Source organism: Ignavibacteria bacterium (assembly GCA_013177855.1).
In the GTDB taxonomy this organism is placed as follows: domain Bacteria; phylum Bacteroidota; class Ignavibacteria; order Ch128b; family Ch128b; genus Ch128b.
Genome location: JABLYA010000001.1, coordinates 1,211,101 through 1,268,771 on the forward strand (window position 1 = coordinate 1,211,101; position 57,671 = coordinate 1,268,771).

At 33.0% G+C, this 57,671-nt stretch carries 52 protein-coding genes and 1 tRNA gene (2 of these 53 only partly in view); 19 read left to right on the plus strand and 34 right to left on the minus strand.

The window, feature by feature from the left end; all coding sequences use genetic code 11:
* The 7 genes from trxB to HPY57_05115 all read right to left on the minus strand — a co-directional run.
* Positions 1–344, minus strand: partial view of a thioredoxin-disulfide reductase gene (gene trxB, locus HPY57_05085; protein ID NPV11150.1) — the 5' portion only. Its footprint begins 607 nt before the window's first position; only the first 344 of its 951 coding nucleotides appear in the window; the start codon lies at positions 342–344; its stop codon lies off the left edge, out of view.
* The gene (gene queG, locus HPY57_05090) at positions 341–1,291 is read right to left on the minus strand and encodes a tRNA epoxyqueuosine(34) reductase QueG (GenBank protein ID NPV11151.1); all 951 of its coding nucleotides are present in this window, start codon (positions 1,289–1,291) and stop codon (positions 341–343) included. Before queG ends, trxB begins: the two co-directional genes overlap by 4 nt.
* Position 1,292: 1 nt before the next feature.
* On the minus strand, positions 1,293–1,628 hold the full coding sequence (locus tag HPY57_05095) for a Rieske 2Fe-2S domain-containing protein (protein ID NPV11152.1): 336 nt from the start codon (positions 1,626–1,628) through the stop codon (positions 1,293–1,295).
* A gap of 1 nt (position 1,629) precedes the next feature.
* On the minus strand, positions 1,630–2,472 hold the full coding sequence (locus tag HPY57_05100; protein ID NPV11153.1) for an MBL fold metallo-hydrolase: 843 nt from the start codon (positions 2,470–2,472) through the stop codon (positions 1,630–1,632).
* A 77-nt stretch (positions 2,473–2,549) separates the two neighbouring features.
* Positions 2,550–2,882: a 4Fe-4S dicluster domain-containing protein gene (locus HPY57_05105; protein NPV11154.1), complete on the minus strand. Its 333-nt coding sequence runs from the start codon at positions 2,880–2,882 to the stop codon at positions 2,550–2,552.
* A gap of 217 nt (positions 2,883–3,099) precedes the next feature.
* Positions 3,100–3,849, minus strand: coding sequence for a hypothetical protein (locus HPY57_05110; GenBank protein ID NPV11155.1), 750 nt, complete (start codon positions 3,847–3,849; stop codon positions 3,100–3,102).
* A 28-nt stretch (positions 3,850–3,877) separates the two neighbouring features.
* A complete protein-coding gene (locus HPY57_05115; GenBank protein ID NPV11156.1) occupies positions 3,878–4,486 on the minus strand; it encodes a LemA family protein in 609 nt (202 codons plus the stop codon).
* A gap of 258 nt (positions 4,487–4,744) precedes the next feature.
* On the opposite strand from HPY57_05115, the gene acs reads away from it, so the two are divergent.
* Complete coding sequence (acs, locus tag HPY57_05120; GenBank protein NPV11157.1) at positions 4,745–6,637, plus strand: acetate--CoA ligase; 1,893 nt, start codon at positions 4,745–4,747, stop codon at positions 6,635–6,637.
* Between the two features lie 109 nt (positions 6,638–6,746).
* On the opposite strand, the gene HPY57_05125 is transcribed toward acs, so the two are convergent.
* Genes HPY57_05125 through HPY57_05140 form a run of 4 tightly spaced genes read right to left on the minus strand, consistent with a single transcriptional unit; the run spans position 6,747 to position 9,604 of the window.
* Positions 6,747–7,307 (minus strand): UpxY family transcription antiterminator, encoded by a 561-nt coding sequence (locus tag HPY57_05125; protein NPV11158.1) that lies wholly within the window; start codon positions 7,305–7,307, stop codon positions 6,747–6,749.
* A gap of 31 nt (positions 7,308–7,338) precedes the next feature.
* Positions 7,339–7,758 (minus strand): nucleoside 2-deoxyribosyltransferase, encoded by a 420-nt coding sequence (locus tag HPY57_05130; GenBank protein ID NPV11159.1) that lies wholly within the window; start codon positions 7,756–7,758, stop codon positions 7,339–7,341.
* The gene (gene bshA, locus HPY57_05135) at positions 7,755–8,885 is read right to left on the minus strand and encodes an N-acetyl-alpha-D-glucosaminyl L-malate synthase BshA (GenBank protein ID NPV11160.1); all 1,131 of its coding nucleotides are present in this window, start codon (positions 8,883–8,885) and stop codon (positions 7,755–7,757) included. The genes HPY57_05130 and bshA overlap by 4 nt, the downstream gene beginning before the upstream one ends.
* A complete protein-coding gene (locus HPY57_05140) occupies positions 8,882–9,604 on the minus strand; it encodes a GNAT family N-acetyltransferase (protein NPV11161.1) in 723 nt (240 codons plus the stop codon). Before HPY57_05140 ends, bshA begins: the two co-directional genes overlap by 4 nt.
* Positions 9,605–9,876: 272 nt before the next feature.
* Between HPY57_05140 and HPY57_05145 the strand changes: the two genes are divergently transcribed.
* The 17 genes from HPY57_05145 (at position 9,877) to HPY57_05225 (ending at position 24,905) form a co-directional block, all read left to right on the plus strand.
* Entirely contained in the window at positions 9,877–10,371 is a 495-nt protein-coding gene (locus tag HPY57_05145; GenBank protein ID NPV11162.1) for a cytochrome c, read from the plus strand.
* A 22-nt stretch (positions 10,372–10,393) separates the two neighbouring features.
* Entirely contained in the window at positions 10,394–12,361 is a 1,968-nt protein-coding gene (gene nosZ / locus HPY57_05150; protein NPV11163.1) for a Sec-dependent nitrous-oxide reductase, read from the plus strand.
* A gap of 18 nt (positions 12,362–12,379) precedes the next feature.
* Positions 12,380–12,688 carry a cupin domain-containing protein gene (locus HPY57_05155; protein ID NPV11164.1) on the plus strand — a complete coding sequence of 103 codons (309 nt, stop codon included), beginning with the start codon at positions 12,380–12,382 and terminating at the stop codon, positions 12,686–12,688.
* 11 nt (positions 12,689–12,699) lie between these two features.
* On the plus strand, positions 12,700–13,278 hold the full coding sequence (locus HPY57_05160; protein NPV11165.1) for a hypothetical protein: 579 nt from the start codon (positions 12,700–12,702) through the stop codon (positions 13,276–13,278).
* 15 nt (positions 13,279–13,293) lie between these two features.
* Entirely contained in the window at positions 13,294–13,737 is a 444-nt protein-coding gene (locus HPY57_05165) for a hypothetical protein (protein NPV11166.1), read from the plus strand.
* Positions 13,738–13,826: 89 nt separating this feature from the next.
* On the plus strand, positions 13,827–15,062 hold the full coding sequence (locus tag HPY57_05170; GenBank protein NPV11167.1) for a nitrous oxide reductase family maturation protein NosD: 1,236 nt from the start codon (positions 13,827–13,829) through the stop codon (positions 15,060–15,062).
* Positions 15,063–15,096: 34 nt separating this feature from the next.
* Complete coding sequence (locus HPY57_05175) at positions 15,097–15,813, plus strand: ABC transporter ATP-binding protein (protein NPV11168.1); 717 nt, start codon at positions 15,097–15,099, stop codon at positions 15,811–15,813.
* A 49-nt stretch (positions 15,814–15,862) separates the two neighbouring features.
* Positions 15,863–16,678, plus strand: coding sequence for a DUF2249 domain-containing protein (locus HPY57_05180; GenBank protein ID NPV11169.1), 816 nt, complete (start codon positions 15,863–15,865; stop codon positions 16,676–16,678).
* A gap of 3 nt (positions 16,679–16,681) precedes the next feature.
* Positions 16,682–17,947 carry a hypothetical protein gene (locus tag HPY57_05185; GenBank protein ID NPV11170.1) on the plus strand — a complete coding sequence of 422 codons (1,266 nt, stop codon included), beginning with the start codon at positions 16,682–16,684 and terminating at the stop codon, positions 17,945–17,947.
* Between the two features lie 4 nt (positions 17,948–17,951).
* Complete coding sequence (locus HPY57_05190) at positions 17,952–18,260, plus strand: metal-sulfur cluster assembly factor (GenBank protein ID NPV11171.1); 309 nt, start codon at positions 17,952–17,954, stop codon at positions 18,258–18,260.
* A 2-nt stretch (positions 18,261–18,262) separates the two neighbouring features.
* A complete protein-coding gene (locus HPY57_05195; protein ID NPV11172.1) occupies positions 18,263–18,718 on the plus strand; it encodes a hypothetical protein in 456 nt (151 codons plus the stop codon).
* Positions 18,719–18,740: 22 nt separating this feature from the next.
* Entirely contained in the window at positions 18,741–19,148 is a 408-nt protein-coding gene (locus tag HPY57_05200; GenBank protein ID NPV11173.1) for a DoxX family protein, read from the plus strand.
* A gap of 5 nt (positions 19,149–19,153) precedes the next feature.
* The gene (locus HPY57_05205; GenBank protein NPV11174.1) at positions 19,154–19,645 is read left to right on the plus strand and encodes a hypothetical protein; all 492 of its coding nucleotides are present in this window, start codon (positions 19,154–19,156) and stop codon (positions 19,643–19,645) included.
* Positions 19,605–21,467: a hypothetical protein gene (locus HPY57_05210; GenBank protein NPV11175.1), complete on the plus strand. Its 1,863-nt coding sequence runs from the start codon at positions 19,605–19,607 to the stop codon at positions 21,465–21,467. Before HPY57_05205 ends, HPY57_05210 begins: the two co-directional genes overlap by 41 nt.
* An 87-nt stretch (positions 21,468–21,554) precedes the next feature.
* Positions 21,555–22,343, plus strand: a complete 789-nt coding sequence (locus HPY57_05215; protein NPV11176.1) for an ABC transporter permease subunit — start codon at positions 21,555–21,557, stop codon at positions 22,341–22,343.
* Between the two features lie 58 nt (positions 22,344–22,401).
* On the plus strand, positions 22,402–23,640 hold the full coding sequence (locus HPY57_05220; protein NPV11177.1) for a cytochrome C: 1,239 nt from the start codon (positions 22,402–22,404) through the stop codon (positions 23,638–23,640).
* A gap of 104 nt (positions 23,641–23,744) precedes the next feature.
* Positions 23,745–24,905 (plus strand): CapA family protein, encoded by a 1,161-nt coding sequence (locus HPY57_05225; protein NPV11178.1) that lies wholly within the window; start codon positions 23,745–23,747, stop codon positions 24,903–24,905.
* A 72-nt stretch (positions 24,906–24,977) separates the two neighbouring features.
* On the opposite strand, the gene HPY57_05230 is transcribed toward HPY57_05225, so the two are convergent.
* The 16 genes from HPY57_05230 to HPY57_05305 form a co-directional block, all read right to left on the minus strand.
* A tRNA-Thr gene (locus HPY57_05230) sits at positions 24,978–25,050 on the minus strand.
* Between the two features lie 343 nt (positions 25,051–25,393).
* Positions 25,394–26,821 carry a type I glutamate--ammonia ligase gene (gene glnA, locus HPY57_05235; protein ID NPV11179.1) on the minus strand — a complete coding sequence of 476 codons (1,428 nt, stop codon included), beginning with the start codon at positions 26,819–26,821 and terminating at the stop codon, positions 25,394–25,396.
* Positions 26,818–27,294 (minus strand): Lrp/AsnC family transcriptional regulator, encoded by a 477-nt coding sequence (locus HPY57_05240; protein NPV11180.1) that lies wholly within the window; start codon positions 27,292–27,294, stop codon positions 26,818–26,820. Before HPY57_05240 ends, glnA begins: the two co-directional genes overlap by 4 nt.
* A 266-nt stretch (positions 27,295–27,560) precedes the next feature.
* Positions 27,561–28,568 carry a PorV/PorQ family protein gene (locus HPY57_05245; protein NPV11181.1) on the minus strand — a complete coding sequence of 336 codons (1,008 nt, stop codon included), beginning with the start codon at positions 28,566–28,568 and terminating at the stop codon, positions 27,561–27,563.
* 14 nt (positions 28,569–28,582) lie between these two features.
* A complete protein-coding gene (locus HPY57_05250) occupies positions 28,583–32,209 on the minus strand; it encodes a hypothetical protein (GenBank protein ID NPV11182.1) in 3,627 nt (1,208 codons plus the stop codon).
* Between the two features lie 14 nt (positions 32,210–32,223).
* Positions 32,224–35,028, minus strand: a complete 2,805-nt coding sequence (locus tag HPY57_05255; GenBank protein ID NPV11183.1) for a TonB-dependent receptor — start codon at positions 35,026–35,028, stop codon at positions 32,224–32,226.
* Positions 35,028–36,155, minus strand: a complete 1,128-nt coding sequence (locus HPY57_05260) for a hypothetical protein (GenBank protein NPV11184.1) — start codon at positions 36,153–36,155, stop codon at positions 35,028–35,030. Before HPY57_05260 ends, HPY57_05255 begins: the two co-directional genes overlap by 1 nt.
* Positions 36,156–36,264: 109 nt before the next feature.
* The gene (locus HPY57_05265; protein NPV11185.1) at positions 36,265–36,708 is read right to left on the minus strand and encodes a 50S ribosomal protein L9; all 444 of its coding nucleotides are present in this window, start codon (positions 36,706–36,708) and stop codon (positions 36,265–36,267) included.
* Between the two features lie 11 nt (positions 36,709–36,719).
* On the minus strand, positions 36,720–36,944 hold the full coding sequence (locus tag HPY57_05270; GenBank protein ID NPV11186.1) for a 30S ribosomal protein S18: 225 nt from the start codon (positions 36,942–36,944) through the stop codon (positions 36,720–36,722).
* Positions 36,945–36,961: 17 nt separating this feature from the next.
* Positions 36,962–37,444, minus strand: a complete 483-nt coding sequence (locus HPY57_05275; protein NPV11187.1) for a single-stranded DNA-binding protein — start codon at positions 37,442–37,444, stop codon at positions 36,962–36,964.
* A gap of 18 nt (positions 37,445–37,462) precedes the next feature.
* Positions 37,463–37,891: a 30S ribosomal protein S6 gene (gene rpsF, locus HPY57_05280; GenBank protein NPV11188.1), complete on the minus strand. Its 429-nt coding sequence runs from the start codon at positions 37,889–37,891 to the stop codon at positions 37,463–37,465.
* Between the two features lie 131 nt (positions 37,892–38,022).
* A complete protein-coding gene (locus tag HPY57_05285; protein ID NPV11189.1) occupies positions 38,023–40,098 on the minus strand; it encodes a sodium-translocating pyrophosphatase in 2,076 nt (691 codons plus the stop codon).
* Positions 40,091–40,702: an aminoacyl-tRNA hydrolase gene (locus tag HPY57_05290; GenBank protein NPV11190.1), complete on the minus strand. Its 612-nt coding sequence runs from the start codon at positions 40,700–40,702 to the stop codon at positions 40,091–40,093. Before HPY57_05290 ends, HPY57_05285 begins: the two co-directional genes overlap by 8 nt.
* A 12-nt stretch (positions 40,703–40,714) precedes the next feature.
* A complete protein-coding gene (locus HPY57_05295) occupies positions 40,715–41,362 on the minus strand; it encodes a 50S ribosomal protein L25 (GenBank protein NPV11191.1) in 648 nt (215 codons plus the stop codon).
* A gap of 18 nt (positions 41,363–41,380) precedes the next feature.
* Positions 41,381–42,328, minus strand: a complete 948-nt coding sequence (locus HPY57_05300; GenBank protein ID NPV11192.1) for a ribose-phosphate pyrophosphokinase — start codon at positions 42,326–42,328, stop codon at positions 41,381–41,383.
* 119 nt (positions 42,329–42,447) lie between these two features.
* Positions 42,448–43,122, minus strand: a complete 675-nt coding sequence (locus tag HPY57_05305) for a hypothetical protein (protein NPV11193.1) — start codon at positions 43,120–43,122, stop codon at positions 42,448–42,450.
* Between the two features lie 174 nt (positions 43,123–43,296).
* Here HPY57_05305 and HPY57_05310 point away from each other — a divergent pair, with 174 nt between their 5' ends.
* Entirely contained in the window at positions 43,297–43,536 is a 240-nt protein-coding gene (locus HPY57_05310; GenBank protein ID NPV11194.1) for a zinc ribbon domain-containing protein, read from the plus strand.
* Positions 43,537–43,553: 17 nt separating this feature from the next.
* Here HPY57_05310 and HPY57_05315 read toward each other — a convergent pair whose 3' ends face one another.
* The 7 genes from HPY57_05315 to rlmB all read right to left on the minus strand — a co-directional run.
* Positions 43,554–46,739 carry a biopolymer transporter Tol gene (locus HPY57_05315; protein NPV11195.1) on the minus strand — a complete coding sequence of 1,062 codons (3,186 nt, stop codon included), beginning with the start codon at positions 46,737–46,739 and terminating at the stop codon, positions 43,554–43,556.
* A gap of 21 nt (positions 46,740–46,760) precedes the next feature.
* Positions 46,761–48,857 (minus strand): ribonuclease R, encoded by a 2,097-nt coding sequence (gene rnr, locus HPY57_05320; GenBank protein ID NPV11196.1) that lies wholly within the window; start codon positions 48,855–48,857, stop codon positions 46,761–46,763.
* A gap of 17 nt (positions 48,858–48,874) precedes the next feature.
* Entirely contained in the window at positions 48,875–53,380 is a 4,506-nt protein-coding gene (locus HPY57_05325; GenBank protein NPV11197.1) for a hypothetical protein, read from the minus strand.
* Positions 53,377–53,859: a D-glycero-beta-D-manno-heptose 1-phosphate adenylyltransferase gene (rfaE2, locus tag HPY57_05330; protein ID NPV11198.1), complete on the minus strand. Its 483-nt coding sequence runs from the start codon at positions 53,857–53,859 to the stop codon at positions 53,377–53,379. Before rfaE2 ends, HPY57_05325 begins: the two co-directional genes overlap by 4 nt.
* Complete coding sequence (gene rfaE1 / locus HPY57_05335; protein NPV11199.1) at positions 53,856–54,857, minus strand: D-glycero-beta-D-manno-heptose-7-phosphate kinase; 1,002 nt, start codon at positions 54,855–54,857, stop codon at positions 53,856–53,858. The genes rfaE2 and rfaE1 overlap by 4 nt, the downstream gene beginning before the upstream one ends.
* Positions 54,858–55,007: 150 nt before the next feature.
* Positions 55,008–56,762, minus strand: a complete 1,755-nt coding sequence (locus HPY57_05340) for a M14 family metallopeptidase (protein ID NPV11200.1) — start codon at positions 56,760–56,762, stop codon at positions 55,008–55,010.
* Positions 56,763–57,075: 313 nt separating this feature from the next.
* Positions 57,076–57,671: the 3' portion of a 23S rRNA (guanosine(2251)-2'-O)-methyltransferase RlmB gene (rlmB, locus tag HPY57_05345; GenBank protein ID NPV11201.1), read on the minus strand. Its footprint extends 175 nt past the window's final position; the window shows 596 of its 771 coding nt (coding positions 176–771); its start codon lies off the right edge, out of view; its stop codon occupies positions 57,076–57,078.

Here is a 57,671-nt window from a genome sequence, read left to right on the forward strand (position 1 = left end):
GATGCACCTGTTGCAATAATTACTGCATCAGCTGTGTATTCATCTTTACCTGAGTAAATCTTAAATGGCCTTGATGAAAAATCGACTTTATCAACATACTTGAAAAGCATTTCAGCACCAAAACGTTTTGCCTGCTTTCTCATTATGTCCATTAATTCTGGTCCCATAATTCCATTTTCAAAACCGGGGAAATTTTCAACTTCTGTTGTTATAGTCAATTGTCCGCCTGGCTGATTACCTTCAAACACAAGTGGGGATAAATTTGCTCTTGCAGTATAAATTGCAGCCGTAAATCCTGCTGGTCCTGAACCTATAATTATAACTTTTCTGTGATTTTGACTCATACTTTACTCCTTTCTTTCATTTGATTTATGAATTCAAAATTTCTTTTTAGATTTTTTAATCCTGCTCTTAATACAGGCTTGCCTTTAAATTTTTCTTTAAAGTTTTTTTCATCAAGGATTTTCAGTTCATCTTTTTCAATAAACTCAATTGTATTAGATGCAAATTCAATCTCATTAGTTTCTATTTGTAACTTCAAATTCCATGGGCAGACTTCCTGGCATATATCACAACCGAAAACATAATTTTCAAATTTCCCCGTCAGCTCTAAAGGTATCTCTCCACTGTTTTCGATTGTATGATAAGAGATACACTTTCTTGAATCAAGAACATAATCATCTACGATAGCTTGAGTTGGACAAGCATCAATGCAAATTCTGCAATCACCGCACATATCCGTAATTTGATCATCCGGTTCGAATTCAATTGTCGTTAAAATTGTTCCGATGAAAAACCACGAACCAATTTGAGTATTGATAACATTCGTATGTTTCCCCAACCATCCTAATCCAGATTTGATTGCCCAGACTTTATCCATAGTTGGACCATAATCAACATAAAAAATATTTTTTGATTCAGGTTGAATTTCTTCTAAAAGTTTCTTCACCAATTTAAATTTTTTCTCAATTACTTTATGATAATCTCGCCCCCAGGCATATCTTGAAATTTTTCCTGCACCTTCAGGTAATTTCTGGAATTGATTTTTTTGATAGTAATTTAATCCAACTGAAATAATAGATTTAACTTCGGGTAAAATCTTTTGGGGATTAATTCTTTTCTCAAATGACTTTGAAATCCAATTCATATCAGCTTGATAACCAAGTTCAAGCCACTTTCTTAGTTTTTCACCTTCTTCTTTTAATTCATCAGCACGGGCAAATCCAACAAGATCAAAGCCAATTTCTAAAATTCTTTTTCGCACAAGATTGGTGAATTCAGACTTATTCATTCTACCACTTAAAGAAAGATTTTGGGAGTTTCACAAACAAGTAATCATCTTCAATCTTTGTTTCGTAAGTTTTTATGTTGCTGTTGTTGCTTAATGTTTTACCATTTCGCAAATCAAAAATCCAACCGTGAATTGGACAGGAAACTGCATATTCATTTAAATAACCATTGAACATCTGAGCAGTATGATTGTGTGGGCAAATATTGCTTATGACAAAAACTTCGTTATTAATTTTAAATATGGCTAAATCAAAATCCTCAATTTCAATTCTAACGCCTCTCCCTTCAGGTAAATCGGAAACTTTACAAATTTTAACGAAGCTGTCTTTTTCAGCCATTTTAATCTTGAATGATATTTTTTTCTCTAATTTCAAAACCTTTTTTACCTTCAGACAAAGTTACACTTGAAACGAAAGGGTCATGCTCAAAAAATAAAATCCAATTTTCTTCAAATGCCTGCGGCAAAATTCTCTTTTTTTCTTCAATGGTAGTTAATGGATATAGATCGTAACTCATTACATAAGGATAAGGTATGTGCGCTGAAGTTGGAATTAAATCACCGCAATAAAAAAGAGTTGTGGTTCCGTCAGAGACTTTTAGATGCTGCTGATTTGGTGTATGTCCGTTTGATATAAGAATTTCAATTTCATCGTCGAGCTTGAAATCTCCATCTGTGAATACAATTTGATTAAATTCTTTAAGCGGCAGAAAATCCTGTTTAATGAAACTTGCTCGATCTTTATCTGAAGGATTTAATGCCCAATCGAAATGTGACTTTTGAATATAATACTTTGCATTTAGAAAAGTTGGAATAATTCGGTCATTCTCGATTTTTGTTGATCCACCTGTGTGATCAAAATGCAAGTGAGTGATGATTACATCCGTAATTTCTTCAGGATTAATTCCTTTTTTAATCAGTGCAACATCAATTGGTAAATTTTCAATTGCATAAATGTTTTTGAACTTCTCATCGAATTTATTACCAAGTCCAGTATCAACCAAAATTTTTCTTTGATCAGAAATAAGAAGCAATGACCTGGTAGTAAGATTAATTCGATTTAAATCATCAGCTGGATTTAATTTATTCCATAAAACTTTTGGGACAACGCCGAACATAGCTCCACCATCTAATCTAAACAATCCTGACTTAATCGAGATTACTTCATATTTCCCAATTCTCATTCGAGCTCCTTTTTATTTAAAATAAAAAAGTCGATGCAAAATGCATCGACTTAAACTCGCAAGTAAAGGATATACTTTTATCTTCCCAGTGAGTCAAGATATTCTTTCTTTTTGAGTAATGTCTCTTTGTCTTCAACATGATTTGGATCAGGAACACAGCAATCAACTGGACAAACTGCGGCACATTGTGGTTCGTCATGGAAACCAACACACTCTGTACATTTATCTGGTACAATATAGAAATATTCTTCTGAATAAAATCCTACTGCACCAGATGGAGCTGGATCGTTTGGTCCATAAGTTTTTCCACCAAGCTGCCAGGGTGTTCCACCTGGATAAATTGCATTATTGGGGCATTCTGGTTCGCAAGCACCACAGTTGATGCAATCAGTTGTTATCATTATGGCCATTTTAAGTTACCTCCAAGAATTTTTTTAATTTTTGTTTGAACAATTTTATTAAAAAGTATTTTGAGATTATCAAACTAAATTTATACAGGGAAAATTTTTCAATGAATATTTCATCAAGAAAAAGAACACAATCCTAAAATTTTTCAATGCAAACTATAAAATTTCTTTAGTTTATTCAATTTAAAGTCAGCTCAATCTTTACAAAAAAATAAATAATTTACCAGCTTCCACTTGCACCTCCACCACCGAATGAGCCTCCTCCACCACTGAAACCGCCTCCTCCAAATCCTCCGCCACTAAATCCTCCAAAACCTCCAAATCCTCCCCAGCTACTTCTGCGTTTCGGAATTGAATGCCATCCTCCATTATAATAAATCCATCCACCTCTTGAAGAACCTCTAATTCCAGATATAATTGAAAAGAACACAATCAAAAAAATTATCAAGATTAATGCTGTAATAAAACCGTTAAATTTATTCTCTTCTTTTTCTGCTCTGTATGTTCCAGCGATCGCGTCTTGAAGAGTTTCAATTCCTTTAACTAAACCTTGATAATAATTACCGGCTTTAAAGTATGGAGCAATAATATTTCGAATTATTGAACTTGCGATTGCATCAGGAACAACACCTTCCAGACCATAACCAACTTCAATTCGAATTTTTCTTTCATCTTTAACTACCAAAATTAAAATCCCATTATCTTTACCTTTTTGCCCTATCTTATTTTTTTCAACAACCCGCTGCGAAAAATCAAATAAATCTTCGCCCTCGAGAGAAGATATAATTAATACAACAATCTGATTTGAAGTTGTATCCTCGTAAGTTTTGAGTCTGAATTCTAAATCATTAATCTGGGAAGAAGTCAAAGTATTTGTTTTATCTGTCACATACCTGTTTAAAATAGGAACTTCAATATACGCGTAAACAATTACAAATGATATTAACAAGATTGAAATTATTTTTTTCATCAAAAGTGATTTTAAATTTAATAGCCGTTCAGAACTTTACTTTTGGAGCTGTTTCGGCTCCAGTAACTGCTTTAAAGTATTGTTTTTCTCTAAATCCAAACATTCCAGCAATTATGTTAGTTGGAAATCTTTTTATAGCTGTGTTGTAAGACTGTACTGCTTCATTAAATCTTTTTCTTTCAACTGAAATTCTGTTTTCGGTTCCTTCAAGTTGAGCCTGTAATTGCAAGAAATTTTCGTTTGCTTTAAGCTGTGGATAATTTTCAACTGCAACCAATAACCTTGAAAGCGCAGACGATAAATTATCCTGTGCGGCTTGGAATCTTTCAAATGCTTGAGGATCTTCTAACATTTGAGGTGTAATTTGAATTTGACCAACTTTAGCTCTGGCTTCAGTAACAGCTATGTAAGTTTCTTTTTCAAAATTCGCCACTCCCTTAACTGTTTCAACTAAATTTGGAATCAGATCATATCTTCTTTGATACTGATTTTCTACCTGTGACCATGCTTTATTTACTTCCTCATTAAGAGAGACAAGTTGATTATACTTGGATACTCCATAAGTAAAAATGATAAAAACTAAAAACAGTATTGCCGCTCCAATAGAACAGCCAATTAGTAAACTTTTATTTCTCATGCTCTCTCCTTTTTTTATTTATGTTCTAACTAATTTAAGACATTTGAAATTAAAATGATATTGTATGAAATTCATTTTTTTGAATTTAAACAGAAAAGTTTCTTAAAAATTCAATTTTAATCTGGCTGCAGTTAACAAATTAAAACCTAAATCAATTAATCATACTAACTCATTGATAATTAAATCTTCGTAAGTTAAATTGAACACCAATTAATATAAAAGTAATAAATAAATCTATAAACAAATTTGGAGGGCATTATGCAGCACAAAAATCTTTCGGGCGAAGTTTATTATCCTTCTCAAGAAGTCCTCGAAAAAGCACATATCAAAAATTGGGATGAATTGAATGAGTATGCAAGAAAAGATTATTTAGGTTTCTGGGAAAAAATGGCAAATGAACTTCACTGGTTTGAGAAATGGGATAAAGTTTTAGATGACTCAAACAAACCTTTTTATAAATGGTTTACTAACGCAAAACTAAATGTAGCTTATAACTGCCTTGATGTACATTTAAAAACTCCAAGAAGAAATAAACTTGCACTTATCTGGGAAGGTGAAAATGGCGACTTAAGAACATATTCTTACCATGCTTTACATCGTGAAGTGTGTAAGTTTGCAAATGTCCTTAAAAGTCTCGGAGTGCAAAAGGGTGATCGTGTAACGATTTATATGGGAAGGATTCCTGAAATTGTAATGGCAATGCTTGCCTGTGCAAGAATAGGCGCAATCCATTCTGTTGTTTATGGTGGATTTTCTGTAGAAGCATTAAGTGAAAGAATTGAAGATAGTCAATCAAAAGTTCTGATAGTTGCTGACGGTGCGTTCCAGAGAGGCAAAATTGTTCCTTTAAAACAAATTGCTGATGAAGCATTACAAAGATGCGGAACTGTTCAAAGCGTATTGGTAGTGAAAAGAACAGGTCAGCCGGTAAATATGGAACAAGATCGAGATATGTGGTATCACGAGCTTGTAAATCTTCCATTTGTTACACAGAATTGTTCACTTGAAATAATGGATTCAGAAGATCCGCTATTTATACTTTACACATCTGGCACTACTGGTAAACCTAAAGCTATACTCCACACTCAGGGTGGTTATATGGTTGGCGTTTACACAACTTTGAAATTTGTTTTTGATATTCATGAAGAAGATAGATACTGGTGTGCTGCAGATCCTGGGTGGATTACCGGCCACAGCTATATAGTTTATGGTCCACTATTGAATGGAGCTACATCTTTTCTATATGAAGGAGCTCCTAATTATCCCTATCCGAACCGATGGTGGCAAATGATTGAAAAGTATGGAATAAATATTCTATACACTGCACCTACAGCAATTCGCGGATTGATGCGTTTTGGTGAAGCCTGGGTTAATCGTCACGATTTGTCCTCTCTTAGATTACTCGGAAGTGTTGGTGAACCAATTAATCCTGAAGCATGGCGATGGTATTACAAAGTTGTTGGGAAAGAAAAATGTCCAATTATGGATACCTGGTGGCAAACTGAAACTGGTATGTTTATGATTACTCCGATGCCTTGCGTTCCTCTAAAACCTGGTTCAGGAACAAGACCATTTCCTGGAATTGAAATGGATGTTGTAGATGATAATGGAAATTCTGTCCCGCCCAATGAAGAAGGATATCTCGTTATTAAAACACCCTGGCCCTCAATGCTAAGAACAGTTTATAAAGATCCTGAAAGATATGTAAATCAATACTGGAGTAAATTCCCCGGTTGGTATCTTACAGGCGATAGTGCAAAGAAAGACGAAGATGGTTATTTCTGGATTATTGGTCGAGTTGATGATGTAATTAAAGTCAGTGGATATAGATTGGGAACTGCTGAGATTGAAAGTGCGCTTGTAAGTCATCCAGCTGTTGCTGAAGCAGCTGCAATTGGTCTGCCTCATGAAGTCAAAGGTAATGCAATTTATGCTTATGTCATTTTACGAAATGGTTACGAAAAATCACCTCAACTTGTTGAAGAACTTCGTCAGCATGTTGCTCATGAAGTTGGTCCCATTGCAAAACCCGAACACATTGAGTTTGTAGATTCGTTACCTAAGACAAGAAGCGGTAAAATTATGAGAAGAGTATTGAAGGCAAGAGCCTTAGGTCAAGATCCTGGAAATCTTTCAACATTGGAAGAATAATTGCTTATTAATTAACTCAAATTTAAAATCACTAAAAAACAAAAACGGTCGTCTAAATTTAAGGCGACCGTTTTTATAAAATGCGATGAATATTAAAAACTCTAAAGATTTAAATTAAGTTTTTGAATTTGTAAGTTGTTTTTTCTTTTTCAGGTTCAGGGTCAAGAATTTTGATTACTTCCTCTCTCGAAAGTTTAACTCTAATAGAATGATTTACTGCATCTACATTAAACACTACCCACTTATCTTCGTCTATATACTCAACATATCCTTCCATACCTTCAAGTGGACCACTGATTACTCTAACTTTCACACCCTTATAAATTTGTTCAGAAACTTTAAGACTATCCTGTTTGAATTCAACAATCTTTTTCACATACTCAATTTGTTCATCTGGAACAATTGCAACTCTTCCATTGAAAGAAATACATCGAACGATCCCATCTGTTTGCAAAACTTCGAGTCTGCCTTTTTCATTGACATGAGCAAAAATGTAAGACTTAAATAAAGGTTCTTCGATTAGTTTTTTTCTATCTCTCCATTGTCGCCAGACTTTTATTAGAGGTAAATAGCTTTCTATCCCCTTTGCAATTAATTTCTGATGAATCTTCTTTTCAAACCGTGGTTTTGTATAAAATACATACCAATGAATAGTATCTACTGATTTCATTTCCTTCCTGCGATGATTTAATTTCGATTAATTATTTAAGAACCAGTTGCAAATATATTTTAATGAACTTCTCTAGTTCAAATTCATCCCTGTATTTCTGAACAGAAAGCAATGGAGAATCGCATCCTTTTATCATTGCAGAAAGTCTTGGGACACTTTCGTGATACAAGGCAAGAACAGGTTTCTTTAATTCAAATAAAGCATAGGCAATTTCAAAACCAACTCCCAGACTTGAACCCGATACTTCAGCAATCATTCCAGCCGAATCTGTCAACCAGTTTATATCTCTTCGATAAATTTCTTTATCAGTCAAAACATAATTAGGTTTTAATTCGGGTTCATATAAAGGATGAAATCCATTGTTTTTTACAAGCTCAATAATTTTTTTATAATTTTCCTGATAAGTTGTATCTCCACTAATTGGACCAGCACAATAAATTTTTTTATTCATTGATTAAGGACCTTTTGATAAAATTCTTCATATAGATTGACAATTTTTTCTTTATTGAAAAATTCAACCGCTCTTTTTCTGGCATTCTCAGAAAATTTTTTATACTTATTAGAATTTGTCAATAAATCAATTGTATATTTAGCCATTCGCTCAACATCACCTATCTCAGCAATGTAACCAGTTTCATTATGAACAACCAGTTCGGGCAATCCACCAATGCTGGTTGTAACTGTTGGAAGTCCGCAAGCCATAGCCTCAAGTGCCGAAAGTCCAAAACTTTCAGACTGACTTGGCATTATGAAGATATCACCAGCATTTAAAATATCAACAACAGCTTCTTGCTTACCTAAAAAGTAAACATCATTTTTTAAGTTCAACTCACGGACTAATTTTTCACATTCACTTCTATCGGGTCCATCACCAGCAAGGATTAATTTCGATGGGACTTTTTGTTTGACCAGATGAAAAATTCGGATTACATCAGGCACTCTTTTTACAGGTCGAAAATTTGAAATGTGCACAAGAACTTTCTCACCATTTGGTGCAAAATGAGATTTAAAGACGCAATTCTCTTTTGGTTTATAAATTTCAGTATCAACAAAATTAGGTATTACTTCAATTTCTTTATTGATTTGATAATTTGTCAGAGTTTTATCTCTTAAAAATTTTGAAACTGCTGTTACACCGTCGCTTTTTTCAATCGAAAACTTAACTAATGGCAGAAAAGATGGTTCAAGTCCAACAAGAGTTATATCTGTTCCGTGCAGCGTTGTAATAATTTTAATTTTATTGTATCCATTCTCAAGAGCAATTTGTTTTGCAAGATATGCACTAACGGAATGTGGAATTGCATAATGAACATGGAATAAATCAATCATTTCATATTCACAGACTTCAATCATTTTACTTGCAAGAGCAAGAGAATAAAGAGGAAATTCAAACAAAGGATAATTACTCATTTCAACTTCATGATAAAAAATATTCTCTTTCAAGCGGTCCAATCTCATCGGTATTCCATAAGAAATGAAATGAACTTTGTGCCCTTTTTCTGCAAGAGCTTTACCAAGTTCAGTAGCTACTACTCCACTTCCACCATAAGTCGGATAACAAGTTATTGCAATGTTCATTTCTGACTCTCTTTGTTAATTACCCATTCTTTCAATAAACTCATTTGAAGTACATCATAATATTCACCATCAATCTTAAGTTCATTCCGTAATAATCCTTCAACTCTAAATCCAAGTGCTTCGTTAATTCTTATGTTTTTAATATCGGTGTTAATTGTTGTAAGGTAGATTTTCTCAAGGTTTAAAGTAAAAAAACCATACTCAATCCATGCTTTTGTTGCTTCGTTACCATAGCCTTTCCCTCTCTCTTTCGTAACGCCTATCATTTTACGCAATTCAGCCTTTCGATGATATTCATCGATATTTAAGTAGGCAATTAAACCAATTGGAGTTTTATCTTTCAAGCAAATTGTTCCAAGCAAATTGTTTTCATTTTCAAAAACCTCATCAATAGTTTCCTGCTGATTATCAAGTCTGCTTAAAAGAAAAAATCTGCCCTCTTTATCTTCTAACCATGATTTAATAATTGATAAATCTTTTTTCGTTGTCTGTCTTATAATTAATCTTTCTGTTTCTAATGGTAATTTTTTAATTGATCCTTGTAGATAAATAGTTGTTTCTTTTTTTTCTGTATTTAATGATAAAGCTTGCATTGCTTCATCGAGTAAATAATTGGTGAATCGTAGATAATCATTTAGAGTAAAACCATACTTTTGGGCTTGCTTAATAAAAGAAGCAGCAATAGTCTTAATCGTTTCATCGGAAATTTCTTTTTTCATTTTTTCAATTAATTACTTTGTTAACTAAAAATTAACATTAATTAGAGAGAATATAAAATTGTTTCGCTTCATTTAATCAAGCTTTCTATAAATTTTACTTTAAAATTCAGGTGCAACAGGGAAAATAAATGACTTGATTAATTCTTTGATTCTATTTAAGTTAAAATCAGATTAAATTATCTGAATTAAAGATTTTTTAATAAATGAAAATCAGATTACAAAGTCTTCTTAAACTAATAACAAAAATTAATAACCAATTACAAGGAGTAAAAATGAAATCCAAAATTCTTTTATTAACAATCTTAGTTTCATCTTTAATCTTTCTTTCATCTTGTGGCGGCGAAAAGAAAGAAACTCCCGAAACACAAAATCAAACTGCTCAAGTCGGTGCAGATTTGACAGAATTTGAACTTGAAAATGGAATTGGTCCTGTCAAAGAAAAACTTGAACTCGGACCAATCGATCCAAAACTTGTAAAACGAGGAGAAGAAATCTGGAATCAGAAATGTGTTGCCTGCCATAAACTCGATGAACGTTATGTCGGTCCTGCCCAAAGAGATGTAATTAAACGAAGAACCCCTGAATTCATTATGAATATGATACTTAATCCAGAAGAGATGGAAAAAAGACATCCTGTTACTAAACAACTTGTTGCAGAATATCTGACCGTTATGACAAATCAAAATTTAACAATGGAAGATGCAAGAGCAGTTCTTGAATTTTTCCGAAAAGTAGCCGAAGAAACACCAACAAACAAAAACAAATAACAAACACATGGGGAGAACTAATATGCAAAACATCAATTCCAATAAACTGATTTTAATCAGTTTAATTATTCTTTCCTTTATTGGAATTTACCTTGGATGCAAATCATCCAAAGACGTTGTCAGTGGAGATGTAGCTCAGGCGGTTTATGTTGCACCAGGAACTTACGATGAATTTTATTTATTTACTTCAGGTGGTTTTAATGGTCAAGTTGGAGTTTATGGCCTCCCATCGGGAAGACATTTCAAAACAATATCTGTTTTCTCACAAAACCCTGAAACTGGTTATGGATACTCAGAAGAAACAAGACCAATGCTGATGACTTCTTATGGTTTCGTTCCCTGGGATGATGCTCACCATCCAGAATTATCAATGACAGATGGTGTTCCTGATGGAAGATTTCTTTTCATTAATGCAAACAACACACCGAGAGTTGCCAAGATTGATTTAAAAACATTTGAAACAACTGAAATTATTGAAATACCTAACTCGGCAGGAAATCACGCTTCACCATTTGTAACCGAAAACACTGAATACATCGTTGCATCCACAAGATTTAGTGTTCCGGTCCCTAATGCTGATGTTCCAATTTCTTCTTATAAAGAAAATTTCAAAGGAACAATCAGCTTTATTGCCCTCGATCCAAAAACTGAAAAGATGAATTTAGCATTTCAAATAATCGTACCAGGATTTAACTACGATCTGGCTCATGCTGGCAAAGGTCCTTCGAAAGATTGGGCATTCTTCACATCATACAATACAGAACAAGCAAATACTCTTCTTGAAATCAATGCTTCTAAAAATGACAAAGATTTTGTAGCTGCTGTAAACTGGCGTTTAGCTGAGAAATATGTTAAGGAAGGTAAAGCAAAAAAGATGAGTGCTGAATATTATCACAATATTTATGACGAAAAAAAACATATGGCAGTCAGCGAAGTCAAAAAAGAAGTTTTAGTTCTTGACCCGAAAGACTGTCCTGGAATGATTTATTACCTTCCTACACCAAAATCACCTCATGGAGTTGATGTAGATCCAACTGGTGAATATATCGTAGCTGGTGGAAAACTTGCAACTGTAATTCCTGTTCATTCATTTTCAAAAATGCTGAAAGCGATCGAAGAAAAACAATTTGATGGTGAAGTAAACGGAATTCCAATCTTAAAATATGAAGCTGTTGTTGCTGGTGAAGTCCAGAATCCTGGCCTTGGTCCATTACATACAGAATTTGATGGTAAGGGTTATGCATATACTTCTTGTTTCGTTTCTTCTGAAATTGTGAAATGGAAATTAGGAACCTGGGAAGTTGTTGATAGAATTCCTACCTATTATTCAATTGGTCATCTTTGCATTCCTGGCGGTGACAGCAAAAAACCATGGGGTAAATATGTTGTCGCATTAAACAAGATCACAAAAGACAGATATTTACCAACAGGACCCGAATTAACTCAATCTGCTCAATTGATTGATATTAGTGGTGAGAAGATGAGATTATTACTCGACTTCCCAACTGTAGGCGAACCACATTATGCACAAGCAATTCCAGCAGAAATTTTAATGAAAAACAGTGCAAAAATTTACAAGATTGAAGAAAACAATCATCCATATAAAGCTAATGGAGAAAAAGAAGCAAAAGTTGAGAGAAAAGGAAATGATGTCCATGTTTATATGACTGCAATAAGAAGTCACTTTGCTCCTGATAACATTGAAGGAATTAAAGTTGGTGATAATGTTTATTTCCATGTAACAAACCTTGAGCAGGATTGGGATATCCCCCATGGATTTACAATTAAAGGTTCAAATAATGCTGAAATACTGATTATGCCTGGTCAAACAAAAACTCTTTTATGGAAACCAACTAAACCAGGAATTTATCCATTCTATTGCACTGATTTCTGCTCTGCACTTCATCAAGAAATGCAAGGATATGTTAGAGTTTCACCGGCAAATTCTAATGTAGCTTTGAGTTATTACACAGGAAGCAGTTCAAAATAAATTATCGAGGAGTTTCATATGGAGACTAAAAAACAAAATCTAACAGAAGCTATTGATTATCAGGTTAGTTCAATTGTAAGCAAGCAAATCATTAAAAAACCAAATGGTAATGTTACACTATTTGCACTTGATAAAGGTGAATCTATCGCTGAACATACTTCTCCATATGAAGCTCTTGTTCAAATTTTAGAAGGGAAAATGGTAGTAACTATTGGAGGGCAACCTTACACATTGGTGGAAGGAGATTCTATTCTCCTTCCGCCTAATATTTCACACGGGTTAGTTGCTGAAGAAAAAACCAAAATGTTATTAACAATGATTAAATGAGAGAGAAATAAATGAATCCCCTTTCAAAAAAAATAATTTTAGTTGCCTCATTAATTCTAATAGGCGTTTATTTTTTCCCAATTTGGAGTATTGATTTAATTGCACCCCAATATCCCGAAGGACTTGGTCTAAAAATCTGGATTAATGAAGTAACAGGGAAAAAAGAAAATGACTTACAAAACATAAATGGTTTAAATCACTACATCGGAATGAAACCAATCAATCCTGATGATATTCCTGAACTAAGAATAATGCCTTTTGTTGTAGGATTTATGATTTTATTTGGATTATTCAATGCATTTAAGGGTAATAAAAAGACCATATATGCATGGATAATAATCTTTATTTTGCTTGGTGCCGTCGGCTTATATGATTTTTATATCTGGGAATATAATTACGGTCACAACCTCAATCCAGACGCACCAATCAAAGTACCGGGGATGACTTATCAACCTCCATTAATTGGTTCAAAGCAATTATTGAATATTAACGCTGTTTCCTTGCCTGATATAGGTTCTTTCATTATTCTAATATCAATTGCATTAAATGTCGTTGCATTGATCATTGATAAGAAAAAATCCTCTGCATAAAGTTTTGAGGTCATAATGAGAAAAATAATTTTAATCTTCATTTTAATATTTACCCTTTCATTAATTTCTTGCTCACCGAAACCGGAACCAATCAATTATGGTCAGGATGTTTGTGACTTATGCAAGATGAATATTACTGATAATAAATTTGCAGCCGAACTCGTTACGAAGAAAGGGAAAGTGTATAAATTCGATTCCATTGAATGCTTATTTAACTTTAAAAATCTTGATATTGAAGGGGTAGAAATACACTCCGAATGGGTAAACGATTTTTCGAATCCCGGTCAACTTATAAATCTGAAAGAAGCTTACTTTTTACAATCAGATGTTTTTAGAAGTCCAATGGGTTTAAATGTTTTAAGTTTTTCATCTAAAGAAGAAAGAGAAAAAATTATAAATCAATATGGCGGAAAAGTGCTGACTTATGATGAAGTTTTTGAGCTTGCAAATACGGAATAACAAATAACTCTTAAGCCAGACAACATTTTAATTTAAATCTTGATTTGATGACCGATAGAAATTCAAAAAGTCTAATTTATTCTTAACATATGATTAAAACAGAATTAAGAACAATTTTACTTCTTTATATTCTTTTTTTACTGAACTCTGCATATTCTCAGATTTATGTTAATCCAGGACAAAATTTAAATGAGATAATCCAGAATTCTCCAACGGGTTCAACTATAATTATCAAACCTGGCATTTATAAAGTAGATAACTTAATCATTAATAAGCCGCTTACAATTATTGGTGAAAATTATCCAATACTCCAGGGAAATCTTAAGGATGAGGTCATAACAATAAATTCTAATCAAGTTAAAATTAGAGGTCTAAAAATTTCAAACGCAGGAGTAAATTTTTTAAAAGAAAATGCTGCAATAAGACTTGAGGAGGTAAGTAATTGTTTAATTGAAAACAATATTCTCACAAATAATTTTTTCGGCATATACATTTCTAAATCGTTTAATTGTGTTGTAAGAAATAATAAGATCGAAGCTTTTAATAAATCGGAAACTACTTCTGGCAACGGAATTCATCTATGGTACAGCAAGGCAATAACAATTGAAAATAACGAAATCACTGGTCACCGTGATGGAATATACTTTGAGTTTGTTAGACACTCCTTGGTTAAAAACAATTACAGCAAAAATAATTTGAGATATGGACTACACTTTATGTTTTCGGATAGCTGCTCGTACATAAAGAATACATTTGAAAATAATGGAGCCGGCGTTGCTGTAATGTATACCCGAAATGTAACTATGAGAGAAAACAAATTTATAAACAATTGGGGAGCTGCTTCGTTTGGAGTTTTATTAAAAGATTTAAGTGATTGTTTAATTGAAAAAAATCTCTTTGAGCAGAATACAAATGGTTTATACCTCGAAGGATGCAATAGAATAACAGTTCGCTATAATAATTTTATCAATAATGGGTGGGGAATAAAATTAATGGCAAATTCGATGGATAATTATTTTTACGATAACAATTTTATTTCCAACTCATTCGATGTTCTTACAAACAGCAGAAATAATTTTAATTCATTTACAAGAAATTACTGGAATAAATATAATGGTTTCGACCTCGATAGAGATGGATTTGGAGATGTTTTTTATAGACCTGTAAAAATGTTTTCCATAATTGTTGAAAGAGAACAAGCATCACTGATTTTAATTCACAGTCTATTTGTGGAAATCCTGAACATTGCTGAAAGTATTCTTCCATCTTTAACTCCTGAAAATTTAAAAGACAATCAGCCAAGAATGTACCCAATTAAGATTTAATTAACTATGAAATAACTCTCTATTAAATGTAATTATGATTACTCTATATAACATAATCAAAAGATATGGGAAACTGGAAGTCTTAAAAGGGATTGACTTAAATTTTTCAAAAGGAAAAATCTCTGCTATTGTTGGACCTAATGGATCAGGGAAAACAACAATAATTAAAATTATTCTTGGTTTAGTCAAACCCGATTACGGAAAAGTTATAATCGACAGCAAACAAATAAATGGTAATTTTCTATATCGAGAAAATATTGGTTATATGCCTCAAGTTGCCAGTTTCCCTGAAAATCTAACTGTGCTTGAAGTTTTAAGTATGATTAAAGATTTAAGAAATCGTAATGATAATCCAGAGGAAAATCTGATTAAAGAATTTGAATTAACTGGTGAATTAACAAAACCAATAAAAACTTTATCGGGCGGGAATAAACAAAAGCTAAGTGCCGTGATATCACTAATGTTTGATCCCGATATTTTAATTTTCGATGAACCAACTGCTGGACTTGATCCAGTTGTCAGCAGTCGTTTTAAGGATATTGTGAGGAATGAGAAAAATAGAGGCAAAACAATTATACTTACTTCACACATTATGAGTGAAATTGAAGAACTTGCCGACGAAATCATTTTTCTACTGGACGGAAAAATTTATTATAAGGGTTCTCTCGAAAATCTTTTACTCGAAAAAGGTGAGATAAAACTCGAGAAAGCTGTTGCAAAAATTTTAGAAGAAAAAACCATCTGGAATTAAATCATTGAGAATACTTCTCCGCCTATGTGCGAGAAATAAGAGATTGTATATGATTACAAAAGAAATGAAAATCTCAGAAATTTTGAAACTATATCCCGAAACACTGCAAATTTTTCTGAAAATGAGTCCGCACTTCAAAAAATTAGAAAATAAAATTCTACGAAAAGCTTTAGCCGGTCGAGTTAATGTTGAACAAGCTGCTAAAATCGCTGGAGTTGATCCTAACCATTTACTATTTGAATTAAACAAAGCAATTAATTCTCAAATTCAAGAAGAAATCATCAGTGATAACAACTTAGATAATACATTAAATCTTGAAAATCAAAAATCAGAATTCTTAATTAATATACTCGAGGAAAAAATCATCGAGTTAGATGTTCGACCCATTCTTGATTCAGGCATCGATCCATTTAACGATATTATGAAAAAAGTAAAGAATTTAAAGGATGATGAAGTTCTTTTAATCATTAATTCATTTGAACCTGTTCCATTGTATTCAGTTCTTGGTAGAAAAGGTTTTGATCATTTTACTAAAAAAGAAGGCGACACCTTTAAAATTTACTTTTTCAAGAAGCAGATTTCCGATGATAATCTCAAAATTTTTAAAGAACCGAATGAAGAAATTGATATTAATGATTTCGAGAAAGTAATTGAATTAAATGTTCGTGACTTACCTCCCCCTGAACCAATGATGAAAATTTTAGAGGCATTATCACAAATTGACGAAAAATCTGTCCTTCTGGTTCATCATCATCGTGAACCAGTAATGCTCTATCCAAAACTCGAAGAGCGAGGATACGAAGCCATAACATATCAGGTTGATGAGAATTATTACAAAGTTCTGATAATGAAGAAAAGGAATTAAAAAATGAATGAACAAATTTCGGTTGCAGGAATCTACTCACCGCCTTTTAAAATTGTCGTTAAGTATTTCATCGCTGCGATTATTTCATTCATTATTTTTAACCTAATGCTCGTAATTGATTATAAAAGTATTAGTGGTCATCACTTTCAACCAAAAATTTTATCCATTAATCACATACTTACATTAGGTTTTATTACAATGATAATTTTTGGAGCGATGTTTCAGCTTGTTCCTGTAGTTCTTGAAGTAAAATTATTCAGTACAATCTTAGCTGAAATTCAATTCTGGATTTATACCTTTGGTGTAATTCTGCTCACTTATAAGTTTTATTACTTTTCTTCAAATTTAAGCTTCGTACTTCCAGCACTGCTTCTTTCACTTGCAATGATGATTTTCACGATAAACATAGTCATTTCGATGACAAAGGTTAAGAAATGGAATATTACAGGAAGTTACCTTGCGTCAGCATTATTCTGGTTATTAATCACTGCGTTGGCTGGTTATTTACTTTCTAAAAATCTTGATAAACCTTTCATTAAAATTAATCATCTTCAATATTTGAAACTTCACGCAATCACAGCTTTCGTCGGATGGGTCTCAATGGTTGTTATGGGAGTAAGTTTCAAGTTAATCCCAATGTTCACTTTATCTCACGGCTATAAACTAACTTTAGCAAAATGGTCTTTCGTTCTAATTAATATTGGTTTACTCGGCATTAACTGGATAATGCATTATCCCGATACAGGTTTTTATAATTTAATTTTTGGTGTATTGATTTTCTCTGGAATAATCCTTTACCTAATTCAAATCTTCATCATATTCAAGAAAAGAATTAGAAAGAAATTAGACATAGGTTTAAAGTTTTCTGCATTTGCATTTATAATGATGGGCTTTTCCTTACTTCTAAATTTTTCGTTTTTATTTTTTAATTATGAAAGCATTAAAAATTTAACTCTCCTGTATGGCTTTACTGTGCTCGTCGGTTATGTTTCATTTTTAATTGTTGGACAAATGTATAAGATAGTCCCATTCCTTGTCTGGTATCATAAATACAGCAGTAAAGTTGGGCTTCAACAAGTTCCAATGCTTAAAGATATGTTTAATGAAAAACTGGCGGAAATTCAATTTTATCTAATGATAGCAGGACTTGTTTTGTTAGTTCCGTCATTAATGATTGAGATAGAAATTTTAGTTTTTATTTCGTTTTTATTATTTGCTTTAAGCTCTTTCATCTTTGGATATAATATGATAACAATTTTTAGGAGTTAGTATGATGCTGAACAAAGAAATAACCAAAGAAGATGTAATTGATTCATTGAAATCCGTTATTGATCCAGAAATAGGAATTAACATAGTTGACCTTGGATTAATTTATAACATTTCCATTAATGATGATTTAATCGAAATAGATATGACACTTACAACTCCCGGTTGCCCAATGCATGGAAGTATAAGCGACTGGGTAAAAAGAATTTTAGAACTCTCTTTCCCTGAAAAGAAAATAATTGTAAATCTTGTTTGGGAACCAGTATGGACACCCGAAAAAATGTCTGAAGAAGCAAGAAAACAATTGGGAATTTAAATATGTTTTCAACAGTTAGATATTTTATCAAAACAAGTGTGATCTTTTTGATTGTTGGGATACTTACTGGTTTATATATGGCAGTTTCGAAATATGTATTCAAATATGGTTATTCTCAGGAATTGATTTCTGCTCACACGCATTTAATCCTTGTTGGTTCAGTTATGATGATGATAATGGGAGTTGCATTATGGTTTTTCCCTCGTGCTGAAAAAGATGATAAAAAATACAATCCTAATTTAATTTTATTTACTTACTGGTTAATGACCATAAGCACATCTCTCAGATTTATCTTTCAGGTGACTGCAAATTTTGTCTATTCTGAGTGGATTCATTATTTAATTGCAGCTAATTCATTCTTGCAAGTAGTTGCAATGAGTTTATTCTTCTATTCAATGTGGGGGAGAATAAGACCGGTGGGGAGTCACATTCGTGAAGCAAAAGGCGAAAAATTTTAATCTACCAATAAAGGAGGTTTCAATGTCAAAATATTTCAAATACTTCGAAGAGCGAAAATCCTTAGCGTACTCATACATAAGAATTTTTCTTGGATTTGCTCTTCTCATTAGAGGTTTGTTATTTGTAATGAATCCAAAAACTTTAACCGCTTTAGCAGGAAGCGAGCAAAATTTCTGGCTCTTTGCTTATGTCGCAGTGGGACATTTAATTGGTGGATTTTTACTTGGAATTGGTTACTTCACAAGACTTGCATCATTAATTCAAATTCCAATTTTATTTGGTGCAATCTTTATTTATCACTTAAAGCAAGGTTTATTGACTTCAGGACAATCACTCGAAATTTCTGTGCTTGTTTTATTCTTACTGATTATCTTTTTCTTATTTGGCGGTGGTGAGCTCAGTCTAGATAATAGAAAATCATCAAAATGATTTAAATGTTTACAGTCAGAAACACAATCAGTACATTATTAATTTTATTTTACTTCATATTAATTAATGGCGAGTTAGTCTCACTGGCTGAATATTATATTCGTTACGATTACATAGTAAAAAACCTTTGTGTTCAAAGAAACAAACTTAAAAACACTTGCAAGGGCTCCTGCCATTTGAAAGAAAATCTGGATAAAGTTGATGAAAATTCAAAAGAAATTCCTAAATCTATTGAGTTTAGAAATTTGATTTCTGTCGATACCCATCTTAATACAGTAAATCATAATTATGAATATTCTTTATATGTAATCTCATTTCTGATTTTGAATAAATTGGACTACAAACAACAAACAGATATTGATGTTCTTACACCTCCTCCGAAATTTTTCAAATACTTAAAATCAGAAATTAGAACAAGAGGAATTATCAAAATCAAAAAAATTTTGGAGGAGAACTATGAAAAGAATAATAATTACTTTAGCTATTATTATGATTAACCTAAATTTTTCTTTTTCAAAAGAACCCGATACTTTACAAGTTTATGAATTACCACCAATACAAATTATTTCACAAAGAGGAATTCCATTCGTTGAAAAACACAAATATGGGACAGATTATAACAGCAATCTTTTAAATAAAAACGGTTTTGCTCTGGTCAGACGAGGACTTAACTTCACACAAGATCTTTATGTGGAAGGCTTCAAAAAAGGCGATGTAAAAGTTAGTATTGATGGTGAACAGTACCATAATGCTTGCCCTAATAGAATGGATGCACCATCTACAAGAATTAATTTAATGGATATTGAATCGGTTGAATTAACAAAATCATCTTCACTCACTGGAACAGGGCTGTATGGTAAAGTTGAATATCATCGAACAAATCTCACAAATGACTTTAAATTAAAGTCGATGATAAATGGATCATTTGGTGCTTCAAGAGATTATGACTTATCGCTTTCAGGAGAAGGATTGAATTCTTCAATCAGTTTCCGATATTCATCTGGTGAACCATATAAAAATGGTGCGGGTAAATCATTTAAAGATTTATATGGCTACACAGACAATTACAGATATTCTTACCTCAATAGTGCAATTAGACATAGACTAAATGATTTTAATATTGAATTTGGAGCAAATTTCACAGAAGCAAAAAATATTTCATTCCCATATCTACAAATGGATGAAAGATCAAGCAAAGTTTTTGGTGCTTACATAAAATATCAAACTCATAAAATTTACTTTAATTACACCGATCACCTGATGAATAACGAACTCCGAAATTCAAATATGTTTATGGAAACGAAAGCAAGAAATTTAACTATTGGGTTAAGCAACAGTTCTTATGAAATAACTTACCGAAACTGGAATGCTGATAACTCGATGAAAATGATGACTAATTCAATTAATAACAGGCTTATGCCCGATGTCCATCAACTTGAAGTAAATCTCTCTCAAAATTATTCATTTGACAAATTAAAAATTTATTTCAAAGGCGGATTAAATTTTATCACATTTAGAGATTTAACACGAAAATATTTTTATGAAGAGCTTTACAGAAATGTAAAAGATAAGAGATATTTTATTTCATCAGGGATCTCGGCTTCTTATTCAACTCAACTAACAAGTGACTTTATTACCGGATTAATTGCTGATTTTGCATCAAACTCACCAGATCCTGAACAACTATACATCGCTATTAAACGATTAATGACAAATCCCGACTGGAGTGGAAATCCAAATTTAAGTCAACCTTATCGTTTTGGATTACGTTCAGTTTTTAATTACAAATTTTTTAATCTCGAGATTTATACAAATTATGTTGTCAACTATGTTGACATCGTAAAAAGAATGAAACCAGCAAAAGCCGTAATGACTTATGAAAACACAAATGCTTTGTTGTTTGGTTCAAATCTTAATATTAAATACAAGCTCATTGAATCAAATATTTCTTACCTTTGGGGTGAAAATACAAAAACTCGAGCGCCGTTAGCTGAAATTGCACCACTTTCAATTTACACAACTTTAGAAATTCCTGTTTATAAGAATCTTAACCTATCACTTTTACACAGATATGAAAATGCACAGAAAAGATTAAATACTGATTTAAAAGAATTTGCAACTTCTGCCTGGAATACTATTGGAATAGGCTTGAATTATAGTTGGAATGAAATCTATTTTGATTTGAGAGTTAATAATCTTCTAAATCATACTTATTACAAATATCTGTCATACTCTCGAAATCCATTTAGTGCAGGTATACCTGTTTTTGAACCTGGAAGAAGCATTGACTTTAATGTTTATTTTAAAAAGATTTTCTAAGCAATAAGAATTTATAACTGAATTCTGTCAGACTTCATTGTCTGGCAGAATTCATTTGAATAATAGTAACGAATAAAAGAAAGAAATATGAAATACATTAAGAAAATTTTGAAATTTGAATTCAGCAATGTGATCAGGAGTCGATGGGTAATTTTCATCTTTGGATTTTTCTTCATCGTCTCATACGCACTATTTACATTTGAGTCAAATTCCCAGAAATCTCTTATCAGTCTTTTTAATCTTGTGATCTACCTTGTCCCTTTGATTGGCTTAATTTTTGGAACAATGTATTTCTACAACTCCAGAGAATATATTGAACTAATGCTCTGTCAACCTATTCCACGAGGAGCATTATATTTTGGCTTATTTCTTGGAACAACTCTTCCACTTTCTTTAAGCCTCGTTAGTGGAATACTTTTACCATACATTTTATTCAATCAAGATCAAAATCATTTTAATCTTATTTTCATATTAATGATTGAAAGCATCACTCTTACATTTATTTCAATTTCAATTTCATTTTTAATTTCAACAAAACTTTCTGATAAAGTTAAAGGTCTAAGTCTTTCTCTCTTCTTATATTTGATAATGTCAATTGCCTTTGATGGGCTGATGCTTTTATTCATTTTTATGTTCAGTGATTATCCAATTGAAAAATTTTTGCTCTTCCTGTCGTTACTAAATCCAGTTAATTTATCAAGAACGCTTTTCGTTCTAAACTTTGATACATCAGCTTTGATGGGATTAACAGGCGCTATATTTAGAAAATTTTATGGAAGTTTTTTCGGGACAATAGTCTCAGCAATTTCTTTAATCCTGTGGACAGTTATTCCTTTATGGATTGGGCTAAAAAATTTTAATAAAAAAGATTTCTGATTCAGTTATTTAACATAAATAGCAAGACATTTTATCAAAAAAACAACTGGAGGTCATTATGAAATCTCTCATTTCCACTTTTCTCTTTGTTTCATTTCTCTCGTTGCAGTTATATGCAAATATTTGCGTAAACTGTCATAAAACTATCACACCAAATATCGTGAGTGACTGGCAACTCTCTAAACACTCACAGAATGATATAACCTGTGATGTTTGTCATGGTAAAGAACATAATAATGCATCAAATGTTGATAAAGTATCAATGCCAAATCCCGAAGTATGTAAACAATGTCACGAGATACAAGTTCAACAGTTTAGTAAAGGCAAACATTCTTTCGCCTGGGCAGCAATGAAAGCAATGCCAACTGTTCATTTCCAACCAATGTACCTTACAGAAGGAATGAAGGGATGCGGCGGTTGTCATAAAATTGGATTAAAATCCGATGAAGAAATAAAACAACTCAAAGCGCAGGGTCAACAGCACGGCGTAGCAAGCTGTGATGCCTGTCACACTAGACATACTTTTTCCAAAAAAGAAGCTCAGCAACCACAAGCCTGTCAAACCTGTCATATGGGTTTTGATCATCCACAATGGGAAATGTATTCAGCTTCAAAACATGGCGTCAGATATTTACTTAAACAAAATGGAACTCTTCCCGAAGGAACAGCTGCACCAACTTGTCAAACCTGTCATATGCAAAATGGAAATCATGAAGTAAGAACTGCATGGGGTTTCTTAGCTGTTAGATTACCTTTGCCAGAAGATGAGGAATGGAAAAAAGATCAAATAACTATCTTACAGGCTCTCGGTGTTTTAGATCCAGAAGGAAATCCTACAAAACTTGTTGATGTTGTTAAAGCTGCTGATGTAGCAAGATTGACCAAAGAAGACTTTGATCGTGAAAGAAATAAAATGATTAAGACCTGTGGTGATTGTCATTCTGAAAAGTTCGCTAAAGCAGAGCTTGAAAAAGGTGATAAGATGATCCGGGCTGCCGATAAATTAATGGCAGAAGCTATACGCACTGTTGCAGCACTTTATAAAGATGGAATAATTGAAAAACCAAAAGATTATCCTTATGCATTTCCATTGCTCTTAACTTTTCATGATGCATCGACTGTGATTGAACAAAAATTATTTGTTATGTTCCTTGAACACAGAATGCGAACATTTCAAGGGACATTTCATGCAAATCCTGATTATGCTCTGTGGTATGGCTGGAGTGAAATGGTTAGAGATTTATCGGAGATTAAAGAACTTGCAGCTCAAATGCGTCGAGAAAAACAAATGAGATAATTTTTAGATTAATATTTTTTTCTTGAGTCAGGTTTCAAATTATTTTGAGACCTGACTTTTTTATTTTGTTTTGAATATCTTTGCTTCACTAAAAACAGATATTCATGAAAATTCAATCTTTAAGGTTTTCTTCTTTCATTCTCTTATTTATTTCTGCTGTTATCGCCTATTTAATTACTAACAAAACTGACAATTTACTAACCACAAGTAAAACAGAAACTCACCAGGATACGATCTGGATCTCTGCAGTTGGAGATTTAATGTGTCATTCACCACAAATTAAAGATGCACTTAAATCTGATGGACGTTATGATTTTTCACATATGTTTGAATTTGTAAAACCAATTATAAGTGAAAGTGATTTAGCAATTGGTAATTTAGAAACAGTTCTTGCCGGTTCAGAGAAAAGGTTTTCTGGTTATCCGCTCTTTAATTCACCTGATGAATTCGTTTATGCAATTAAAGATGCTGGCTTTGATATTTTGATTACTTCAAATAATCACTGCCTTGATAGAGGATTTTATGGATTAGAACGAACAATAAAAATTTTAGACAGTCTGGCTATAAAACATTCTGGAACGTATTCTTCAAAAGAAGATGCTGAAAAAATTTTGATAATCAATATAAAAGGGATCAAACTGGCAATTCTTTCTTATACTTACGGGACGAATGGAATTGCACCACCAAAAGACAAAGAATTTTGTGTTGCATATATCGATACTCAAAAAATAAAATTAGATATCGAAAAAGCTAAACAGAATAATGTTGATAAAATTATTGTTTATCTTCACTGGGGTAATGAATATCAACGATTTCCTGATGCTTTACAAAAAAATCTTTCAAAATTTCTTTTTGAAAATGATGTTGACATCATACTTGGAACTCATCCCCATGTCATTCAACCTGCTGAGTTAAAGTCAATCACCACGAAAGAAGGAAAACAGAAGAAAGTTTTTGTGATTTATTCAATGGGTAATTTTATTTCAAATCAAAGAGATAGATTTACTGATAGTGGAGTAATCGTTCATTTATCACTAATTAAAAATTCTTTTTCGGGCGAAACTTGTATTGATACAGTTTTATTTACTTCGACTTATGTTTCAAAAATAAATCGAAGGTTCAGAGTAATACCCACTGAAAATGCATTGAATAATCTTAAAAATAATGATTCATTGTGGATTAAACTCCTTTCAACGGAAGAAAAGAAACTGAGACAGGTCTTGAATGACTTTCAAAATCATATCTGGATGAAATCGAAGAATTAATTGTCATTTTGAATTTTGGGAATTTTAAAACAAAAAAACCTTCGATTTTGTGAGAAAATCGAAGGTTTGTTGAGCTGGCGGAGGGACTTGAACCCACGACCTGCTGATTACAAGTCAGCTGCTCTACCAGCTGAGCTACGCCAGCATTTAAATCTTAATCTCTACCAAAATTTCAATTTGTGAATTTACTTTCAATCACGACCTTCCCGATTAAAATCGGGATGCTCTACCAACCGAGCTACGCCAGCACTTAATTCTTAATCTCTACCAAAATTTCAATTTGTGAATTTACTTTCAATCACGGCCTTCCCGATTGAAATCGGGATGCTTTACCAGCTGAGCTACGCGAGTGTTTAATTCGTAATTTCTACCAAAATTTCAATTCAATTAAAAATGCGATGCAAAAATACGATACGAACAGAAAATTTTCAATTAGAAGGAGAAGAATAATTTCTTTTCTTCTCCTTCTGAAAGATTAGAGGATGAAATCAAACATCATAATAAAGTGCAAATTCAAAGGGATGCGGTCTTAAAGCCATTTCTTGTAATTCACGAGTTTCTTTATAAGAAATCCAGGTCTTAATTACATCCTCAGTAAAGACATTTCCCCTTAAAAGGAATTCGTGATCTTTTTTCAAAGCTTCAAGTGCTTCGCCAAGTGATGCAGGAGTATGAGGAACATTCTTTAATTCTTCTGGCGGCAAATCATAAATGTCTTTATCCAATGGTTCTCCTGGTTCAATTTTATTGATTATTCCATCAAGTCCAGCCATTAACATCGCTGAAAATGCAAGATATGGATTGCACGATGGATCGGGACATCGATACTCAATTCTTTTTGCTTTTGGATTATGTGTGTACATTGGTATTCTGATTGCAGCACTTCTATTTCTTTGAGAATAAGCGAGATTAACTGGAGCTTCAAATCCAGGAACAAGCCGCTTATAAGAATTAGTTGTTGGATTAGTGAAAGCACACAAAGCTGGCGCGTGTTTCAATAGTCCACCTATGTAATAAAGTGCAAGTTCACTTAGTCCAGCATATTCTTTACCAGCAAATAATGGTTTGTTGTTTTTCCACAAACTTTGATGCACATGCATTCCACTTCCATTATCACCAAATAATGGTTTCGGCATAAATGTAGCTGTATAACCATGTTTGTTTGCCGTATTCTTAACGATATATTTGAACATCATCAATTGATCTGCTGAGCGAATTAATTCAGCGAATCTCAAATCAATTTCTCCTTGTCCACCTGTTGCAACTTCATGATGTTGTGCTTCAACTTCAATCCCACACTTAATTAATGTTTGGACCATTTCATTTCTTAAATCATTAAAAGAATCGATCGGAGGAACAGGGAAATACCCTTCTTTCTGTCTTGGGAAATAACCATTATTTGGAAACTCTTTTCCTCGACTCCAAATTCCCTCTTGTGAATCAATTTCATAATAGGAATAGTTTATTGATGCATCAAATCTCACATTATTAAAGATGAAAAATTCAGCTTCAGGACCAAAGTAGGCTGTATCTGCGATGCCAGTCGATCTTAGATATTCAACTGCTTTTTGAGCAATACTTCTTGGGCATCTTTCGTATCTTTCATGAGTAATAGGATCATAAACATCGCAGATTAAGCTTAAAGTAGGGACATCAATGAACGGATCAACAAAAGCAGTATCCGGATCTGGAATAATAATCATATCACTTTCATTTATTGCTTTCCAGCCTCTGATACTCGAAGCATCAAAACCAAATCCATTTTCAAATGCGGATTCATCAAATTGATCAATAGGCACGGAGAAATGCTGCCATTGAAATGGAAAATCAATGAACTTAAAATCAATCATTTTTATGTCATGCTTTTTTATTAGAGAAAAAACTTTCTCTATGGAATTTGCATTTCGTTTTTTCATCTGTGTTCCCTTTCCTTTTGTTTGATTTTAACTATTTGAAAATCTTTAATTGTTGATAAAACTACATTGGTTTTTGTACCTGTAACTCCTGGCCATGCTTGAATCTTTGAGAGGATTTTTTCGAGCGAAGAGGTATTTTCAGTTACAACTTTTAAGATATGCGAGCCCTCACCTGTTATTGAATGACATTCAAGTATTTCAGGTTCGTTCATTGCCTTTTGCGTAAATGAATGATAATATTTTGACGACTCCATAAAGACGAAGATGAATGCTGTTACATCGTATCCAGCTTTTTTAAAATCAATATGTGCTGTGTATCTCTTAATCAATCCTTTATCTTCTAATTTTTTTATCCTCTCACTGATTGCTGGAACAGTTAAATTGACCTTTTCTGCCAAGTCGCTTCTTTTTATTCTGGCGTTCTCTTGAAGCAATTCAGCTATCTTAAAATCAATTTCATCCAATGAATACATTTCTTAACTCCATTAATTGGTTGCAATATTAAAGTATTATATGATTATTGTCAATTTTTTTTAAGTTAATTATAATAATCACTTAAAATTTTTAAGTATTTTTAATGCAATAACTAACAAGATTAAGCTGCAAATTTAAAGTGCTGAGTAAAGATAGGTGTTATTACTGAATTATGAATTGAGGGTTAAAACTGAATTGTTTGAAATAAAAAAGCCATCCAGATATTTTCCTCTGGATGGCTTTGAATCGTTAAAAGTACTTTTAATTAAAATCTTACTGATATTGAGAAATGTTGAGTGTTCTTCAAAATTCCAAAATCTTGATACGCGTAGTCAAAGTTAATTCCAAAGCCAGGATAGAAATCATACTTAACACCAACTCCAAGGGTTAAACCCTCCTCAGAATTTTTCAAAAACAAATTTTTATACCCAGCTCTTAAAGCAAGAAAATTATTAAAGGTATACTCAGCACCAACATTGAGGGATTCAGAATTATCATTAGGATGAAGAGCATCAACTCCAACAGTAATTTTATTCATTGGAGTGTTTAGTAAATCAAGAGCAACTCCAACTCTAAATAAAAGCGGAAGTGGATAGCTATCTGTTCTAAGATTTGCAAGTATTTGATCATTATTGCCGTAAATATTTGGATCAATATCGTAGAGTACAAGTAAATCTTTTCCGCTCAATTGCATATCTGTTCCAAAGTTAGAAATAGTAGCTGCAATTCTCATATTAAAAATTTCTGAATAGAACAATGTACCTAAATCGAATGCAATTGCACTTGCTGATGAATTCCAGATACTTTGATTGATATATTTTACGCTTCCACCGATTGAAAATCGATCGGTCAAATTATAAGCATAACTTAAAGCTAACGACATATCTTTTGCAGTAAAGAATTCACCAGTTCCATCTTGTTCTCTCAGAGTTGTTACTTCCATTTTACCATAATCGAGATAAGTAACGCTTAAACCAACTGCACCTAAATCTCCAAGATTAACCTTAGCACCAGCCCAATTAAAAGTTATATCGGCAAACCAGCTTGTATGAGCAAACATCGCTTCGTTATTTTCAGTCCTTGAAATCCCTGCTGGATTCCAGTAAAGAGCTGTTACATCATTAGCCGTTGCACTAAATCCACCACCCATTGAAATTGCTCGTGGACCAACTCCGATATTCAGGAAAGGTGCAGCTGTTGAACCAACCTTAGTTTGAGAAAATACATTCAGGAATGATGTTAAAACTATAAAGGTTAAAATCTTCATTTTCATTTTCTCAACTCCAATTACTTAATTAGGGCAAATTTGCCGGTTTTTGTTCCAACATTCGGGACTTCAACGACATAGACATAGACACCATAAGCAACATCAAGATTTTCTTCTGTTCTTAAATTCCAGAATACATCACCTACATAGAGATTATTTTGATAAAGTGTTTTTATTAATTCACCTCGAACTGTGAAAATGGAAATTTTAGAACCAGGCGGAACATAAGTAAACCGAATTTCTCTTTCTCCTCTTCCACTTGTCTGAGTACTCAATAATCTTGCTTCGGCTTCATGAGTCACTACATACGGATTTGGAACAACTTTAATTCTATCTAATTCATTCTTTGCTTTTTCAACGTTTATTGATGCGCCTTTTGTTGAGAAATAATAAATATCGTTTTTGCTAAAAGGTTTAAGAGTGTAGAGATATAAATATTTTCCTGCAGTTGTATCATTTAAAGGAATATTAGCTGCGTTGAAAAGAATATTAACTCGCCAGGTTCTATAAATCGAATCTTGATTAGTTAATGGGTTCCATATCTTTTCTTTGAAGTAAATATTATGAGTTGTACTAACAGTTCCAGTTCTCCAGTAAACAAAATCAATGTACTCGTTTTTTGTTAGATTCTTAATTTTAAAGTTTACTGGTCTCGCTGGTAAAACATTACCTGGAGTTCTTGGATAAAGCGTATCAGCAACAGATGTATCGACAACATCAGGATAAAATTCAATTACATAATCATAAGGCATCCTAATTCCATTATAAGCAGCGCCTGGTCCTGTTGCTGTCCAGAAGAAAGGAGCAAATATAGGTTTTTGAATTGCTGGATATATTTTTCCTTCTTTGTAACCAGACTTAAGAGTATCGAGAATTATTTCATTGTGATTATAAAGATGGACTCTAAAACCATGAACTATAGGAGTTTCACCATTAAATTTAGTCTCATGAGCAATGATGGTATCGTATGGTGCCGTGTAGAATGTTGTATCTGAAATATATCTCTTACCATTGATATAAATCGTATCGCCTTTTGGAACATTAATGGATTCCATTGGCTTTACGATAAATGTTTGATTTAATGACGGAATAAAAACTGTATCTGGAGTAACCAGATCAACCAATGACCAATCTTTAGTATAACCTTGAATTGCTGTATCTGTAAATACAATTTTATAATTCCAGCCATCTTTGATTGCCGCATCATCAATGATTTCAATTTCACCTGAACCAGTTCCTCTAAAATCAGGTGATTTCGTAAAAGTTGAATAGCTTGCTTGAGTATAACCCACAGGCCTTCCACCGGGAGTTATGTAACCAGTATTGTCATCAGTTATTATCTGACCGGTATTAGTTCTGAAAATGTATTTCGAATTCTCAGATGGGAAAATATCAAGCGCCTCATCTCCGCGATCGTAAGCGCAAACAGCATAGTAATAAGTTTGTCCCTTAACGACATTTGAATCAACAAACTTATTTACAATTCCAGTATTATCTCCAAGATAGAATGTTGTACCACCGACTTGCTCGAGCAAAGCTTTTGACGGATAAAAGAATCCCTGAATTGTATCTTTTAAATCGTATTGTGCAATTGGTTTGTCAAATGTCAATACACCAACGGCATTTGTAATTTGCCTTGCATCTTGAAAACTTGCATCAGTTGCACGGTAAATTTTATAACCTTGAAAATCTTTTTGCTTAGTAATGAAATCTCTTGAATTTTCAGTCACTCTTCCATCCCAGTAAATCACAACCTTACCATCTTCCTGAGTTATGTTAATTTTTGGTTTTTTCGGCGGTTGTGGAAATTTATAACCAGCATTATAGATTTGTTGAACGATTCTTTTATTTCCTATAACATCTTTATAATCTTCACCAAAAAGAATTGAGACAGAAAATCTTTCAATTTTATCAGGAACTAATGGGAAATAACCTGATCCATAAATAAAATCACCATCCTGAGGAATTGGTGGAATAACATCAAAACGACCTGGATACATTCGACTCCATAATAATTCATCATCTTTCATATTAGGTGAAGCAGCGAGATTGAAAAAGTTAAAGTTTGTAAGCCCAATTTGATCTGATTCATCAATATCAGTCTTGCCAAAGTTAGGTTCGCCTTGATCTGGTCTTCCATTTCCTTCAGTTCCATCGGGATCAGGACCTATGTAACCATCATCAAGTGGACCAATTCCATCACTTCCGACATCATCCATTGCAGGATCCCAATCACCGTCTTCATCTCCAGACCAATGTGTCATTAATGTAACAGTTCCATCAGGCAATCTTACCCAGCTTGTAATTAATTGCCCCGCATCGTTATCTCTTCTTTCATCAATTAAAGGATCATTAACACCTTTCCCAGTTTTCCAATCTTTATATTTAAGAGTTTCATATCCTCTGCTTTGTCTTGCAACAAAATGAATTGCTTCATTTTCATCAATTAGACCATCAAGATCATTATCAATTCCATCGTATGCACTGGGATGAGGAATTGCAACACCGTTTTCAATCCTTGCAATGTGTCCTTCACGGAAATAAGTTACACCAGGATTAATTATGAATCTTACACCCATTGAATAAACAGTATCAATGGTCGGTTTGACTGTATAAAGAGTTCTTTCATAGGTAACGGGATCTATTAAAACAATTTTATCCCCCGCACGATAAACAACCGAGTCAAAATCTGCTTTAACAAATTTCGGTGAATTTGGATCTGGTGAATCACCGTCGTTATCAATTCCATCGAATGGATTACCCGGAGATTCAAGAAAAGCATAACCGACATAACCAACTTTTTGTCCTTTGTTGCCTTTATTATCACTATCCCAGGAATAAGTTATCCAATCATAAACATCAAAATATCCGAGATCATCTCCGCTATCGCCGTCACCTCCAGCCAGAGTACCTACCACTGTTCCGAAAGCAGCTTTACGATAAATTGTCGTTCCCTCGTTTTTTATATCATACAACCAGAAGATTGCATCTTCAGCCAAAAAGTGAGACCATTGAAAACCACGCACAGCCATTTGAAGAGCCATTCCCTTTCGAGTCGAATCTCTACTATCAGGTAAAAATAATCCATTAAATTCATCATCCCATTGATCATCTGCTTTGTAATAACTTTCTTGATCTGCATTCATAATTCCACGACCAAAGTATCCATTCCATTGAGTTTTACCATCTTTATCTTTCCAATCGGGATGATCTGCCCAACCTTCAATGGGCCAAGTATTAGGTAAATGGCTCATTGCAACAGATTGAGCATTAGGATTTAAATAACCTGGTAGAGGATTGAACCCCCAGAAATAACCATAAATTGGATGTCGCTCATCAGCTTGACCATTTCTTGGGCCTCGAGAAATTCCAACAGAATGTAATGTATCGCCTCTACGATTGATAAATTCAACTCCAATCAATGGAGTAAGGTCACCAATATAATTTTCACCTGAACCAAGGGGCCATTCACCACGAATATCAACACCGAGATTAAAGCCAGCAATAGCTCCATCGTTATAGAAAGAAATTCCAACGCGGTTACCAGTATGATATCCAATCCTTCTCAAAGAAGGATCACTTCTTTGTGCAATCAATAATTGAGTAAATGATGAGATTATAAACAGAGTTAAGATTAACTTTTTCATAGTTCTAATTCCCGTTAAAAGTTATAAGAAATTCCAAATTCTACTCTACGAGGTTCAGAGAAGAAACCTGGATTTGTGTAAAGTTCGTCCAATGTATTGTAATAAAGCTTTGGATTAATTTTCTGAGCCTCAAGTTTACCAAAGGTGAAGAATGGATCACCTGTATCACCATAAACTCCTCTTGGATTATTCGCATCAAAAACATTATAAACTTTAACAAAGAATGTCAGAGTTGTACTTGCTATTGGAATATCTTTGTAAGCTCTTAAATCAACATTGAAGATACTTGGTTTTCTTCCACTGTTTCTTGGGAAAGCGTTTTGAGTTACTCGAGTATTTTTATTTATCTGAGGAGTGTAAGGTTGACCTGAATAAAGATTACCAATAATCGAAAATCCAAAATCTCTCGGTTTAGTATAAGCTACAACAATATTTAAAGTATGCGTTTGATCCCAATCGAGTGGAGCGATGAAAGTTTCTGGTGCGGCACCACCAAGAATTGCATTTCGTGCATCGGCTGGATTGGACGCATTTCCTTTTGTAATTGAATAAGTATAATCGAGATTTGTTGCCAGTCCACCTGAAAATCTCTTTTCAAATCTTAAAGTAATTCCCTTCGAAAATCCAAAATCACTATTAGCAAAAATTGAATAGCTTCTTGCACCACCAAAAACTAAAACCTCGTCAGTTTGAGTTCCAATCAAATCTCTAAAATCTTCAAAGAACATCGTTACATCAATTGATATATCATCGCCAATTTGTTGTTGCAATCCAATTTCACCTTTAACGGTCTTTTGCGGCTTAAGATCAGCATTTCCAAATAAGCCTTGATTACCACTACCGACACCCAATTCAAAATCAGGATTTGTATAAAGTAATTCATAAGATGGCAATTGTAGAAAATGTCCATAAGAAAAATGAATCACACCTTTATCTGTAATTGGATAAGCAATTCCAACTCTTGGGCTGACTTGATATTTGATAGATGCTTTTTTGTACCAATATTTTAATCTATCTTCAACTGTTTTGGAAGGTTCTCCAGGATCTTGAACTCCATTTCCATTGTAATCAAAAAATTTATTGTCAGGTTTGATTGGATCATAAATGTTTGGATCTGTTGGATCACTTAATACCACTCCATCAGGATTAAAAACATCGAGACGAATTCCAGCATTAACAATCATATTAAACATTTCGAGTTTTGTCTGGACGTATGCAGCACCTTCCTGAGGTTTTCTTAGATAAGTATCATAGTTATTTGTTGTGACTGGAGGGATTACAACATTATATGGATTTACTTTATTTCCATTGGCATCGACCATTGGTTGAAGATTAATGTTTTCATAATAAATTCGATGCTGTTTGAATTCACCACCAAATTTAATTCCAACTTCTTGAGTTAATTGAGATGTCCAATCTAATCTTACAGAATAAGTTCCAGTGTTGCGGACAAACCGGCTTGTATTTGTTCCACCAGTACTAAAACTATATGGCGGATTTTGAATTAAATCATTATCAACATATAGAGTGGGTCTTGCTGGATCACCTGTATAAATATTTTTGTAAAGATAATGACGATAATCTTTGAAATAGTAAGAAAAGTTCAATTGGTAAAATGTCCAGTTTGAAATTGCATGATTAATTGAAATAGTATTAGAATAACCTTTTCTAAAGCGGTTAAGATTGTTATCAGGATTTAATCTCTGAAAATCATCGTAATCTTTGTAATTCTGATAATCATAAATAAAATTATAGCTCAATTTGAAAGTAGAGGTAACTCTCTGAGTTAATTTTGCCTGATAGAAAAATCGTTTATTAGGATTCATCGGAACAAATGCACCATCACCACTTGCTTGAACAATAAAACTATCAGGAGAAACTTCGCGGGTCACATCAGTTGGAAGGAAAATTCGTTTGCCATAAAGATATCCTTCGTTGTAATAATATCTTGCATTGGTGAAGAAGAACAATCTATCTTTCAAGATTGGTCCGCTTAAACTCGCATCGACACTTTGAACAGAAAGTGGATTAATATGATCAATATTCATAAAAATATTTTTTCGATTGGAGAAATAATCACCACTATAAAGCTGAATGTTGCCGTTAAATTTATTATCACCATCTTTGGTCACAATATTGACAACACCACTCATCGCCTGACCATACTCAGCATTAAAAGCACCAGAAATTACCTGCAATTCCTGAATTGCATTAGTTCCAACATCAATAACTGTAGAATTGTCATAAGCATCAGTAATGGTTACACCATCAATTTGATAAGCAAGCTGACCACTTCTTCCACCACGAACATGAATACCTCCGCCAGCAGAAACTATAACTCCTGCCTGCAAAGTAAGAACATCGCGAACTTCAGTAACTGGTAGTTCAGAAATTAAATCCGAACCAACAACAGATGTTGATGCAGTTAAATCTTTTTGAACTAGAGGTCTTGTTGCAGTTACGACGACTTCCTGCCCAAGTTCGACTGTTTTTTCTCGTAATTCGAAATCAATACGGGTAGTTAGATCAATATTCACTCGGACATTTGTTACAATTTTGGTTTCATAACCAACAACCGAGGCTCTAAGAGTGTAAACTCCAGGAGGGACATTGATAATTGTGTAATATCCTTCAAGATTAGTTGCTGCACCTAAAGTTGTACCTTCAATTATTACATTAGCGAATGGAATTCCTTCGCCTGTTTTTGCATCAGTAACTCTTCCAGCAATTTTACCTGTCGTGCCCGCAAAAATGTAATTCGAAATTGCGGTCAATAATATCAAAGTAAAGAGCCCTAATATGAAATTTCGGGATTTCATCATTCCTCCGAAAAATTTTTCACGAGAATGGTTTGGTTCTTATCAATTATATATAGATATTTATTGAGGCTTAGTTTTAATTCTGGACTTGTCAAATATCTATTTATTGTCACTTTCTCGACAATATTAAAATTTCTATCGAGTTTATAAAGGTTAGAAATTAAATCTTTTCGTGTAATGACAAAGAATGAATTATTAGTCAATAACGCATCAAGTATTATTTCATCCTGGAGGCAAAAACTTGCTTTTTCCAAATTTTTGTTTTCAATAGAATACAAACAATTTCTTCCAAAAAATAAATTCTCAGAGTTTTTTACCTGTCCTTCAATAAATTCATCTGAAATTTTTTCAAGTGAAATACTGGTCAAATCATTTTCATCTAAGTTTAATAGATAAAACCCTGTCTTAAAAATTGGTTCAGTTTCTATTCCACTTAAATAGATTGTCGAAGAGTGTAAGAATACTTTATAAATAATTGGGAGATTCAAATCAGCTGATTTAATTTCAAGTGTCTCATTATTTAGAAGAAAAATTTTAGAATGATATAAGTCGTCTTTTTTTAATTGAGATAATGTAATTAAAATTTTTCCATAGTAAGGTAAGAATTGTCCAATTCTCTCCTGAGAAAATTCCTGTTTTTCACCATTAAACAAATCAAATTCTACTTCACGAGTTTTATTAAATAACTTTAATTTTCCTTGAGATGGATTAAAGAGCAAAAACTCTCCTGAACTAAGTACAAGAACTTTTGGCAGCGGTTCTTCATAATAAAAATCGAATTTACGATAGAATGAAACTGCAAAATTTTCGTCTAAAAGATAGAGCTCGAAATTTGATTTTTCTGATTTCTGTCCGAAGAAGTATCTTAAAATCGCAAAAGACTTTCCATCAACACCTTGTACAAATGCAAATGGTTTTCCCTCCAAATTAAATTGATGAGTGATTGAATTGTTTATTTTACAAATCAGTTTATTATTCTCTACAAAAACCTGCTTGACTAAATTCTGAGTTTGCTCTTCAAATAAAGGAGTGAAGGATGTTGAATTTTGTGATCTGGAGGATTTACTGGTTAAAAGTAAAAAAATCAGAACATAAGTAAATTTTGAAATTACATTAAAAACTTTCATACAACTTTTAATTATAAAAATTTATTCAATTTTTCAAGATAAAAATAAAAAAGGAGTCAGGTCTCTTAACCGACTCCTTTTTCTGTCTTAAAATAAAGTAAACATAAAATTACTCTTTCACAACCCAGACTTTAATTTGTGCGATGACTTCTGGATGTAACTTAATTTTAGCAGTATAAATTCCGAGTGTTTTGATTTGTTCATCAAGTTCAATTTTCCTTTTATCGATCTCATAACCTTTTTCCAAAAGAGCATCAGCAATCATCTGAGTTGTAACTGTACCGTGAATTCTATCTTCTTCGCCAACTTCAACTGGAATGGTAACAGAAACTTTTTCAAGTTCAACTGCAAGCAATTCAGCAGATTTTCTTTCTCGCTGAAGTTTTGCTTGCAATCTTTTACGTTCTTCTTCTACAGCTTTCAGACTTCCAGGAGTTGCAGGATATACAATTTTTTTAGGGATAAGAAAGTTTCTTGCATATCCATCTTTTACTTCAACCACATCACCAATTTTACCAAGTGGCTCGTAGTCCTGTCTTAAAATAACTTTCATCTCAAGTCTCCTTATTTAATTACATCAGATACAAATGGAAGCAAAGCAAGATGTCTTGCTCTTTTAATCGCAGTAGTTAATTGTCTCTGATGTTTTGCACAGGTTCCTGTGATTCTTCTTGGGATGATTTTTCCCTGTTCTGTAATGAACTTAGCTAACTTTCTGTCATCTTTGTAATCAATATATTCTTCTTTGGCTTCACAAAAACGACAAGTTCTTTTCTTTTGAAGTTTCACTTTTTCACCTCAATCAATTATTCTTTGTTTTCTTCTTCTGGTGAAGATGTATCTAAAGGTTCGCCTTCACTTGAACTTAAAAATTTATCAAATGAATCATCAGTGTATGTTGATGGTTCTTCGTCTTCAACTTCTTGACCAGTTTCAGTTACACGTACTCTCTTGTTCAAGAATTGAATTCTTCTTGCCTTAATTTCAACAATACTTCTATTGTGTCCATCTTCAGTTTTCCAGCTTCTGCTTTGAAGCTCACCATCAATTAAAACGGCACTGCCTTTTTGTAATCTACCTCTGCAACTTTCTGCGAGTTTATTCCAGGCGACAACGCCTACAAAGCAAACATCTTCCTGCCATTTACCATTGTTTTTGAATTTTCTATTTGAGGCAATGGTGAAGTTAACAACAGGAGTACCATTTGTTGTCTGTCTGAAAACAGGATCTTTAGTAAGGTTACCAGCAATGATAACTGAATTCAATTCGGGCATTTTGAAGTCTGCCATAGCTATATCTCCTCTCAATTAGTTGTTATTAGTACTGTCTTCTTTTTCATCAAGATTTTGATTAAGATTAACTTCTTCAAAATCGTATTCTTCTTCAATTGAAGTAACTGGTTTACCTTTTTGAGCTTCAGCATAAGCCAAAGCCTTTTTATCGAGACGAACAGTTAAATATCTTAAAATTTGCTCGTCTATTTGTAAAGTTCGTTCTAACTTTTTAATAAAACTTCCTTCACTTCTGTAGCGAATGAGGAAATAATATCCAGTTCTGACTTTTTTGATATGATAAGCCATTCGCTTTCTTCCCCACTTCTCAATTTCAAGAATTTCAACATTATTGTTTTTGAAGAATTCTTCATATCTCTTCAGGATTTTTTCGATATCCTCATCCTCAAGAGATGCACTAACAATAATAACAGTTTCGTAAGTGTTTAGTCTTTTTGTATCCATATATTCAATCTCCCTTTGGTCTATGGCTCTTGATACCCTCAAGAGCAGGGTTTGGTTTTAGTTGATTGTTTACAAATTTAAAGATTTTTAATTGAATATCTAAGCAAACGTACATACTAACTCTCAAAGAATTATTTTATTAAAGGTGCAATTACAAGCGACACAACTGACATTAATTTTATCAGGATATTTAATGATGGTCCAGCTGTATCTTTAAATGGATCACCAACAGTATCACCAACAACAGCAGCTTTATGGGCTTCAGAACCTTTACCGCCTAAATGTCCTGCTTCAATATATTTTTTAGCATTATCCCAGGCACCACCAGCATTAGCCATAAAAATCGCAAGCAAAACTCCCGAAGCAGTTACTCCAGCAAGCAAACCACCAAGAGCTTCTTTATCCATAAAACCAAAAACTACAGGTGTAATAATCGCAAGTAAACCCGGAACAACCATCCTTTGAATTGCTGCTTTAGTTGAAATATCTACACATCTAGCATAGTCTGCTTTTGCTGTTCCTTCCAGTAAACCTGGAATAGTTTTAAATTGTCTCCTGACCTCTGCAATCATATCATATGCAGCTTCACCAACTGCTTTGAGAGCCATTGAGGAAAATAAAAATGGCAGCATTGCACCAACAAACATTCCTGCGATTACGAATGGTTTACTTACATCAATTTTATCTATTCCAGCAGCTGTTTGATATGCACTGAAAAGAGCCAGAGCAGTTAATGCAGCGGATGCAATTGCAAAACCCTTTCCAATTGCTGCCGTTGTATTTCCTACAGCATCGAGTTTATCAGTTCGTGATCTAACTTCTTTGCCCAAGTGACTCATTTCGGCAATTCCACCTGCATTATCTGCAATTGGACCATAAGCATCGACAGCTAATTGTATTCCTGTAGTTGAAAGCATACCGAGAGCAGCTATTGCCGTTCCATAAAGTCCAGCAAGTGAATAAGATATAACGATTGCCGCACCGATCATCAACATCGGCAAAGCTGTTGAAGTCATTCCTAATGCCAATCCAGCGATAATATTAGTAGCTGTTCCTGTTTGTGATTGTTCAGCAATTCTTTGAGCAGGTCTTTTCGATTCTGCTGTATAATATTCAGTAATTAAACCTATTCCAATTCCACCAATTAAACCAGCAATTACTGAAATAAAAATATTCGGGGCTGTTAAAGTTTTTAGTGTTCCTGTGACATTATTAATGGGCTCAATTGCTTCAGGGACAAAGAATTGAATAATTGGATAAGATAAAATAATCATCAATAAACCGGCACCGAATGTACCTAAATTCAGTGCACTTTGAGGATTGCCGCCTTCTTTAGTTCTTACTACAAATGTTCCCAAAATTGAAACAAGAATACCAACACCTGCTAGAACTAAAGGTAGAATTATAAGATTTATGTTTGTCCCAGTTAAATAAGCTAGTCCTAAAACCATCGTTCCAACTATTGAACCGACATATGATTCAAATAAATCCGCACCCATTCCAGCCACATCACCTACATTATCACCAACATTATCTGCTATAACAGCAGGATTTCTTGGATCATCTTCAGGTATTCCAGCTTCAACTTTTCCAACAAGATCTGCACCTACATCAGCGGCTTTTGTATAAATCCCACCACCAACTCTTGCAAACAAAGCAATAGAAGATGCACCAAGAGAAAAACCTGTTAAAACATTCAACACTTTAAGGTAATCGACATTACCATCAGAATTAATAAATAAACCTTGATAGAAAATAAATAATACACTCAATCCTAAAAGTCCCAAACTCACCACTGTCATTCCCATCACAGTGCCTCCAGAGAACGCAACGCTCAAAGCTTTAACCAAACTCGTTTTTGCTGCATTTGTTGTTCTAACATTCGATTTAGTTGCTATATACATTCCAATCCAACCTGCCAAAGCTGAGGCAAAAGCACCAACCAAGAAACTTACTCCTACTAATGGAGAAGAATTTTCTTCTGATGCACCACTAATTGCAAGTAAAATTGCGACTACAAGTGCAAAGAAAATTAAAACTCTATATTCTCTTTTAAGAAACGCCATTGCACCTTCTTGAATATAAGATGCAATTTCTTGCATTGTTGAGTCGCCCGCATCCTGCTTAATTATCCAACGACTTTTTAAATAAGCAAAGAGTAATCCTAATAATGCAAGAATTGGAAGAATGTAGATCAAACTATCCATTTGTTACCCCATTTTTTGTTGGATTGCTGTTTTGTGTTTTTTGAAGTCTCGAAAAATATTCCAGCGCAATCTTCAAACCTCCCACTAAAAAGTAATCACAAATTTCAACTGCATTCTCAATAGACAAATTTATTACTGATTTTTCTTCATCAGTAAATGGAGATAGAACATATTCAGCTTGCTTATCTTTATCAAAATTATTTCCAATGCCAATTCTGAGTCGAGGGAAATCGGTCGTTTTAATTTCGTTTATTATTGAGAGCAATCCATTGTGCCCTCCATGTGAACCTTTTGCTCGCAATCTGATTTTTCCTAAGGGAAGGTTAATATCATCACAAACTACAAGCATATCTTGAAAATCAAAATCAAAATTTGAATGGAATTCATTGACAGCCAACCCAGAAAGATTCATGTAAGTCAATGGAAGCAATAAGGAAAAAGCAGAATTCTCTGCTTCCCCTTTTGCTACTGCGTAATTTTTTGAGACTTTTTCAAATTTTAGATTTCGTTTTCTTGCTAAATTTTCGACTACCTTAAAGCCTACATTATGACGTGTTTCTAAATATTTATTTCCCGGATTTCCTAAACCAACAATCACGCGCAAAGCAATCCAATCTTATTTTTCTTCTTCTTCAGTTTTCTTTCCCTTTTGAATAACTTCTGGTTCAGCCTGTTCTGTTGGTGCTGCCCCTTCACCAGCAGCTTCCTCTTTATGTAATGCTGGTGGAACAATCGTAATAATTGTTGCTTCTGGATTTGTTAAGATTCGATACGAAGGAAGATTTAAATCTTTAACATGTAATGCATCGCCTATTTTAAGATTTGAGATATCTACATCAATTTTTTCAGGTATTTCTGTTGGCAAGCATTCAATTTCAATCTTATGTAAAGAATGTTGAATAATTCCACCTTCTCTAACACCAATCGGTGTTCCTATGAGATGAACCATTACTTCTACATTAACTTTTTCACCAGCTTTTAATCCATGAAAATCAACATGTACAATTTTATCTGTTACAGGATCAAGTTGAAACTCTTTAAGAATACATGTCTTTTGTCCTACGCCTTCAATTTCAAGATTTATGAGATACGTTTCTGGTGAAAATACAATGTGTTTCAATTTATTCTCTGGTACTGCTAGAAAAATATTTTCTTCACCATGAGCGTAGTAAACAGCTGGAACGTATCCATTTTTTCTTAACTCTGTTAAATAACCTTTTGTCTTTAATTCTCTTTTAATTCCCTGTAAAGTAACTTGAGCCATTTTAATTTACTCCTTTTTTCATCCTTTATCTGTATCAAATAATGAACTAATTGATTCGTTTAAGAATGTTCGTTTGATTGCTTCACCAAAAATTGCGTCAACAGACACAACCTCAATATTTTTAACTTCGTTTATTCTTGGATTATTAATTGTATCTGTCACATATAATTTATTGATTGGTGCCTCGTTTAATAATTCGACTGCATTAGCTGAAAAAACAGCATGAGTACAAACTCCAGTAATTGATAAAGCTCCTTTTTCTTTCAAAATTTTAGCAGCTTGTGAAAAAGTCCCTGCTGTATCAATTATATCATCCACAAGCAAAACATTTTTACCTTCTACATTACCAATCACATTCATAATTTCACTTACATTTTGATTTGGTCTTCTTTTATCAATAACCACCAGATCAGCGTTTAATCTTTTAGCGTAAGCTCGAGCTAATTTTATTCCGCCAACATCTGGGGAAACAACAGCAAGATTTTTAAGATTTTGAATTTCCTGAACTTTCAAAAAAACAGCTGATGCATATAAGTGATCAAATGGAATATCAAAAAAACCTTGGACCTGACTTGCATGCAAATCCATTGTAATAACTCTATCAGCGCCAGCAACAGTAATCAAGTTTGCAATGAGCTTTGCGGTAATAGAAACTCTTGGCTGATCTTTTCTATCCTGTCTTGCATAACCAAAGTAAGGAATAACGGCAGTAATTTTATGAGCCGATGACCTTCGCGCCGCATCAATCATTATTAAAAGTTCTAAGATATTATCAGAAGGAGTGTTTGTTGATTGAATTAAAAAAACATCATCACCGCGAATGTTTTCAGCATATTTGACCCAAATCTCACCGTCACTAAATCTTTTTATTTCACATTCACCTAATTTGATGCCTAATTTCTTGCAAATTTTTTCAGCAAGCGGCTTATTAGAATTCCCTGCAAAAACCTTAAACTCACGCTCCATTCTGAATATCTAAAATTCCTTACTTAATCTTCACAAAAAGGTTTGCTAAAATAGAAAAAAAAGTAAAAGTAGTCAATTTGACAAAAACTAATTGATTTTTATTAATAATTTTACACTGATTATTCTTCCTGCGATTTTTTTCTCTTACGGACAATGATAGTTATCCATAAACCAAGAAGAATAAAAATCAAAACTGGAATTACATATTTCAACCCGTAGTTTACAGGAGTTTTTATAGTTGCAGTTAGAGTTTTTTCGTCTTTTAACTGATCAAGGGTGAAATTCCAAATTAAAGTATTGTTCTTCCGCTCATCAGCGTTATCTGTAATTATTGCACCAGGAAAATGATAAATATATTTCAATGTGTATTTTTCACCATCTGAGAAATGTAAATCTCCACCTTTAATTTTATTGACAAATATTTTTTGCCCCGCTGCACCATCTTTGAAGCTTATTTCACAGTCACGGAAGAAATTACATTTATTTAGCTCGTTAATATCCTCAAATATTATTTTTATTTCCGCATGGTAAGTTGTATCAGCTGATCTTTCCCATACCTTAATTGATTTTATTTTAATACTTTCATTCTCAAAATTTTTACGAATAATATCTTCTTTGAATGAGTATTTGTTAGAGTAGCTTGTATCTTGATAAAGAAAATCTAATTTTGTCCAGTAATGAATAATGCTTGAACCGCTTCCATCAGCCCCTAAGAAAGTCTCAATTTCTAGATTGATACAACCTTGGAATAATAACGCGGTTATAATCGACAGAAAGAAAATTATCTTTTTCATTTCAAATCTCTCTCTCTTCAATCCTATTTAATAAGATTTATTGCCAATTACAAATTCGAATATTTAATAAAATCGCCAAAGGAAACGATTTGAAACTTTTAAAATTATCTTGCATCAAAAAAATTGAATGAATGTCAAATTTTTCGGAAATTTGTAAAAATTTTGAGGGAATGTATGCCGACTTATGATTACAAATGCCTCAAGTGTGGAAATACTTTTGAGACATTTCATGGAATAAATGAAAGACCACAAGTTGTATGTCCAAATTGTGGTTCAATTGCTCAAAAACAAATTAGTCTTCATTCGGGATTAATATTCAAAGGAAGTGGATTTTATATCACTGACTACAAGAAAACTTCAAGCTCTCCTGCAACATCAAAAAGTTCTTCAGAAAGCAGCAAATCAGATAAATAAGACAGAACTGACCTCCATTAGAGGTCAGTTCCAAGCGATAGATAAAACTTTGTGTCTGAGAAATTAACAAGGTTATAATTCCAGGCGAAATCAAATTTCAATAGAAATCCGAAAAGATAAATTCTTGTTCCAATACCGGTTCCAATCAACAAATCTTTTGTGAAGACATTTCCATAAACATCTCTAACTGTTCCTCTAAAATCAGAATTTCTTGTCCAGGCTGAACCAATATCTAAAAATGCAACTCCGCGAATATTCTGGAATAATAACGGCAATGGGCTTGTAACCAGAAGCTTGATCAACGGAAAATGAAACTCAAGATTCATTAGTGCATACTTAGTTCCAAGTTTTTGTGAGTAATTGTATCCTCTTAAAGGTAGAACCGGTGTCAAGAAAAGAAAATCTTCAGCTGATTCAATTGGGATACGATTTTGTTCGAATTGATAATTGATCCAGTTTTCTGTTCCACCCAGCATAAACTTCTGCGGATTTCTGCCAAAACTAAATCCACCGGAAAGCCTCAACGTTAGTGAATATTCTTTCCAGAATTTGAAATAAGTTCTGTAATCACCTGTCACTGTTCCAAAATTAAAGGCATTCTTTTTTAATGGTGGGACACCAAAAATTGTAAAGTTATATCTTGTTCCTCTTGAAGGGGCAGTAAATTCCCATAGAGAATTATCGTGAACAAAACTTGCCGATGGAATAAGAAGAGAAAGCAACTGCGGCGGTTCTTCATAAATATCGAGATTATCACGACGAACATTTAACCAGCTTAAGCCTCCTTCTATCCTGTAGAATTTATCAATCGGATATGAGGCTGAGAAATAACCACCATAATTTCTATATCTATACAGGTAATAAAATCTATTTCTTTCTTGAATTAAAAACCTTGCTGTATGAAAAGCTTGTATCGTAAAATCTGTCCTTTCAGGTAAATAGAAATACGCAATTCCGTAATCGCTATTTTTTAGATCAATGTTCAAGCTGGTAATACCAATAATTTGGTGATCGCCCATCATATCGCTGAAAGCAAGAACAGTGGTTCCAAGCAAACCATAGAATGTTGAAAAACCTGCGTTTGCATAAATAATATCAGGGGAGAAATTAATTTTGTATTTATTTACAATAAAATTCCCAAGTGAATCTTTTCGGTCATAAGTAAAGAGCAGAGTATCTTTTACTGGTGCTTCTCGAGTTATGAATTTTTCATTAAAAATATAATTGGTGAAATTCTGACGGGCAATTTCTGAGAACGCATTGCTTGTGTCGATAATATTGCCAGTTTTAATTAATATTGAGTCGCTATAAGTAATTTCAACTTTTGTTTTTGTAATTACTTTTGCGGTATCAATTTCTTTTGGTTTGGAACTCAATAATCTTGATTGGGCAAATTTGGTCAATGGCAATTTGTCAAAAGTTGAAATTTGATCTATCGGATTTGTAATCACGAAAATATTATAGGCAGATTTGAACATTGAGCTAAATGCTAATCTTTTACCATCATCGGAAAGACTTATTTGATAAATACCATTTAAAGAGTTTGTAATTGGTTGAAGATCGTCCGGATTTTTAACCAAAACAGAATAATTCGCATCCCAATCGACATTCGAGATATCTTTCATATAAATATTATTTATTCCATTCAGATCAGATACAAAGAAAAGATATTTTCCATCTCTTGAAGCAACAACAGAGGTTTCATTACTATTCGGCAAATCAGTAATTCTTTGAATTTCTCTGGTCTCAATATCAATTCGGTAAAGATCAAGCTGTTTGTAATTGTGATTAATGATATCCAGAAAATATTCTCTTGATGCAAGCTCAGTATAATCACCTCTATCGGAAGAGAAAAAAACTGCTTTGCCATCGTGAGAAAAGTGGGGGTCTGAATCACTAAAGATATCATTTGTCAAATTTGTAATCTTTTTTGTTTCGAAATCATAAATAAAAATATCTGATTGATGCTTATGAAGTCCTACAAACGCTAATTTTTTTCCATCTGGCGACCAATCAACCGAAAAGATACCATCAAGCTTTATGTCGAGTTTTTGATGTTTACCAGTTTTGACATCAAAGATAAATATAGCATCTGATGCACCAGCTTTCGATGAGAGAGCTATTTTCTTTCCGTCAGGTGACCAGCAAAGACCAGGAGTTAAAATATGCAGTTCTTCAAAGTTAGCTGTTGTGTTTCCTTTAACTAACTTTTTTAAGATTTTTCCATCGACAGCTGACATAATGAAAACATCGAAATAATCATCACGATTTGAAATAAAAGCAATCAAATCACCCTGAGGGGATATTGCAGGACTTGTGTTGTAAAAACCACCATCTTTAGTGTGATCTGTTAATTGTTTTGAAAATTCATTCGGCTCTTTTCTCAGTTCAATATCGGGCCAGTAAAGTACTTTTTGATCTTTCTTCCACTTATCATTTAATTCTTCTAAATCAAAACCGAAAGAGGATTTAATCCCGCCTTCAAAACTTCCCTGTCCACGAATTCGATTTAAGAGATCACCGATTTTTTCTTTTCCATATTTTCTTTCAATAAACCAGAAAACTGATTGACCTCCACGATAAGCGAAGTAACCATCAAGTTGATTTATGTTCGGAAGATATTGATTAATTGAAGCATCTCTCATAAACATATCAGAATGCGTATCCCATCCCAGAGCTTCATATTCCGCAAGGCCTTCCATAAACCAGAGCGGCAGATTTAATGTGATATTATTTGAAATAATCGATTGTAATGACCCGCCGTAAAACATATCGTTCATTACAGCGTGAACAAGCTCGTGATGAATGACATGACGGAATTGATCATAGGAACCCTCAAAAGGCAAAACCACTCTGTTCTTAAAAAGCTCCGTTACACCGCCAATTCCTTCTTCTAAATATTCACTTACAACATTTGTCTGTTGAAAATCATTATGAGAATTATAAATAATCATCGAGATACGATTATTGATATTATACTTAAAATTCTTCTGAATAGATGTCAAAGCAGATTCAGCAGCTACAACTGCAAAAGTGGCAAGTCTTTCCCCTCCATCGGTGAAGTAAACATCAAAATGCTTTGATTGAATGTAGTAATAATTAAATTTTTTATACTGAACTTTATTCTTTCCAAACTGTGCAAATGTATTTGAATTTAACAATACAAAACTAAGAGCCAAAAGTAAAAAGATTTTCGATTTCATTGCTCTCCACCATTGTTTTGTTTATTCAACAAGCTCAAAATCGATTTCGTTCCTATCTTCATTTACACCAATTACTTTAACTCGCACAAGATCACCCAGTCGATAAGTTTGTTTATTTAATTTACCAATTAATGCATATTTATTTTCATCATAAAAATATAAATCACTCGGCATATTTTTAATGCGAACAAGTCCTTCAGCAAGATTTTCAATTAACTCAACAAAAATTCCATAAGCTTGAACACCGGAAATTATTCCATCAAATTCTTCTCCAATGTGGCTCTTCATATATTGAACCTGTTTATATTTAATTGCCTCTCTTTCTGCATCCATTGCAATTCTTTCGGCAACAGAGCTGGAGCGGCAAATTTGGGGAATAATATTCTTTAAGTAGTTTGCTCTTTGACCCGAAACTTCGTTTTGATATTCGACAAGCAAACGATGAACTACAAGATCAGGATAACGACGAATTGGTGATGTAAAATGTGTGTAATAATCAAATGCAAGCCCATAATGTCCAATGTTTTTTTCGGAATATTCTGCTTTAGCCATCGCTCTAATCATGACTTCATTAACAAGAATTTCTTCTGGTTTTCCTTTAACCTGTTCAAGTAATTTTTGCAGTGCTTTTGATTTTACTCCACCAGCTATGTTTAATTTATAACCGAGTGAATTAACGAAATTTGCAAGTTGCTTTATTTTCTCTTCATCAGGAACATCATGGACACGATAAACAAATGGGACTTTCTTTGTGTCTTCAAATTTTTTCCCTTCTTTCGCAATTATTTTATTGGCAAGCAGCATAAAATCTTCAATCAATTTATGACTTTCTAATCTTTCTTTTTTCTTTATTTCGAGAGGAAGTCCGCTTGGATCAAGAATAAATCTTACTTCATCAGTATTGAAGTCTATTCCACCACTTTGGATTCTTTTCTTAAATAAGATTTTTGCAAGCTGATTTAGCTGCAAAAGTTGTTCAGCATAATCTCCCTTGCCTGATTTCAGGATTTCTTCAACTTCTTCGTAAGTAAATCTTCGTTTGTTGTTAATAACTGTCTTTGCAAGCTTGTAATTTAAAACCTCTGCTTTTTTGTTCATTTCAATGAAAACAGAAAAACACAACCTATCTTCACCGGGAACAAGACTACACCATTTGTTTGACAGAGCTTCAGGCAGCATTGGAACAACATAATTTACAAGATAAACGCTTGTTCCTCTCTTTCTTGCTTCTAGATCAAGTGCTGAATTTTCTTTAACAAAAAATCCAACATCAGCAATATGAACGCCAACCAGAAAAGTATTTTTATCAATTGGTTCAATTGAAAGAGCATCGTCAAAGTCTTTTGCATCAGCAGGATCAATTGTGAAAACAATTTTATCTCTGATATCCAATCGATTTGGAATTTCTTTTTTGATCGTCTCTTCGGTGAATTGGTCTGCTTCTGCAATTACCTCATCTGGGAATTTGGTTCGAAGTTTAAAACTCTTTGCAATTGAAAGCATTTCGGCTGAATGGTCAAGATGCCTTCCAAGTATCTCAATCACTTCACCAACAGGATTCAATTTGGGTGTCTGCCAATCGATTAATTTAATAACAACTTTATCACCTGGTTTGGCTCCATTCAAGGATTCTTCAGGAATGAAAAAATCTCGGTGTATTAAATTGTCATCAGGAATGAAGAAAAAGAATCCACGATATTGTTCAATCTTTCCGACAAATTCATCTGTTGCTCTTTCAATAACTTTTATGATTTCGCCTTCCTGATTTTTACCGCGATAACGAGCAAAGATTTCAACAAGTACTTTATCACCATTTAAAGCAGTACCGAGATTTCTTTCTGAAATAAAAATATCTTCGCCATCCTTAGGCTCTGGGCTCACAAAACCATATCCGTTTTTTGTCATCTGCAAAGTTCCAACGATCTGGTTTGCATCCCTTGCTAATAGATATCTTTTACCTCTTTTAATTAATTTCCCCTGTCGATAAAGTTCTGCAAGTATCTGTTTTAATTCTGCATAATCTTTATCTGTTTTGATATTTAGTCTTTTCGAAATCTCTTTTGACTTGTAACCTTTTGTTGGACTTGCCTTAAGAATTTCCTGGATTTGTTTTTTAATGTTCGTTTTTTTCATATCTAAAATTCTACCTTATATTTTAATCCCACTTCATTAATCATTTCTGTTGGCTTTGAAGCCTGTAATTGGGACTGCTTTCTCACCAGTCTTAAAAATAATCTTTCAGAAACGGGATATTCAATTTGAATATTTGCAAGAGCAAAATTCTGGAAAACATCAGTTCCGCCGCCCACTTTGAATCTGACATCTTTAACTCTACCCTCAAAGCTGAATTTTGTCTCTTCACCAACTTTTTTAAATTCTACATTTCTCAAGACATCGCCAAGAATGCTATTTGCAAAGTTGGTGATGACCGAGCCAAGCAATGAACTTGCTGCACTTTGAAATGTTCCACCCCATGTCGATAAAGCACCAGTTTTATCTGCGGCTGTTAAATCATCTTTAAATTTACCAACAAGGATAAATGCAACAACATCGGAAGCATCTTTTGTTCGATCAACATTTCCATCAATTAATACTTCGATATTCTCAGTACTACTCACAAGATTTTTACCAAGTTCTGTGACAGTTCCAACTAATTTAAGTTTAATTAATACATCTCTTATTTTCTGATTTACAGTATCACCCTGAACATAATAATTAGAATAAGTTGCAACTACATCTAAATAAGGATTCGCTAAATCTCTCTCAAATCTAATTTTTCCAGAAGCCATAAATCTTTGATAAAAAACAAGATAAGAATCGGGAGTAACTTCAATCTCACCTTGAGTAGAAGTTTGACCTTCAGAAAAATTATAAATGACTTCTCCTCGTAAATCAGCAAAGAGTCTTTGATTAAGTTCTTGATTGAAAATCAACAACATCGAAACATTGTTTTTCAATGAAATTTTTATTTTGCCGCTAATCTTAGAAAGTACTCCGGAGCTTGTACCAGACTTTGATTTACTTTGTTTTTTCAATTCTTTTTCTGCTTGAAGAAATGCGAGATCTGCTTGATCAATCTGTGGTGAGTAGTCCACATATTTATAAACAAAACTTTCTCCTTCACTGCTGTATTCTGATTGAATGGGTGGAATGATCAAAGCAGTTTCTTTGATATTAACATCTCCATAAATTTTGAAATCATTATAACTCCCTTCAAGAACCAAAGGTGAAGAGATCTCGATAAATAAATCGCCGTAGACGCTCGGACTGACTGCCTTCGATTCATTTCCAAGGACAAGTAGATTGCCAAGAGTTGTAATCTTTAAGTTTTTTAATCCACGTTTATCAATTTGAACTTCACCATTTGTGTAAAGTCTGCCTCTTTTTCTTGTATTAAGATTTGCAAGTTCAAACCTTTCTAAAATGATTTTATCTTTATTCAAATCAATCTTAATATCAGATGCATATTTCAAATTGTTTTGAGATAGAATAAAGCTCATATTTTTCGAATTAATAGAGCCATAAAATTCAGGTTCATTGAAAGTCCCTGTGATTCTTACTTTACCGCTCAATGATCCATCAATTGATTTGAAAATAGGAACGATTGCTCTCAATGGCTGAAGATTAAAATCTTCCAGATTCAATGTAAGATTAAATTCTCGATCCCAGTTGATTCTATCTTTCACATCTTTAAAAGAAAGGTCAATGGGGAAAGAACCTTTTAGATCAAGATCTTTTCCTGTATAAATTGAATCGATATACGATGTAGAAAGATTGATAAGTTTATTTGAATAATTAAAATCTCCAATCAGGTTACCGAGTTGATCATCACCAATTGAAAGATTTTCAAGATTAAATGAACCGTTAATAACCGGCGCTTCAGCTACACCATTTAGTGAGAGATCTATTGATAGTTCACCTGCAATTTCTTCAGTAATGTTTGGAAAGAAATTTAAAACAAGTTCATAAAGTTCAAGATTAGAAACATTAAATCTCAAGTTTTGTTTTCCGTAATAACCAAGTTCACCAGCAATCTGAAATAATTCTTTTTTCCTTCTCAGTATGAACTGGTCAAATTCAAGTTTATCTTTGCTGAATGAAAAATTGAGCGGACCTTGATTTGTCAGCTTATATTTTTTGTATTCAATTGTTGCTTTATTGATGCTCGCTCGAAAAACTGGAGAAGAAACATCGAAAGTTCCTTCAGATCTAACAAACAGAACAGAATCAATTGTCGATTGAATTTTGTAACCAAACAAATCAGAAGCAAAATTCACATCGATATCCAAATTTTCAATGATTGATGAAGTTAAAATCTTTTCTGCCCTGATATTTGTAAATAAACTTAATCTATTAGAAGCTTTTTTATCCGATGTTTCTAAGATAATTTTAAAGTTTGCATTTTTTATTCTCTGAGATTGATAAATATCTACAACCCAGAAATCTTTAATGGTGCTTTCGTTCTCAAGAACAAATTTCCCATTACTATTTGAAACTTTGCCTATTAAATCACCATCAAGATTGAATTTGAAATTTTTCAGAAAGGTGTTTATGAGTTTGAAATCTTTGAAATTAAATTGGTAAGTGAAATTAAATTCTGGTTCCTCGGTGATCTGTTTTTTGACTTTTGATGTTTCCCGTTTTTTCTTTTCCAGTTTAACTGGAAAAATTTCTGGAATTGAGTCACCTTTAAACATTTTACTTTTTTTATCAATCTCTTGCGAAACAAGCTCGATCTTTTCGGGGATGACTTTCAAAACTTCCGTGAAATTGTAACTTCCGGACAAAGTAAAATCAACGAAATCAGAATTAAATTTTATAGACTTTTTATATCCATTATTGTGCTGGATGCTTAGTTTCAATTCCGATTGATCTATTTTCTGATTATTTATTTCAGATTCATAAATTTTTAGATCAAACGATCCTTCAATTTTATCAGGATCGAAACCTCTCCCATTTAAGCTGCCTGCAAAATTTAATTTGCCAATTAAATCTTTAGTAAAGAGATTTTTCTGTAAATCAATATTTACGCCATTGAAGGAAACATAATAACCTGGATTTTCTTTGTTAATAAAATCTAAAAATCCGTTTAATGCAATCTTTAATTCATCTGAACTCGCATCAAAGTTAATATCAATTTTTTTGTTCTGACCTTTGACAATTAGATTAAGTGTATCAATTCTGTTTTGTGAAATGCTGGAATTATGAGCTTCAAAAATCAGAAATGAATTTAAATTGTCAGGATTAAAACCTTCACCTTCAACAATTAGATGTGAATTTAATCGTCCGTTTGTTTTTAGAAATGGTTCTAAACTTAAGCTTCTTGTTTTCAAATCAATATTGTATGTAGGAATGCGACGATTAAAATTAAAAGATACTAAACCGCTAACATCACCTTGCTGACCAAGAATATTAAAATCAGTTTTAAAGTTTAATGGTGTGCCTTCATAATTAATCTCTAACCTTAATTTGCCCAATCCAGTAAATTCTGGAATTCCATATAATGGCAACAGATTCGAAACATCTTTCATTAACAAATATGAGTCTCTTATCCTTGCCTTAATGTAAAGCTTCTCAGGATCATCAAGATTATACAATACACCTTGAAGGTTTAATTGGGTTGAATCGATTTTAGCTGAAATATAATCAACACTTAAATTTTCGAGAGAACCGCTCGCTTCTGATTGAAGGTAAACTTTTCCTTTGAGCATGTTAACATCTGAGATTAAGGCGTGTAAATCAGAAAAGTCGAACGGCTTAGCATCAATTAGAACATTGAAATTTTTCTGTGGGAATTTTTCGAAAAGTTTTTCGTCACTTAAATCAAAATCTTTGACTTCAATTCCAATTGAAATATCAGAATTAAATGTCTTTAGTCTGAATGGATCAATCTTCAAGGCTTTATCTTTTGCAATGAGATGTAAATCGAAATCATTAAGAGAAAAATCTTTTACATTAGAATTAAATGAAAAATTCTGAAGGTTTAGTTCATATGAATTTCGAACAAAATTTATTCTTGCTGAGACTTCAAGATTTAAGTTTGAAAGTAAGATATCGTTATAGTTAAATGTATGATATGTCGTGTATTTGTAGAAATCAGTCGAGTCGGATTTGGTTTTAAATCTAAATTGGCAATTTGATAAGGAAATTTTTTTAAGAATTATCTCGTAATCAATTTTAGCTGATGGAGTAGTGTCTGGTGGAGAAGGATGTTTTAGAATTTTTTCAGTAATCCATTTACCATCTTTAAATTGAATTAAATTAAAATGAACATTCTCAAGGAACAATTTATTGACAACAATTTTTTTCTGGAAAAGAGCAATTGGATTTACTGAAATATGAAGGGTCTTCGCAGAAATTAATTCTACACCTTCAATTGAATAATTCAAATTTTTTATAGTTAAGCTGGAAATTAATGTGCCGTAAATTGATTCAATTTTAAGGTCGCCGTTTAATTCTTCCTTAGCATACTCAATGATTTTATCTCGAAGTAGATTTCTAAAGTAACTTGTTTGAGTAAAACCAATAAAAAGTAAAAACAAAATAAACAATGCAAGCAGAGTCTTCCCAATAAAGTGAAATACTTTGTAAGCTGTTGATTTATATTTTAACCTATGCTTGCTGTCTAATCTTAATTTCAATCCTGACTTCCGCTATTCTTCATTTTATTAATAATGTTAGTTGTCGAATAGTTTTCGACATAGGGAAGAGAATAAACTTTTCCACCATTTGCTTCAACAATATCTCTGCCTACAATGTTCTCGATAGACCAATCTCCACCTTTGACAAGTACATCCGGAATAATTGCAGAAATAATTTCAAAAGGAGTGTCTTCATCAAAACTTACAACAAAATCAACTGCTTTTAGATTGGCAATGACAAAAGCTCGATCTTCAAGTTTATTAATTGGCCTGCCTTCTCCTTTAAGTCTTCTTACTGATTCATCTGAATTCAAAGCTACAACTAAATAATCTCCTAAGGCTTTTGCTCTGTTCAAGTAATCAATGTGACCACGATGAATTATATCAAAGCAGCCGTTTGTAAAGACTAATTTTTTACCTTCAGCTTTCAATTTTTTTCTAATTTCAAGAAATTCTTCAAGGCTTAACAAAGTCTTCATTTATTTTCTCCATCATCAAGCAAAGTTTTATACAACAATTCACGATTAACGGGTACAACGCCAACTTCTTCACAAACGAGTCCAGCTGCCAAATTTGCAATTGTTGCAGCCTCTTCGATTTGAGCGCCTGCTGCAAGTGCCATTGTTATTGTTGCAATTACAGTATCTCCTGCACCAGAAACATCAGCAACTTTTCTTGCACGAGTTGGGATTGTGTGAATATCACCATTTTTAGAAAATAAAGTCATTCCTTTTTCTCCTCGAGTAAGAAGAAGAAAATCAGGATTTAATTTTTCTTTAAGTTGTCGTCCTGCTTCGATAACTTTTTCTTCGGTGTCCAATCTAATTCCAAGTGCATTTTCTGTTTCTTTTTTGTTTGGCTTGAAAACAGTCACATTCTGATATTCAAAGAAGTTATCGAATTTTGGATCAACGGTAACTAAGATTTTGTTTTTATTTGCAAATTCAATTACTCGTTTGATTAAATTCTTAGTTAGAACTCCCTTGTTGTAATCTTCAAGTATAATTCCATCAATCTCATTTTTCCGACTTTGAAGAAATTCGATAATTCGGTTTTCCATTTCAGGAGAAATATTTCGTTTATCTTCCTTATCAATTCTTACAACATGCTGACTGTGAGCAATTATTCTTGTTTTAACCGTTGTCGGTCTTTCTTCATCATAAAATATTCCATCCTTATCAAGATCATTTTCTTCCATTAAGGCATCAATTACAGTCCCTTCTCGATCATATCCAATTACACCAATAAGAGTAGGAATTCCTCCTAGAGACTTAATGTTCATTCCAACATTAGCCGCACCACCAAAGCGGTAAGATTCTTCTTCAACTTCAACAATTGGAACAGGCGCTTCTGGAGATATTCTCCCAACTTTCCCCCAGATGTAAACATCGAGCATCAAATCACCAATTACAAAAATTTTTTTATTGTTAAAATTTTCAAAGATTTCATCAAGCCTTTGTTTCTTAAAAATTACCAATGTGAACTCCTTTTTTAATAGTTTGACAATGGTTTTCTACACAAATTTAAAGTTAAAATTTTGTTTTTGCGTATTGAGTATATGCTCGAAAGTCTTTTTATACAACATTAAAATTTTTACCTCTCTGACTAATTAAGTTTCAATTCAATCTTACAAAACTTTAATTACTCTCGAAACCGGATAAATTAACCATTGCTTATCGAAATACGGTGAGCGACGGTAGAAAAACTCTAATCTTAGTTCAGGACTATTGGCAAAGGTAGAATCAGATTTCAATTTGTCTTCAAATTCTTTTCGCAAAGTTTCATTTGAGTTATACATTTCTTCAGCTAATTTTTCCATAACATAATCTTCATAATATTCTTTTCTCTCAAAAATAGAATTGAAAAATCCCCACGAAACAAAAGAATCACCAGATTTTGGTTCAAGCAAATGCATAATGACTTTAATTGTTCTCTGATTGACGGGAATTAAATAGTCACCTTTTTCAGCATTTATTGTATCAATAAAAATCTCATATCTGGTTGTTATCATTACTCTGCCTTCATATGGCCGCTTTTGCCAGGTAGTATTTTCATCGAAGCGGTATTTTTCTACGACAAACTTTTTTGAAGATTTTAGAACCTCATATTTTACACCGTGCAAAGTCAAAATTTCAATTATATGAGAATACGCTCTCGGAATCAGATAAAACTCAGGAGCCTTAACAGAATCAACTACAACTGGTTTATTGTAAAGCGGTATTTCAATTTCAAATTTCTCACCAGTATAGACTATTTTCTCTTTCCCTGAAATTATGCTCGGCACTTTCTTGTATTTAATTCCTTTGAAAATGAAAGGAACAAATTCGTTTGATGATTGAAATTTTATTGGTAAATATTTTTTCTGATTTGCCAGCTCATCAATTGTTTTCTTTTCAGTTTGATTAATTAAATCAACGAGTTTTTTCCCTGTTTGATTTGCTTTACGAATTACAGCATCGAGCATCGTCAATGTTGCAAAAACTCTTGTTTTGTAATCTTTGAGCATATGGGTTTCAATTAAAAGCGCAACTCGATTCTGAATTGCAACATAACCAGTTGAAAGTCTTGGCGAAGTTACTCCATCAACAATTCCATTTTTAATTTCATCGCCTCTGAACCATACATAAGGAGCAATTAGATAACCATTTCTTTGAACTTCATTTTCAATGAATGGGATAAACTCATTCTTAATCCAGTTGCCAAGCTCAGGATGAACATTCCCATATCGTTCGCAGGAATAAGTAATTTCATATTGGTAATCCGCTCCATCGGTCACATGGCAATCGATAAAAATATGTGGTAACCATTGATTGAAGAATTTCAGCCAGGCTTTCATTTCAGGTGAATCAGCTTTCATATAATCACGATTAAGATTCAAATTTTGAGCGTTTGTTCTCCAGCCCATTTCCTTCGGTCCATTTTGATTAATTCGATTATAAGGACTAAACCTTTCATGTCCATCAACATTAAAAATCGGCATCACAATCAATATGGCGTTATCAATATAACTTTCTTTTTCTTTTGTGATTAAAATCTCTCTCAACAAAATCATCGATGCATCTTTACCATCTATTTCACCCGAATGAATACCATTTTGAATAAGTATAATTGGTTTGTTTGTTTTTCTTGCAAGTTCAGGCTTAAAAGCTCTGTCTTTCGAAACAATTAAAACATATATATCTCTTCCTTCAGCAGATTTACCAATCGAGAACATTTTCACAAATGGCGAATGTTTTTCGAATTTTCTAAAATATTCCATAGTCTCTATGTATCGTGGTGTCTCAAGATAATTTGATTTTTCAAAATGCGTTTGCCAGTAATCACTTTGTTGAGAAAGTAAGTTTTTAAAAAGAATGAGCAAGATAAATAAGACGAATTTCATAAGTCTCCTCATCATTTTTTAGAAATTATTTCCAGGTGTGAAAATAAAAAATCTGAATTGTAATGAGATGCGGAAAGATACATTTGAATGTTTATATACTAGTCAATTAAACTAAAATTTGTTCTTGAAATTTTTTCAATATCAGAATTATAATCTCGTAAAACTCAACTAACACAGCAATCAAATCAAAAAAATTATTGATTGATTCATTCTAAACAGAAAAGGATAAATCAAAAATGTATGCTAATAAAGTTCATTAATATTTAGAAATCTAGATTGCTCTATTTAATCTTTAAGGTGGATTATAGATTAACTATTCTTCCGCTTTTACTTCTTTTAATTCAGATTTATTAACCATACTTTTTTGTCTTCTGATTTCATAGAGAAACATACCACAGGCAACAGAGACATTCAGAGATTCAACTTTTCCAAACAATGGTATCTTAACAAGGAAATCACATTTTTCTTCAGTTAATCTTCTCATTCCTTGCCCTTCCTGACCAAATACTAAAACCAGCGGAATATTGAAATCAAACTCAGTCAATACTTTATCAGCTTTTGATGAGGTTCCAACTATCCACAATCCTTTTGACTTCAATTCATCAATTGTCTGCGAGACATTTGTAATCTTTGCAATTGGCATATGTTCAATTGCACCAGCTGATGCTTTTACTGTATCTTGATTGATACTTGCGCTTCTATCTTTTGGCAGGATTATTCCATGAACACCCATGCACTCAGCTGTACGAATCAATGCACCAAGATTTCTTGGATCCTGAATGTTTTCCAGAAGAAGTATGAATGGTTTTTCGTTTCTTTCTTCAGCAACTTTCAAAATATCGTCAATATCGTTGTATTCTCTTTCGCCGACGAGTGCAGCTACACCTTGTGTTGCTGTGCTTGGAGTTA

What these genes read in the sequence shown, in the direction of transcription:
- HPY57_05205 (NPV11174.1), top strand. Translation starts at nt 19,154, where the DNA reads ATGTTTACAGTCAGAAACACAATCAGTACATTATTAATTTTATTTTAC.
- HPY57_05275 (NPV11187.1), bottom strand. Translation starts at nt 37,444, where the DNA reads ATGGCAGACTTCAAAATGCCCGAATTGAATTCAGTTATCATTGCTGGT.
- HPY57_05295 (NPV11191.1), bottom strand. Translation starts at nt 41,362, where the DNA reads ATGGCTCAAGTTACTTTACAGGGAATTAAAAGAGAATTAAAGACAAAA.
- HPY57_05220 (NPV11177.1), top strand. Translation starts at nt 22,402, where the DNA reads ATGAAATCTCTCATTTCCACTTTTCTCTTTGTTTCATTTCTCTCGTTG.
- HPY57_05245 (NPV11181.1), bottom strand. Translation starts at nt 28,568, where the DNA reads ATGAAAATGAAGATTTTAACCTTTATAGTTTTAACATCATTCCTGAAT.
- HPY57_05160 (NPV11165.1), top strand. Translation starts at nt 12,700, where the DNA reads ATGAATCCCCTTTCAAAAAAAATAATTTTAGTTGCCTCATTAATTCTA.
- HPY57_05305 (NPV11193.1), bottom strand. Translation starts at nt 43,122, where the DNA reads ATGAAAAAGATAATTTTCTTTCTGTCGATTATAACCGCGTTATTATTC.
- HPY57_05105 (NPV11154.1), bottom strand. Translation starts at nt 2,882, where the DNA reads ATGGCCATAATGATAACAACTGATTGCATCAACTGTGGTGCTTGCGAA.
- HPY57_05165 (NPV11166.1), top strand. Translation starts at nt 13,294, where the DNA reads ATGAGAAAAATAATTTTAATCTTCATTTTAATATTTACCCTTTCATTA.
- HPY57_05180 (NPV11169.1), top strand. Translation starts at nt 15,863, where the DNA reads ATGATTACAAAAGAAATGAAAATCTCAGAAATTTTGAAACTATATCCC.
- HPY57_05100 (NPV11153.1), bottom strand. Translation starts at nt 2,472, where the DNA reads ATGAGAATTGGGAAATATGAAGTAATCTCGATTAAGTCAGGATTGTTT.
- HPY57_05170 (NPV11167.1), top strand. Translation starts at nt 13,827, where the DNA reads ATGATTAAAACAGAATTAAGAACAATTTTACTTCTTTATATTCTTTTT.
- HPY57_05255 (NPV11183.1), bottom strand. Translation starts at nt 35,028, where the DNA reads ATGAAATCCCGAAATTTCATATTAGGGCTCTTTACTTTGATATTATTG.
- HPY57_05300 (NPV11192.1), bottom strand. Translation starts at nt 42,328, where the DNA reads ATGGAGCGTGAGTTTAAGGTTTTTGCAGGGAATTCTAATAAGCCGCTT.
- HPY57_05115 (NPV11156.1), bottom strand. Translation starts at nt 4,486, where the DNA reads ATGAGAAATAAAAGTTTACTAATTGGCTGTTCTATTGGAGCGGCAATA.
- HPY57_05125 (NPV11158.1), bottom strand. Translation starts at nt 7,307, where the DNA reads ATGAAATCAGTAGATACTATTCATTGGTATGTATTTTATACAAAACCA.
- HPY57_05110 (NPV11155.1), bottom strand. Translation starts at nt 3,849, where the DNA reads ATGAAAAAAATAATTTCAATCTTGTTAATATCATTTGTAATTGTTTAC.
- HPY57_05340 (NPV11200.1), bottom strand. Translation starts at nt 56,762, where the DNA reads ATGAAATTCGTCTTATTTATCTTGCTCATTCTTTTTAAAAACTTACTT.
- acs (NPV11157.1), top strand. Translation starts at nt 4,745, where the DNA reads ATGCAGCACAAAAATCTTTCGGGCGAAGTTTATTATCCTTCTCAAGAA.
- HPY57_05215 (NPV11176.1), top strand. Translation starts at nt 21,555, where the DNA reads ATGAAATACATTAAGAAAATTTTGAAATTTGAATTCAGCAATGTGATC.
- nosZ (NPV11163.1), top strand. Translation starts at nt 10,394, where the DNA reads ATGCAAAACATCAATTCCAATAAACTGATTTTAATCAGTTTAATTATT.
- HPY57_05200 (NPV11173.1), top strand. Translation starts at nt 18,741, where the DNA reads ATGTCAAAATATTTCAAATACTTCGAAGAGCGAAAATCCTTAGCGTAC.
- HPY57_05155 (NPV11164.1), top strand. Translation starts at nt 12,380, where the DNA reads ATGGAGACTAAAAAACAAAATCTAACAGAAGCTATTGATTATCAGGTT.
- rpsF (NPV11188.1), bottom strand. Translation starts at nt 37,891, where the DNA reads ATGGATACAAAAAGACTAAACACTTACGAAACTGTTATTATTGTTAGT.
- HPY57_05210 (NPV11175.1), top strand. Translation starts at nt 19,605, where the DNA reads ATGAAAAGAATAATAATTACTTTAGCTATTATTATGATTAACCTAAAT.
- HPY57_05285 (NPV11189.1), bottom strand. Translation starts at nt 40,098, where the DNA reads ATGGATAGTTTGATCTACATTCTTCCAATTCTTGCATTATTAGGATTA.
- HPY57_05265 (NPV11185.1), bottom strand. Translation starts at nt 36,708, where the DNA reads ATGAAAGTTATTTTAAGACAGGACTACGAGCCACTTGGTAAAATTGGT.
- HPY57_05175 (NPV11168.1), top strand. Translation starts at nt 15,097, where the DNA reads ATGATTACTCTATATAACATAATCAAAAGATATGGGAAACTGGAAGTC.
- glnA (NPV11179.1), bottom strand. Translation starts at nt 26,821, where the DNA reads ATGAAAAAACGAAATGCAAATTCCATAGAGAAAGTTTTTTCTCTAATA.
- HPY57_05240 (NPV11180.1), bottom strand. Translation starts at nt 27,294, where the DNA reads ATGTATTCATTGGATGAAATTGATTTTAAGATAGCTGAATTGCTTCAA.
- bshA (NPV11160.1), bottom strand. Translation starts at nt 8,885, where the DNA reads ATGAACATTGCAATAACTTGTTATCCGACTTATGGTGGAAGTGGAGTA.
- HPY57_05130 (NPV11159.1), bottom strand. Translation starts at nt 7,758, where the DNA reads ATGAATAAAAAAATTTATTGTGCTGGTCCAATTAGTGGAGATACAACT.
- HPY57_05260 (NPV11184.1), bottom strand. Translation starts at nt 36,155, where the DNA reads ATGAAAGTTTTTAATGTAATTTCAAAATTTACTTATGTTCTGATTTTT.
- HPY57_05315 (NPV11195.1), bottom strand. Translation starts at nt 46,739, where the DNA reads ATGAAATCGAAAATCTTTTTACTTTTGGCTCTTAGTTTTGTATTGTTA.
- rfaE2 (NPV11198.1), bottom strand. Translation starts at nt 53,859, where the DNA reads ATGAAGACTTTGTTAAGCCTTGAAGAATTTCTTGAAATTAGAAAAAAA.
- HPY57_05185 (NPV11170.1), top strand. Translation starts at nt 16,682, where the DNA reads ATGAATGAACAAATTTCGGTTGCAGGAATCTACTCACCGCCTTTTAAA.
- HPY57_05145 (NPV11162.1), top strand. Translation starts at nt 9,877, where the DNA reads ATGAAATCCAAAATTCTTTTATTAACAATCTTAGTTTCATCTTTAATC.
- HPY57_05195 (NPV11172.1), top strand. Translation starts at nt 18,263, where the DNA reads ATGTTTTCAACAGTTAGATATTTTATCAAAACAAGTGTGATCTTTTTG.
- HPY57_05190 (NPV11171.1), top strand. Translation starts at nt 17,952, where the DNA reads ATGCTGAACAAAGAAATAACCAAAGAAGATGTAATTGATTCATTGAAA.
- HPY57_05140 (NPV11161.1), bottom strand. Translation starts at nt 9,604, where the DNA reads ATGAAAAAAGAAATTTCCGATGAAACGATTAAGACTATTGCTGCTTCT.
- HPY57_05250 (NPV11182.1), bottom strand. Translation starts at nt 32,209, where the DNA reads ATGAAAAAGTTAATCTTAACTCTGTTTATAATCTCATCATTTACTCAA.
- queG (NPV11151.1), bottom strand. Translation starts at nt 1,291, where the DNA reads ATGAATAAGTCTGAATTCACCAATCTTGTGCGAAAAAGAATTTTAGAA.
- HPY57_05310 (NPV11194.1), top strand. Translation starts at nt 43,297, where the DNA reads ATGCCGACTTATGATTACAAATGCCTCAAGTGTGGAAATACTTTTGAG.
- HPY57_05225 (NPV11178.1), top strand. Translation starts at nt 23,745, where the DNA reads ATGAAAATTCAATCTTTAAGGTTTTCTTCTTTCATTCTCTTATTTATT.
- HPY57_05095 (NPV11152.1), bottom strand. Translation starts at nt 1,628, where the DNA reads ATGGCTGAAAAAGACAGCTTCGTTAAAATTTGTAAAGTTTCCGATTTA.